At 41.3% G+C, this 42,191-nt stretch carries 34 protein-coding genes (1 of these 34 only partly in view); 15 read left to right on the plus strand and 19 right to left on the minus strand.

The window, feature by feature from the left end:
• Positions 1–1,880, plus strand: the 3' portion of a protein-coding gene (locus JWR87_RS16060) for a xanthine dehydrogenase family protein molybdopterin-binding subunit (protein WP_297821978.1). 337 nt of this gene lie to the left of the window's left edge; 1,880 of the gene's 2,217 nt are visible here — the last part of the coding sequence; its start codon lies off the left edge, out of view; the stop codon is at positions 1,878–1,880.
• Positions 1,881–2,186: 306 nt separating this feature from the next.
• Here JWR87_RS16060 and JWR87_RS16065 read toward each other — a convergent pair whose 3' ends face one another.
• From JWR87_RS16065 to JWR87_RS16075, 3 genes are all read right to left on the minus strand, one after another.
• The gene (locus JWR87_RS16065) at positions 2,187–2,984 is read right to left on the minus strand and encodes a hypothetical protein (RefSeq protein ID WP_297821980.1); all 798 of its coding nucleotides are present in this window, start codon (positions 2,982–2,984) and stop codon (positions 2,187–2,189) included.
• Positions 2,985–3,015: 31 nt separating this feature from the next.
• Positions 3,016–4,380, minus strand: coding sequence for an erythromycin esterase family protein (locus tag JWR87_RS16070; RefSeq protein ID WP_297821982.1), 1,365 nt, complete (start codon positions 4,378–4,380; stop codon positions 3,016–3,018).
• Positions 4,381–4,650: 270 nt separating this feature from the next.
• Positions 4,651–4,935, minus strand: a complete 285-nt coding sequence (locus JWR87_RS16075) for a hypothetical protein (protein ID WP_297821984.1) — start codon at positions 4,933–4,935, stop codon at positions 4,651–4,653.
• A 336-nt stretch (positions 4,936–5,271) separates the two neighbouring features.
• Here JWR87_RS16075 and JWR87_RS16080 point away from each other — a divergent pair, with 336 nt between their 5' ends.
• On the plus strand, positions 5,272–6,237 hold the full coding sequence (locus tag JWR87_RS16080) for a c-type cytochrome (protein ID WP_297821986.1): 966 nt from the start codon (positions 5,272–5,274) through the stop codon (positions 6,235–6,237).
• Between the two features lie 67 nt (positions 6,238–6,304).
• Here JWR87_RS16080 and JWR87_RS16085 read toward each other — a convergent pair whose 3' ends face one another.
• Entirely contained in the window at positions 6,305–7,540 is a 1,236-nt protein-coding gene (locus JWR87_RS16085) for an MFS transporter (protein ID WP_297821988.1), read from the minus strand.
• Positions 7,541–7,814: 274 nt separating this feature from the next.
• Between JWR87_RS16085 and JWR87_RS16090 the strand changes: the two genes are divergently transcribed.
• The 3 genes from JWR87_RS16090 (at position 7,815) to JWR87_RS16100 (ending at position 10,799) form a co-directional block, all read left to right on the plus strand.
• The gene (locus tag JWR87_RS16090) at positions 7,815–8,105 is read left to right on the plus strand and encodes a class I SAM-dependent methyltransferase (RefSeq protein ID WP_297821990.1); all 291 of its coding nucleotides are present in this window, start codon (positions 7,815–7,817) and stop codon (positions 8,103–8,105) included.
• A gap of 577 nt (positions 8,106–8,682) precedes the next feature.
• Positions 8,683–9,933, plus strand: a complete 1,251-nt coding sequence (locus tag JWR87_RS16095; protein ID WP_297821992.1) for a Tm-1-like ATP-binding domain-containing protein — start codon at positions 8,683–8,685, stop codon at positions 9,931–9,933.
• Positions 9,934–9,941: 8 nt separating this feature from the next.
• A complete protein-coding gene (locus JWR87_RS16100) occupies positions 9,942–10,799 on the plus strand; it encodes a phosphoenolpyruvate hydrolase family protein (RefSeq protein ID WP_297821993.1) in 858 nt (285 codons plus the stop codon).
• 42 nt (positions 10,800–10,841) lie between these two features.
• Here the strand turns inward: JWR87_RS16100 and JWR87_RS16105 are convergent, their stop codons facing one another.
• The 3 genes from JWR87_RS16105 to JWR87_RS16115 all read right to left on the minus strand — a co-directional run bounded on the left by JWR87_RS16105 (position 10,842) and on the right by JWR87_RS16115 (position 15,594).
• The gene (locus JWR87_RS16105; RefSeq protein WP_297821995.1) at positions 10,842–12,407 is read right to left on the minus strand and encodes an FG-GAP and VCBS repeat-containing protein; all 1,566 of its coding nucleotides are present in this window, start codon (positions 12,405–12,407) and stop codon (positions 10,842–10,844) included.
• A gap of 174 nt (positions 12,408–12,581) precedes the next feature.
• A complete protein-coding gene (locus tag JWR87_RS16110; RefSeq protein ID WP_297821998.1) occupies positions 12,582–13,379 on the minus strand; it encodes a hypothetical protein in 798 nt (265 codons plus the stop codon).
• 223 nt (positions 13,380–13,602) lie between these two features.
• Positions 13,603–15,594, minus strand: coding sequence for a gliding motility-associated C-terminal domain-containing protein (locus JWR87_RS16115; protein WP_297822000.1), 1,992 nt, complete (start codon positions 15,592–15,594; stop codon positions 13,603–13,605).
• 216 nt (positions 15,595–15,810) lie between these two features.
• Here JWR87_RS16115 and JWR87_RS16120 point away from each other — a divergent pair, with 216 nt between their 5' ends.
• The 3 genes from JWR87_RS16120 to JWR87_RS16130 all read left to right on the plus strand — a co-directional run bounded on the left by JWR87_RS16120 (position 15,811) and on the right by JWR87_RS16130 (position 18,189).
• Complete coding sequence (locus JWR87_RS16120; RefSeq protein ID WP_297822002.1) at positions 15,811–16,602, plus strand: hypothetical protein; 792 nt, start codon at positions 15,811–15,813, stop codon at positions 16,600–16,602.
• Positions 16,603–16,706: 104 nt separating this feature from the next.
• Positions 16,707–16,994, plus strand: a complete 288-nt coding sequence (locus JWR87_RS16125; RefSeq protein WP_297822004.1) for a DUF1330 domain-containing protein — start codon at positions 16,707–16,709, stop codon at positions 16,992–16,994.
• Between the two features lie 223 nt (positions 16,995–17,217).
• Positions 17,218–18,189, plus strand: coding sequence for an alpha/beta hydrolase (locus JWR87_RS16130; protein ID WP_297822006.1), 972 nt, complete (start codon positions 17,218–17,220; stop codon positions 18,187–18,189).
• 277 nt (positions 18,190–18,466) lie between these two features.
• On the opposite strand, the gene JWR87_RS16135 is transcribed toward JWR87_RS16130, so the two are convergent.
• The 5 genes from JWR87_RS16135 to JWR87_RS16155 form a co-directional block, all read right to left on the minus strand.
• The gene (locus tag JWR87_RS16135) at positions 18,467–19,711 is read right to left on the minus strand and encodes an MFS transporter (RefSeq protein ID WP_297822008.1); all 1,245 of its coding nucleotides are present in this window, start codon (positions 19,709–19,711) and stop codon (positions 18,467–18,469) included.
• Positions 19,712–20,004: 293 nt separating this feature from the next.
• Entirely contained in the window at positions 20,005–20,868 is an 864-nt protein-coding gene (locus tag JWR87_RS16140) for a M28 family peptidase (protein WP_297822010.1), read from the minus strand.
• An 86-nt stretch (positions 20,869–20,954) separates the two neighbouring features.
• Positions 20,955–22,112: an MBL fold metallo-hydrolase gene (locus tag JWR87_RS16145; protein WP_297822012.1), complete on the minus strand. Its 1,158-nt coding sequence runs from the start codon at positions 22,110–22,112 to the stop codon at positions 20,955–20,957.
• Positions 22,113–22,531: 419 nt separating this feature from the next.
• A complete protein-coding gene (locus JWR87_RS16150) occupies positions 22,532–23,686 on the minus strand; it encodes a glycoside hydrolase family 43 protein (protein WP_297822015.1) in 1,155 nt (384 codons plus the stop codon).
• Positions 23,687–23,764: 78 nt separating this feature from the next.
• Entirely contained in the window at positions 23,765–24,439 is a 675-nt protein-coding gene (locus tag JWR87_RS16155; RefSeq protein WP_297822017.1) for a basic secretory protein-like protein, read from the minus strand.
• A gap of 320 nt (positions 24,440–24,759) precedes the next feature.
• Here JWR87_RS16155 and JWR87_RS16160 point away from each other — a divergent pair, with 320 nt between their 5' ends.
• From JWR87_RS16160 to JWR87_RS16170, 3 genes are all read left to right on the plus strand, one after another.
• Positions 24,760–25,695: a glycoside hydrolase family 43 protein gene (locus JWR87_RS16160; RefSeq protein ID WP_297822020.1), complete on the plus strand. Its 936-nt coding sequence runs from the start codon at positions 24,760–24,762 to the stop codon at positions 25,693–25,695.
• A gap of 23 nt (positions 25,696–25,718) precedes the next feature.
• A complete protein-coding gene (locus tag JWR87_RS16165) occupies positions 25,719–26,000 on the plus strand; it encodes a hypothetical protein (RefSeq protein ID WP_297822023.1) in 282 nt (93 codons plus the stop codon).
• Between the two features lie 526 nt (positions 26,001–26,526).
• Complete coding sequence (locus JWR87_RS16170) at positions 26,527–26,724, plus strand: KTSC domain-containing protein (RefSeq protein ID WP_297822025.1); 198 nt, start codon at positions 26,527–26,529, stop codon at positions 26,722–26,724.
• Positions 26,725–26,793: 69 nt separating this feature from the next.
• On the opposite strand, the gene JWR87_RS16175 is transcribed toward JWR87_RS16170, so the two are convergent.
• Complete coding sequence (locus JWR87_RS16175; RefSeq protein ID WP_297822026.1) at positions 26,794–27,336, minus strand: DUF1003 domain-containing protein; 543 nt, start codon at positions 27,334–27,336, stop codon at positions 26,794–26,796.
• A 361-nt stretch (positions 27,337–27,697) separates the two neighbouring features.
• Here JWR87_RS16175 and JWR87_RS20300 point away from each other — a divergent pair, with 361 nt between their 5' ends.
• A complete protein-coding gene (locus JWR87_RS20300; protein WP_366090840.1) occupies positions 27,698–27,955 on the plus strand; it encodes an aminotransferase class V-fold PLP-dependent enzyme in 258 nt (85 codons plus the stop codon).
• Between the two features lie 101 nt (positions 27,956–28,056).
• Here JWR87_RS20300 and JWR87_RS16180 read toward each other — a convergent pair whose 3' ends face one another.
• From JWR87_RS16180 to JWR87_RS16190, 3 genes are all read right to left on the minus strand, one after another.
• Positions 28,057–28,314, minus strand: a complete 258-nt coding sequence (locus JWR87_RS16180) for a hypothetical protein (RefSeq protein WP_297822028.1) — start codon at positions 28,312–28,314, stop codon at positions 28,057–28,059.
• 390 nt (positions 28,315–28,704) lie between these two features.
• Complete coding sequence (locus tag JWR87_RS16185) at positions 28,705–30,201, minus strand: SusD/RagB family nutrient-binding outer membrane lipoprotein (RefSeq protein ID WP_297822033.1); 1,497 nt, start codon at positions 30,199–30,201, stop codon at positions 28,705–28,707.
• 24 nt (positions 30,202–30,225) lie between these two features.
• Positions 30,226–33,492: a SusC/RagA family TonB-linked outer membrane protein gene (locus JWR87_RS16190; protein ID WP_297822035.1), complete on the minus strand. Its 3,267-nt coding sequence runs from the start codon at positions 33,490–33,492 to the stop codon at positions 30,226–30,228.
• Positions 33,493–33,907: 415 nt separating this feature from the next.
• On the opposite strand from JWR87_RS16190, the gene JWR87_RS16195 reads away from it, so the two are divergent.
• Together JWR87_RS16195 and JWR87_RS16200 are read left to right on the plus strand one after the other, a co-directional pair.
• Positions 33,908–34,918, plus strand: coding sequence for a DUF4062 domain-containing protein (locus tag JWR87_RS16195; protein WP_297822037.1), 1,011 nt, complete (start codon positions 33,908–33,910; stop codon positions 34,916–34,918).
• 230 nt (positions 34,919–35,148) lie between these two features.
• Complete coding sequence (locus JWR87_RS16200) at positions 35,149–36,846, plus strand: hypothetical protein (protein ID WP_297822040.1); 1,698 nt, start codon at positions 35,149–35,151, stop codon at positions 36,844–36,846.
• A gap of 507 nt (positions 36,847–37,353) precedes the next feature.
• Here JWR87_RS16200 and JWR87_RS16205 read toward each other — a convergent pair.
• On the minus strand, positions 37,354–38,430 hold the full coding sequence (locus JWR87_RS16205; protein ID WP_297822042.1) for a DUF4249 domain-containing protein: 1,077 nt from the start codon (positions 38,428–38,430) through the stop codon (positions 37,354–37,356).
• Positions 38,431–38,435: 5 nt separating this feature from the next.
• Positions 38,436–40,808 carry a TonB-dependent receptor gene (locus tag JWR87_RS16210; protein ID WP_297822044.1) on the minus strand — a complete coding sequence of 791 codons (2,373 nt, stop codon included), beginning with the start codon at positions 40,806–40,808 and terminating at the stop codon, positions 38,436–38,438.
• Positions 40,809–40,838: 30 nt separating this feature from the next.
• Here JWR87_RS16210 and JWR87_RS16215 point away from each other — a divergent pair, with 30 nt between their 5' ends.
• A complete protein-coding gene (locus JWR87_RS16215) occupies positions 40,839–40,973 on the plus strand; it encodes a hypothetical protein (protein WP_297822047.1) in 135 nt (44 codons plus the stop codon).
• Positions 40,974–41,036: 63 nt separating this feature from the next.
• Here JWR87_RS16215 and JWR87_RS16220 read toward each other — a convergent pair.
• Positions 41,037–42,191, minus strand: a 1,155-nt coding sequence (locus tag JWR87_RS16220) for an exo-alpha-sialidase (RefSeq protein ID WP_297822050.1), incomplete at its 5' end; no start/stop codon positions are given.

Below are 42,191 nucleotides of genomic sequence, written 5' to 3' on the forward strand. Positions count from 1 at the left end.
CAGGAGGAAGCGGTGCAGTGCCACACTCGTGGAAGTTGCTGAGGAATGCCGGCGCTACTGCAAGAAACATGCTTATGCAGGCAGCAGCTGCGAAATGGAGTGTACCTATAGAAGAATGTACGGCTATAAACGGATTTGTAATACATTCTAAAACTGGAAACAAGTTAGGCTATGGAGAACTTGCAGAAGATGCTTCAAAGCTTCCTGTACCAAAAGAAGTTACATTAAAAGACAGGAAAGATTTTAAACTAATCGGTAAGGAAATAAAAAATGTTGCAAATAAGGATATTGTAACCGGCAAGGGAATGTTTGGTTTAGATTTTCATCGTGAGGGCATGCTCTTCGCAATGCTTCAACGTCCACCAGCGTTCGGAACCAAGATTAAGTCGGTAGATGATGCTGCTGCGAAGGCGATGCCGGGAATAGTAAATGTGGTTACATTTAAAAACAATGTGGCTGTGGTTGGTAAATCAACCTGGGAAGTAATGAAGGCAAGAAAAGTGTTGAAAATAGAATATGAGAAAGATGGCAATATTGAGAGTACCGTTGATCATGATAAGTTGTTTAAATCACTATTAGACACCGGAAAGGTAACTGTACGTAGAACAGATGGTGACACTGATACGGCTTTTAAAAATGCAGCAAAAGTTATTAGGAGCGAGTATCAATGCCCATTTTTGTCGCACACTCCAATGGAACCCATGAACTTTTTTGCCGACGTTCGGGCTGATGGAGTGGAACTTGTTGGTCCTACACAAACGCCGGGCAGTGCGCGCCAGGCCACATCAAAATTATTAGGTATACCTGAAGATAAAATTACTGTAAACATAACCCGCCTGGGTGGAGGTTTTGGAAGACGGCTAAAAACTGACTTTGCTACCGAGGCAGCCGAATTATCCAGTCTAATAAAAGCTCCCGTAAAAGTAATATGGACACGGGAAGACGATATGATGGGTGGCAGTTACCGACCAGCAGTTCGATATCGTTTTGAAGCTGCGTTAGACGCTGCAGGAAATCTGACAGGATACAAACTGAGAGGTGTTGGCATTAACTCAGGTAACCCTACAAGAGAGGACAACTTTCCCTCAGGAGCAGTTGACAATTTACTGATAGATACAGTTGAGCACGTTTCGCCAATTACAACCGGCGCATGGCGGGCACCAATCACTAACTTCTTAGCATTTGCAGAACAAGCTTTTATCGACGAGGTAGCTCATGCTGCCGGTAAAGACCCTGTAAAATTCAGACTGGACCTTTTGCAAAAAGCAAAAGAAAAACCAGTTGGTGCTGTAAAATATGATATTGACAGAATGATTGGAGTGACAAAATTGGTGGCCGAAAAAGCAGGATGGGGAACAAAAAAAGGAGTGTCACAAGGATTTAGTGTTTACTTCTCTCATCGCTCTTATGTTGCACAGGTTGGTGAAGTAGTTATGAAAGCAGGTAAACCTGTAGTTAAGAAAATTTACGCTGCTTCAGACTGCGGTGAGGTGGTTAACCTTAGTGGTGCCCGCCAACAGGTAATGGGAGGCATAGTAGATGGAATGGGACATGCGATGTATAGTAAGCTTTCATTTAAAGAAGGTGCGGTAGTGCAAAAGAATTTTGACACTTACAAGCTGATAAGAATGAAGGAAATTCCTGAAGTCGAAGTGCATTTTGTTGACAACGGCATAGAGCCTACCGGGTTAGGCGAACCAGCACTTCCTCCAACGGGTGGAGCAATAGCGAATGCTATTTTTGCTGCAACCGGTAAACGAGTAAAAAATCAGCCATTTACTGAAGAAGATGTTTTTAAAACAACTGTAAGCCCTGGCATTAAAACAAAAACAAATACCAAACTTCCTAAAAGTAGTTTCCAAAAAACAAAAAAGGCCTAAGGATTTCTTTGAAGCTTTTACGAAGCAAAACATTAATAAAATAAAAAACCGGGACAATATTTTTTGTCCCGGTTTTTTATTTTATACGGATCGCCCCTTGCCCTATTATCTGAAGGCTTCGTAAACCCAGCCTCGCCTGTGCAGAATTTTTCAGCAAGAAGGTTCGCGGAAAATATAATGGGAATAAGCATGAATGACGATTGCAGTTTTATCAGTACAAGTGTGCGACGCAACGATGACCATAAAAATACTAAAGCTGGTAACATAAAAATCTCAATGAAACATTGGCGTAGAAAGCGACCATCCTTAGTCTAGAAACCATTTGATTGCACTAGCGGAAATGTTATTTGGAATTTGATGCTTACCGTTAAACTCCAGGTAGTTGACGTCGTACCCAAGCCTCTGCAATTGAGGAACAATCCTGCGGCTGCAAGGAGTTATTGGAAGTACTTCATCTTTCACCCCGTGTGAAATAAAAACGTGAGGCTTGCCGTTGTTCTCAGCTGTAAAATAAAAGCCGGGAGAAAAAGCGATAAGGTGTGTAAACAGGTCTCCGTTGCCTAAGCCAAGACTGAGTGCATAAGAAGCACCATCGGAAAAACCACCCAGCGAAATATGGGAAGTATCAATATTATACCTGTTTAACACATAAGTGAGGGCCTGGTCGATAAAAATGACATCCGCATCAAAAGAGTCTTTGACTATAATATCCCACGTAGCCCCGCGGGAAGCGGGAGCTAGCAGGATTATGTTCTTTTCATCGGCATAGTGCCTAATTAAATTTAACCCGTGCTCCGCTTGTCCACCTGCTCCGTGTAACATAACTGCAAGGGCAGCAGGCTTGTTTTTATTGTAGTCTTTTGGCACATATAGTAGTCCATCTCTTCCACGCTCTGCCAGGTTAAGCGGTTGAACTCCTGTTTTGAAATCAGCAGTAAAAGGTGAAGTGGCTGGCTTTGCAGTAAGACGACCTTTATTAAATACGTTTCTGGCAGTCATCATTTTTAATTTTTCTTCGCTGCAGTTATTGTCAATAATAGTAATAGAAAGCAAAGTCAGAACGATCAGCGGTAGCTGTGTGTAAAAAAGCGCGTAGTGCGGCATAAGTGTGTTTGTATATGAACTCAGACAAAAATTAAAATCCGGAAGGGTAAGTATCCGGCGGCTCGTTGGCAGGCTGAATTGGTATGGGATGTAATGCTGAAGTCTGATCTATAAAAACAAAGGCATCATACCTTTTCGGAATGATAGAAGGTACATAATTACCCCGTTCGTTATTGGGATTATAAACCACACCTATTGCCCGGTGACCAACTGAATTTTGCAATGACGCATTGTTTTTTATCTCGCTGGATAAAATGATTTTGTTTGCCGGACTAATACTGTGTAAATAACCTTCCCAACTGTCAGCAGGCGCTGCCGGAACAGGGATTGTTAGCATAGAGCCACCCCAGGTATTTGATGCAATAACAGACCCCTGGTACGATCCAAAGCCTACTGCAAATACATTCTGCCCGCCAAACTGTTCCCTCACCAGTTGGCCTACGTTTACCGTTCCCTGGGCAGCCATATCAGTATAACGTGCATCACCAATGTGCGTATTATGCTCCCAAACAATCAACTTTGAGTCGGGCCCCATGAACTGGAGTAAACGACTAATCGTTTCTGTCATATGCCTGTCTCTTATATTCCAAGACTCTTCATAACTCGTTACCGATGTTCTATAGTAGTTCTCAGCATTTTTTACTACTAATGCATTTTGCTGCATTACAAACTGTGGTTCGCTGGTAGCAGTTGCATTACCTGTTTTTGCAAGAATTAAGTTCCAAAGATTGGTAGCTTGAGAACGGCAGTTAGCAGATGCATTCGCTACAGCATAACCGTACTGCTGGGCATCGGCGCTAAATGGAGAAAAACATTGCCGCACCTGTTGCGACGCCTGTATTATTCCCGCGTCTGATGGTGGTAAATAAGGCATCAATTCCTGGGACGATTCCCACAAACAATATACATCCAGACCATAAAAGCCAACCTTTTCATTAGCAGGTTTTGTTTGGTTAAATCCATTCATCCATGTTACCAGCGAGGCAACCTCATAATTACCCCACATCCAGGTGGGCCACCTGTTGTATTGCTTTAGCACGTTCACTGCCGCCGTGCTATCCTGCCTGGCACCTTTTATAAAATTGTTAACCCTGTATGAGTCGGCCCACTCACCTTCTACTCCGATTGCATCAAACCCTTTTTCCTGCATCAGCCTTTTCGAAAGCTCAGCACGCCAATTGTAATACTCCGCTGTTCCGTGCGAAGCTTCTCCCAAAAGAACGATGCGTGCGTTGCCTACCTGTTGCAACAACACATCCAGGTCCTGCACACTATTGAGCGGGTGGGTAGGTATGTCACCTGCTGCTACAGGGCTGCCGGCATTGTCTTTTTTACATCCTACTGCCAGCATACAAATCATCGCAACCACCCATATTCTTACTGCTACATATTCCATGTCATCAAAATTTAAAGTAAACTATTTTTTAATATGTGACACAAATAAGACGCCATTCAGCTACCAATAACAAAATAGGGATTGAGAGGGGATGGGGCTTTAATGGTAGCGCGAAAAGAGGTGAAAAAAATCAACAACAACAGGCCATCAGCGCCTGCTTTTGCAGCAAAAATGCAAAAAATTATAAAGATTAATCTACTTGCAAAGGCCGTGTCAGACAAAAAAAAAGCAGCCTCGGGGGCTGCACTAATTTTATCAAACAAACAAAAGCTATTCTACAATAACCTGTTTGCTGCCTACCCTGGAAACTGTAAGCTTTCGTTTAGTATTAGGAGATGCAGGTGACACCTGTTTCATTTGCTTTTTTAAAATTTCATTCTCTTTTTTTAGAGACTCCATATCTTTCTCAAGTTTATTAAGCCTTGTGTCAGAAGAAGCAATATTGTTTAAAACCGGTGTAGTGTCTGCGACGGATGTAACCTTATCAGAAGCACTTTGAGCATTTGAAACATGGCAATAAACAGCTAACATTCCTAGTAATAATAACTTTCTCATGGTATTAATTTTTGCTCTTTTCTATAATTAAAATGTGTATGCAAAGATACAACAGGATGCAAAGAACAGGCACAACAAGCGCCCGAAAAGCACGTTAAATTAATTGCCTGCGAAGCAATTTTAAAGCCTTTATAGATATATTTTAATACCAACTATTTATCGCTCTTAAACATCGTTGCGTCGCAATCCGTTTATCCGCGTTGCTACTATTGAGCTTTTTTTGCCCCGTAATTCGTATTACATCTTCGGCTGGCGTTAGAAGAAAAGAAGGCATCTCCTAGTAATCTTCAAAATATTACATTAAATTTAAAGCAACCCGAAACCCAAAAAACTGTTATGAACAAAAGTATTAAAGCCACCTTGCTTGTGATAGCAGGATTAATTGTTTTAGTTGCAATAGCAGCCGCTGTAGTATCCTTCAGAGGAATACCAAAATACGAGGCTAAAAAAGTAGACGTAAAAATTGACTATACTCAAGCCCGGGTAGAAAATGGCGTAAAGCTAGCCTCAATGCTTTGTCGCAGTTGTCATTATAACGATCAAACGGGGAGATTTACAGGAAGAGAACTAACTGAGGTAACTCAATTTGGAAAAATTTTCTCAAAGAATATTACGAGCCACGCTGAAGCAGGTATTGGAAAATGGACCGATGGCGAGTTAGTATCGTTCTTAAGAACAGGCACAAAGCCGAATGGTCAGTATGTGCCACCCTATATGCCTAAGCTTGTTCATATCTCTGACGAAGACATGAATTCTATTGTTGCATTTTTAAGAAGTGACAATGAGTGGGTAAAAGCGGAGCCGACAAAACAGCCTGAATGTGACCCATCCTTCCTTACAAAACTTCTCACGAACATTGGGGCATTTAAACCCTTCGACTATCCTCAACAATATATTCCTCAACCAGATACCACTAACCAGGTTAAACACGGGGAGTATATCGCGCTTTACCAATTGGAGTGTTATGCCTGTCATTCAAAAGACTTTGCAAAAAATGATTACCTGGTTCCCTCCAAATCAGCAGGGTTTTTTGGTGGAGGAAACAAGATGTTCGACATGGAAGGAAAACCCATTTCAACACTAAACATTACAATGGACAAACACTCGGGAATAGGCAACTGGACGGAAGAAGAATTTGTAAAGGCTATAAAGTATGGTACGGTGCCGGGAAACCAACCTGCTTTAAGATACCCTATGACACCTTATAGTAATCTTACAGACAAAGAAGCTAAAGCTGTTTTTGCTTATATAAAAACAGTCCCGATTATAAACAACCGGGTAGAACGAAAGGGCGTGCAATAAATTCTAAATAAAAAAAGACCGTTACAATCAAGGTCTTTTTTCTTGAATATCTACAGGCAAAGTTCTTTTACTTCTTGCTTCCGCCAATGTTAGGTAAAAAACCGGTCAGCAGGCCAATTAGCGGTAAGAAGGCACATACCCTAAATACATTTTGAATGCTGGTGTGGTCAGCAAGGATACCTAACAGCGCCGAGCCTAGGCCACCCATTCCAAACGCAAAACCAAAGAACAGTCCGGCAACTGTGCCCACTTTTCCTGGTATTAGTTCCTGAGCATACACTAAGATGGCTGAAAATGCTGAGGCAAGAATAAATCCTATGAATACGGTTAAAACACAGGTCCAAAATAATGAAACGTACGGAAGCAATAAAGTAAAAGGAGCAGCCCCCAGAATAGAAAACCAGATAATGTATTTTCGACCAAATCTGTCTCCAAGTGGCCCACCTAATAATGTACCTGCTGCCACCGCAAATAAAAATACAAAAAGGTACACCTGTGAGTTTTGAACGGATACCTGAAACTTGTCTATTAGGTAGAAAGTATAATAACTGGATATGCAAGCCAGGTAAAAGTATTTTGAAAATATCAAGACAAGCAAAATAACGACCGCCCCAGTCACTCTTCCTCTAGACAAGACAGGACCGGCCTTGGCACTCACTCCCGATTTGCTTATTATACGATGCATATTGCGGCTATACCATTTGCCGACAACAATCAATAAAGTGATGGCAAGTAAGGCTAGCAGCGAAAACCAAAGAATAGAAGTCTGGCCATAGGGAATAATAATGGCAGCAGCTAGCAATGGCCCCAGGGCACTGCCCGCATTACCTCCTACCTGGAAGATGGACTGGGCAAGGCCTCTCCTACCGCCACTTGCCATATATGCCACCTTACTTGCTTCAGGGTGAAATACGGAAGAACCTAACCCTATAAGAGCAACAGAAACAAGCAAAATTTGGTAACTATGATTTACAGCTAATACAATTAAGCCTGTTAATGTAAGAGCCATGCCGATCGCTAATGAGAAAGGTTGCGGCTTTTTATCGGTATAAAATCCGACAACCGGCTGCAACAGTGACGCAGCAAGTTGAAAAGTCAGTGTTATTAAACCAACCTGTGAAAAACTGAGTGCATAAGTATCCTTCACCATTGGATAGATGGATGGGATCAACGACTGCAATGTATCATTTAACAGGTGTGAAAAGCTTATGGTTAAAAGTATAGGGAACACGGTTTTCTCAGCCACTTCTTTTGATACTCCAATCGTTTCAGTTGTTATGCTGCGGTTCGTTTCCTTTATCATAATCGGCAAAGTTATAAAGAACAGTAGAAAAGGATTAGAAATACAAGAAGCTTCGACAATCAGAACTGAACTCGCAGAATGTTTCGGAGCCCCCTCAGCTTGAACTCTTATTACCAGCCTGACTTAATTAATACGCCACGTATTGCTATAGCACATGGAAGGTTGTATGTTAAAGAAAACTGTAAAATAAAATGTCCAACGCTGATATTTTCTCCGGTAGCTTACCTGCTAACTACGACCGATTTTTGGGACCTTATTTATTAAGCCGTATGCGTTGGACTTAAAGGAAAGACTGAAAAATGATCGGTGTGTGAAGGTTCTGGAATTAGCCTGTGGCGCAGGGCGGATTACGAGTCGCTTTACTGAAATATTAGAAAAAGATGGAAAGATAGTAGCGACAGACATTAATGGTGATATGTTGGCGGTGGCAAAAAAAGGTGATCAAGCCTGCGTAGATTGGCAAGTGATAGATGCACAAGAACTGCCGTTTGATAATGGCTTTTTCGATCACGTAATTTGCCAGTTTGGAGTAATGTTTTTTTCTGACAAGCTAAAAGCTTTTTAAGAAGCATACAGGGTAATAAGTAAAGAGGGCAAGTTTGTTTTCAATACATGGGGACCATTAAATGACAGTAGAAGATCAGGCATTATAAAAGATGTGATGGAAGATTGTTTTAAGGACGATGCACCTGGCTTCCTTACCAAAGGCCCTACTCTTTCCATATTACCGATGCTATCAAACCCTTATTAGGCGATGCAGGATTCAAAGCGGTTTCGATTGAACCGGTAAAGCATGTAGTAACTTATGCCAGCCTTGATAATTATTTGAACGAATTTATTAACGGCACACCTCTCAGTGCTGTCTTGCAGAAAAAAAATTCATTGTTACGTGAGCTTACCCGTCAAAAATTACAGGATGCATTAAAGCAGGAATTTGGTGATAATTTGCAGTCAGCGATGCTTGCCTTTGGTTTGTGTTGTACAAAAAGATTAGCCAGTTTTTATCTGAAAAAACTTTGATATTTTTGAACCTTACTTTAACTACTTCCTGATAATTTTGATTTAAATGATCAAGACTCCCTTGCAACTGCCGATATATCTTACCTCGCAACTTTCTTCCATATTCATTTTCAATCAAGACAGTGCCAGCAGATAAAAGTATACTAATCATTGGCTGTTTCGATACGAAGGGCGAAGAGTATTCTTTCCTGTTTAATTGTATTACAGCAGGGGGTGAAAGTGTTATTACTATAAACACGGGCGTCATGGAAACACAGGCAAGTTTTAAAATTGATTTCGATGCAGAAGTTGTGGCACGGGAAGCGGGGTTCTCATTAACGGATTTAAGAAGAGACCGGGATCGGGGAAATGCAGTGGCTGTGATGGGTAATGGAGCGGCAAAAATCGTCGGCGGATTAATGCAAGATGATAAAATCAAAGCGGCTATTGGGATGGGGGGAGGCGGTGGAACTTATATTGCCCTTACTGCAATGCAGGAGATTCCACTAGGGGTTCCTAAGATTTGCTTGTCAACAATGACGGGTAAAGACTTATCGGGGCTAATAGGAAGTCGTGATATAATACTCTTCCCGTCTATAGTAGACATGGCAGGCCTCAACAGTATAAGCAGGCTACTAATAAAGCAGGCAGCAGCAGCCATTTGCTGCATTTCAAATGTGACTGACAAAGAGGATACCATTGCAAAGGGACGTATTGCAATCACCATGTTCGGCAATACATCGGCTTGCGTAGACAAGTGTATGAATTTATTGAAACGAGAAGGTTATGAAGTCTTCCCTTTCCATGCAAATGGTATAGGAGGTCGAACAATGGAGACGCTAATCAGGGAAGGATATTTTGATGCTGTTTTAGACATTACCACTACTGAATTAGCAGATGAACTATGCCGAGGTATTTGCAGTGCAGGTCCTCATCGTTTAACTGCAGCGGCTGAGGCAGGTATCTTGCAGGTAGTTGTGCCAGGATGTTTGGACATGGTTAATTTTGGAAGATTAGAAACTGTGCCCTCCCATTACAAATCACGCGACTTATATAGTTGGTCTCCCGAGGTAACATTAATGCGGACCAACAAAGAAGAGAATAAAATACTGGGAGAAAGACTTGTGCAAAAAATAAGCAAATCGACTGCACCAGTCATAATTCTGCTTCCGACAAAAGGAATATCACAGATAGATGCTGAGGGTGGAGTATTTTACCGGCCTGAAGTTGACCGGGCGCTTTTTGATACAATAAAGGCGAATAGCAAAGACACGATACCAGTAATTGAAGTAGATGCACATATAAATGATCCAAAATTTGCCACCATACTAGTGAGTACATTGCTCGACCTGGTAGAAAGGAAACAATCACAATACAACAAATCTTTAAAATAGAAATCTTTATGCCTAACAAATGGACTGGAAAAGGGAACCCATATACCAAGCAGGAAGTGAGAGACCGGTTACAATCGACTTTGTCCCAGAACAAGGCAATTATAGCTGCAGGTGCAGGAACAGGTATCAGTGCTAAATTCATCGAGAAAGGCGGGGCCGATTTAATAATTATATATAATTCCGGACGTTTTAGAATGGCGGGGCATGGTTCGTCTGCTGGGTTAATGGCATATGGTGACGCCAATGCTGAAGCGCTCAACATCGGAGAATTTGAGGTATTGCCGGTGGTAGAAGAAATTCCGGTAATCTGCGGTGTACATGGTTCTGACCCCCGCAGAAGAATGTGGCATCATTTGCTGAAGGTGAAGGAAATGGGCTTTTCTGGTGTCAATAATTTTCCTACACATTGCATAGTCGATGGTCACTTCAGACGTGTGTTGGAAGAAACAGGTATGGGTTTTATTAAAGAAGTTGAGATGGTAAAACTGGCAACACAAATGGATCTGTTCTCTATAGTGTATGTTGCTACACCTGAAGAAGCAAGGATGATGGCGGAAGCCGGTGCAGATGCTATCATATCGCATGTTGGAACTACTGTAGGCGGCTCAGTTGGGGTGGTGGAAGCTACCTGCACAATGGAGAACGCAATCTCTATAACCAAAGAAATTATGGAAGAAGGGAAGAAGGTAAACCCTGATATTTTTTTCCTCGCACATGGCGGCCCCATAAATACCCCTGAAGATGTGCGCATCATACTCGACAATACGAAAGTGCATGGATTTGTGGGAGCTTCATCGCTGGAGCGCATGGGCGTTGAAAAATCTCTGACAGACCTTACCAGGAAATTCAAAGAACTTACATTATAAGAGGCCAAACTTCTCTTTAAAAAAATCTTGTTCATTAATCTGTTACAATCCAGCCATAATTGCAAATGGAGAACTTTTTACCCCATTGCTCGGGTCGACCAACGAGTTTCCAATAATTAAATCTTGTTTTCCATCACCATTAAAATCGCCGGCGTCCATCGTTAACACACTTTCAAAATTGATTTCTTTAGGAGGCCCATATGGAGTAAAATGAAGGTTACCATCATTCTTTAAATACACGAAAGGTTCAGGCTTTTGAGGATCTGTAAAATAAGCTATCGCTGCCAAATCTATATTTCCTGTATTCTTAAAATCCTTTGCAATTACGCTGTAACAGCCATGCATGGGATAAAAGAATTTCTGTTGAAAATTATCTTTACCATCATTGGTAAAAACGTAGACCCCGTGGTAAGGTTTTAGAATACCAGTGATGTCGCCATTATCTCCACAGGTATAAACAATATCTTCAAACCCATCTTTATTTATGTCCGCCATTTCAAATGAAGTGGAGCCGTATGTAGGTGGAAAACGAAGCACTTGCTTTGCATCGAATGTTCCATTTCCTTTATTCTTGAAATAAAAGATCCCTTCTTCGCCCTGTGCAAAAAGGGCCCATAAATCTTTTTGATTGGTTTGCTTGTTTTGTTTCACATACACGTTTACACTGCCTGCTACATTACGAATAACATGTTGCTCGTACTTGCCGCTAGCCTTATTTTCCATCCAACATAAACTTCCGCGTAATCCACCAAACTCACATAGTAAAAAATCAGTTCGTCCATCTCCATTTATATCCGTTGGCACCACTTGTACCGGTCTTGAAAGTCCTTCAAATAATGCCGGCTTTATTTGCAGCTTTCCGTCTTTGTTTACAGCTATTGGAAACACCTTCCCATGTTTATTAGTGCTTGTTCCGATGACTAGCGCCTTACCAATACTAGTGGCAAATATTTCATTATTATAAAAACGAATGTCAACAATGGCATCTTCAGTATAAATCGAATCGAGCAAACCACGTTTACTAAAAAGAAATAACTGGTGCGAAACGGCATCGTAAACAAACAACCGGGCGGGCCGTACGGAATTGTCTATTCTTACGCAAGTAACCCTTGTATTAGTTTTGAACATTGTTTCCGGGGGTAACAGCGGGGCAAAGAAAGACGAAACCTGTTGCGTAACACCCGCCTTGTCTTGTGGCGGAAGAGAAGCAGGTGCTGCCGCATTATAATAGGCGAGTATGCTTTGCCATTCATCTTCGGCCATCGCCGGATGTGCTGGATAAAAGCTTCGATCGTCTTCCGGTATTTTCACTTCCCGAGATTGTATGCCCAGGCTTACTCCCATTTCGGGCAATAATTTTTTCCAGTTGTCCTTATCAAGCAACCCGGGATCCGGGAGTACATGGCATGATTGACAATGTTTTTCTGTCAACGCCTTTCCTTGTGCAAAGGAATTAGAAGAGATTTCGTCTGAAGGATTATCCTGTTTCTTATCAGCAAAAAAATATACCGCAAGAGAAAAAATCAATACACTTATGATGATAAATATCGTTCGTTTCGATGAAGCTCCTTTCTGGGTAACCACCTTCTCTTGAATGTTTTTCTTCATGTGCAGTTTGCGAAAGGAGTGAAATTATGATTTAAACCTCAAAAGTAATTTCCTGGGGCATTCATTGGAACGTACTTAAAAACCGGAGAATTCCTAAGTGATTGAGGTTTTAAAAATGGACACTTTTCTCTCGATAGAAATGGCTGCGCAAATATTCGGACTGCCAACAACCTCCTATTTAGATTTACCTAAGTCTCCAAAATCATTATCCCGCCAATTTTTGTAAGCATGAATAACTATCGCGATCAGTAAAATTATAGAAGCAATGATTGCAGCCAGAGAAATATTATAATGTTGTTGCCCTTGTTTTATGGCCACTGCTATAAAAGCCCAAATACCTACTCCTGCAGCTTCTCTTAAATTTCTGCTCTTTATAAGATAGAGATATAAAGCAGTTGCAATTGCAATCATGATTATAGTCCACGTGTCTTCTCCAATTCCGCCACCCTGCCATCCTTTCGACACCAACCATGCTGCAATACAAGCTATTGTTGCTACCATAATCCACCCCAGGTAAACCACAATCGGCCACCAAACAAAAAGTATGATTTGAACAGGCTTTTTGTCTAGTTCAAGACGAAGACGTATCGCCAAAACGCAAAGAGATAGCAGCAGCAATAGAATAATAATTACCGATAGTCCTAACATCTCATTCATCCAGCAATACAACCACAAGGTGTTGGCAATATTACTAATCGCAAACCAATAACCTGTCCGGTCAATGTATTCTTCTGTATCGTCACCTCGCAGCAATTTCCACTGATAAACTACAAAGCCTATTGTAAGCAGAAATATAAAAGACCAAATGCTAAAAGCGTAACCTGCAGGTGCAAATAAAGTATCGTATTTGTTACTAACCTCTCCCACTGTTTTATTTATAAAAACTCCTGAGCCCGCTACAAAATTTGCAAACAGCATAATTACCAGTGTAATTGTATTTACTATTACTACATTTCTTTTATGACTGGCCATTGGCAGCATTTAGTTAAAAGGTGCAAATAAAAGAAACAGTATTTAGATGCGGAAAGTTCAGAACTGGGGTTCAAGTAAGGTTTCAACAATTAATCAACTGGTGAAGCGGATAAGCCGACAATAAAAAAGCAATGGGCTTTATTATCTGACCTTTTATATTGACGCTTCAAACAATTTTAATAGGCTTAAGAAAAAATAGAAATGTTTATGGTGTTTGCGGTTGCTATCTTATCAATACAGTAGTCCCTTTTAAATTAACCGTTTCCTTTGTTTCCCTGTTCACGTATTTCAGCGTCCAGATATACGTTCCTGTTGCCTGCTTATTACCGTTCCAGGTTCCGTTCCATCCTTGTCTCCAGTCGCTGGTCTTATAGAGTAATTGTCCCCATCGGTTAAAGACTTTAAATTCGAGTTGTTCTGCTTTTACAGCATTTAAGGGATGAAACAAATCATTGAGACCATCACCGTTAGGCGTAAAAGCGTTGGGTACTGCAAGGAAACAACCTGCGTAAATAGTTACAGTTTTTGACGCGTTGCTTTGACAACCAAAACTATCTATAACAGTGTATCGAACTGTATAAGGAGTTTGACGATTAGGTGCTGCATAAGTATGGGTTGGAGTTGCACTTTTAGCGATACCGCCATCGCCAAAAGACCAGGAATGATTTACAATTTTACCAACAGCAGTACTCCTAAACTCGAGAGGCTCATTTGGGCAATTATCTTCTAAAACACTAAAGTCGGCCTTAAGAAAATTATTTAATTCGATTATGTTACTACTGGTATCTGTACAAAAACCATTAGATACAGCCAGTGTAACTGTCTTATTGGTAAAAGCCTGGTAAGAGGCTAAAGGATTTTGCTCTGAACTAGCATTATTTTCATCAAGTTGCCAATTCCACCTATTTACACCATTGGCACCACTATGCCTGTACTGCACCTGGTCTACATTACAACCATACTTCACATTATAAGTAAAATCAGCATTTACAGTATCTTTTACAGAGAAGGTTAAGGTTGGGCCAGCAAGAGTTTCTTCACCGCATTGGTTCAATATTGTATTTCCATCTGACCCTTTAATAAGATTAAGTGAAAAGGTACCGGCACGTTCAAGTGGTGCAGAAAGGGTCAATACAATTTCGTTAGTCAGCGAGCAGCTCTTTGTAACATTAGTTATTGTAACAGGATAACTGCCACTTATAGAAAAGTCACTTCCATCGGTTGCAATGCTGGAGCAGAGAACAGGTCTCGATAAAATGATACTAACTTTTGAAGAGCGACACTGTATTGGTGCAATGCTGTCGATGGGTGTTGGCGCTTTAGGTTGAATAGTAAAGTTTATTTCATCCGTTTCAGGAACACTGTTATCGCAATAATCCAACAGCGTATTAGCGTCTGCTCCTTTTCCAATACGTAACGTGTAATTTCCAGGCGCAAGAAATTGAGATAATTTAAGCTCTATAGTATCTGTATCAAACTGGCCGGCGCAGTTAGTGCTTGCAGCACTCGAAATCGTTGCTGCTGTATTTGCAATACTAAAGTCTGAACCATCAGCTGAAATACTGCTGCATTTAATTTTCTTATTAACAACTAATCGTAAAACATCACCTCCACAACTTGCCTGAACTGCTTTTAACCTTGGTTGCGCAGTATCTGTGATTACACCCGTACCGCCATTAAAACTTAAACTATAACCACTTTGTGTGCGGGTAAAATGACTTACCAACATCAGGTAATTATGACCTGCAATTAAAGAAGGCATCGAACTATAAAGGGGTCTTCCTCTTCCGCCACAAACCAACCCTTGTGTACCTGCCGCTGATGCTCCTGTTTTACCTGTTTCACCGCTCCAGTTTGAAGAAACAACAATATTGCCATCTGTATAAACATCGTTTGCATTTCTACCGGTTACATCATAAATCTCCCAATCGTAGTCGTCGTTTAAGTTGTTAGGGGTTATTTCGAAACCAAGCGTACCGGCTTTAAAACAAGTGAATTTGTACCAGAACGGGTTTATATCTGTTAGCCCCATAGCCCTACACGCAACCGAAGGCATGCTTCTTCCGCCACACGAGGGAACTGTGTTCTGTACAAATTTGCTGGTACCACAAACAGGAAAAGCCGTAGTTGGGTTTTGACCTGGATTCGTACAAGTCTGACCTTGTACTGCGAAAGAGATAACAACAAAAAAAATAAATAAGCAAACCCTGACCATAAGCAGTTACCCGGTTAATTAAAGGATTAGGTTCAATACTATCGTTTAGAAAGTATTGAATACGACGCAATGTAAAATATTCTCCGCTAACTCTTTTTACAGCGAGTGATAAACGGAGCGCAAGCAGTAAATAGATCTTCCTTAAAGTTCCTCTCATCTCGTGAAACTGGCATCACGCTTGCAATTTTTTTATAATAATACATTCTTAATCAGTATATGCAAGAATTTAAGAAGACAATAGTTTCGGCACTTCTGTTATTTCACTTTTCTGCTGCCAGCACACAATCAACCAGGCTTATAAAAGACAAAGCCATTTCTATTTATTTTGCCTTTGGTACCAACTTATCCTTTTATTCTAAAAGCGACATCACTTTTAAAAGCTCCGCGTCTCCCGCGTATAATTTCACAATCCGCAATGTGCGGGCAAAAGACGATCAGGGCCTGAAGTTTAATAGTGGCGGCGCCCCTCAATACAGCTACCAGGTTGGATATTACAACAACAGGAAAAACTGGGGCATCGAATTCAATTTTGATCACATAAAGTATATCATGCAACAGTTTCAGCGCGTGCGGCTGAACGGAACTATAGATGGAGAACAATATAATTTAGATACATTAATTACTCCAGGTTTTATCCGCTTCGAGCACACGGACGGCGCTAATTATGCTTTGCTAAAATGGGTAAAGCGCATACAACTTATTCCACCCGAAAATCAAAAAAAAGCATTGAGTCTTGTTTTAAAAGCAGGTGCAGGTCCTGTAATTCCAAAGACCAATTCCACTATCATGGGAAAGCACAAAGACGACTCGTATAAAATTTCAGGATACGTAGCAGCGCTCGAAGGAGGTCTTCTATATAATTTTGCCAGGTCGTTGTTGGTGGAGGCTAGCGCAAAAGGAGCTTACGCTGATTACCGCCGTTTCCTGATTGCCAACGGCACCGGAAGCCAGCGGTGGTTCGGGCTTCATTTGAATTTGTTATTCGGTTTGCAGTTACCAGGTAGGTAATACACTATAGACAAAAGAAACCCTGTGGCGATAAGCGTTTCAAGTGCTTTGCATATTAAGAATAAGATTCGCTACAATTGAAGAAATTTGGCAAAATATTTACAATGGCAGCATACGTTATAGTTGAGGTTTCAATACATGACCCAGAGGCATACGAAGATTACAAAAAACTAACTCCGGCGGCGGTAGCAGCTTACGATGGAAAGTTTGTTGTTCGCGGCGGACAGGCCGAAACATTAGAAGGAGACTGGCAGCCGGAACGTTTAGTGATGTTGGAATTTCCAACGGTTGTACGGGCTAAAGAATGGTGGAATTCAGAAATGTACACACAGGCAAAAGTCATCAGGCAGAGAGCCTCTACTACAAAAATGATAGTGGTTCAGGGTGCATAAAACTACCCCTTTCAAGTTTCACTGCGCTGCCGGGGGCACGCGGTAATTATGCTCCGTCGTGGATTATGGTATAAAGGAACCGACGAAATCAGGTAACAATATTGTTGAACGAACTTTGTTTTTTCATGGCATCATCGTTGTGTCACTCACTTATACTTGTGGTTTACAATGCAACAGGTTAAACGATTTATCCATTTATCATTACGCTCTACAGAAGAATAGTATGAAGAAATATCTGCTCTTTTTAATTGTTTTTGCAACTGCGTTCCATTCATTCGCTCAAAAACTTCCATATCCATACCCGGTTCACTATCTCAATATTCAGATTGAAGGTAGCAATCACAAGATGGCTTACATGGACGTGTCTCCATCTAATCCAAACGGCGAAACTGCCCTGCTTCTACATGGAAAAAATTTTAATGGTTACTACTGGAAAGACGTTATCGCAGCGCTTAGTAAGGAGGGGTATCGCGTTATAGTACCAGACCAAATCGGTTGGGGAAGATCAGACAAACCTCTTATTCATTACAGTTTTCCTTTGTTAGCTAATAATACAAAGCAGCTCCTCGATACTTTAGAGATAACGAAGGTTAACCTGGTTGCCCACTCCATGGGAGGAATGCTGGCAACACGCTTTGCTATTATGTACCCCAATACCGTTTCAAGGCTTGTGCTCGAAAATCCAATTGGTTTGGAAGATTACAGTCTCTTTGTTCCCTACCAATCAACCGATAAGTTGTATGCAAACGAAAGGCAGGCAACGTACGAATCTTTAAAGAAGTACCAGCAGTCATATTACCCCGTCTGGAAGCCCGAGTATGAGCAATACGTGCAGGCGCAGTTAGACGCTTCTATAACCGGCAACAAAGACACCAATGCCCTTGTTAATGCGCTTACTTATCAAATAATTTACGAGCAGCCTGTAGTTTACTACTTCGATAAAATTAAAGCGCCTACCCTTTTAATCATCGGACAAGAAGACAGAACCGTGGTAGGCAAAAACCTGCTAACCGATGAACAGAAGAAGCAATACGGGCATTATCCCACGTTAGGTAAAAAAATCAAAAGCCTGATAAGAAAGTCAGTACTGGCAGAACTTGCCGGTGTGGGACACATACCACATATACAATCGTTAGCTGCCTATTCACGCCAACTGCTAACTTTTTTAAAAGAGCGACCAGGCGGGAGATTGTAGGAGTTCAAATAAGGGTTAATGAAATTCATAAAACAACCTGCTGTTCACCAAAAGCATTTAGGTTAAGCCGAGAGAAAACAGCGCATCGCTGCTCTTTGTAACGCTCCGAGAGCTAACTAAACAATACACGTTGTAGAATAAAATTCGGTAGTACTGCTTCCACGATTGATAAACGGGTGAAATGATGAAGCTTTTAAACAGGCAAATATTCTCTCTCTCATTATCTTGAAAAAGCGACAGCATGCATTGATTTAACGGTTCTATTTCCGAATACTAATTATACAGCTGGTGCAATATTTAATGGTGGTGACGGTTCACTTCTTGCAGTGTTTATTTCTTTTGTTTCCGGCACGAAAAACATAAAAAATAACATACTACCTACAGCTATTGCAGCCAGAGAAATGAAACCTATAGTATAGCCGAAATGCCGCACAACAAAGCCAGCAAGAATATTACTTAGCGCCGCCGCCAATCCGATAGACGAATACACAACACCTTGCAGCAGGTTAAACCTACCTGTGCCTTTACTTAGATCTGCTATCATCAATATACTTACAACACCAAAGATGCCTGCACCAATCCCATCTAACAATTGAATACCCGTTAATGCTATGGGTTGCTCGATAAATGCAAAAAGTAAAGCACGAACAGGCAACAACAAAAAGGCGACTAGCATTAGCTTTTTTCTTCCAGCCTCGGCCTTGCTGCCGCTGTAAGGAGCAACAAAAGCCATAACGCCCTGAGCCATGATAATAGCTCCGGATAAGTAAAGCGAAGAATTCTGCTTATCCACTAATCCCATCTTTTGTCCAACAAGGGGTAGCATAGCAGCGTTGGCCAAATGGAACAGTCCCATAGCAATTATAAATAACAAGATGATACGGTTTTGAAATAGAGCTTTGATACCAGCACCTCCTGCAGCCGCTACCGAAGGTTCGGCTGCCCTTGCCAGCTCATGGTCGATATCTTTTTCTTTAAGAAATAGTACTGCAGCAACAAGCGCGATACACTGAAAAATGGAGAAGTAAAATATACCTTCATAAGAAACAAACCTTCCTATTAATCCGGCTATAATAGCTGCTATCATATTGCCAAGGTGATTAAAACTTTCATTTCTTCCTATCCGTTTAGACAACAACACGTGCCCTACCATACCGAGGGTGATAGCAGCTACGCAAGGTGAATAAACGCTTTGGACAAATCCAACCATAGCTTGAGACATAAAAATCGGCCAGAAACTTCCTGTAAGAATAACAACAAGGCAGCAAAGCGCAATTACGATAGAAGCGGACATCAGTAGAGCACGCTTATATTTTGTTCTATCTATCAACGCTCCTGCAGGCGGTTGCACCAGTATACCAACAATTCCAGGTATCGCTATAACCAGGCCTATCTCATCAGGTTTCCAATCTTTCACAGTCAGAAGGTAAACAGAAAGATAAACGCCGACTCCATCCTTAACGTCTGCCATAAATACATTTAACCAATCTAACGCCCTTAAACTACCTGCTGATGCTTTCATAAAAACAACACGTTTAACTGGTTATTCGTTCGCGAAATATTACCTATAGTTGACGTAAAGAGAAGGCGGCTCTCTTGTTATTACCAACTAATAAAATGAAAACCTAAACGTATGCCAAAAAAGTAAAATACAAAATGAACAATAGCTGCCTGCAGTGAAAGGTTTTTACAAAAAAAGTAGCGACTACTTTATTGCGGTAGTAAAAATTGGGTGTATTTAGCAACAATTTTAAAGATTGAGTAGAAAGTAATTTAGTTGAGTTTGCTCGTGCGTGTAACGTTTCCGGCCATCGTTCATAATATATTGGTGATCGCTCTATAGCTACTGTTAACCACTTCAGTCATTTTTGCAAAGTCAAGCGTATCAATTGTATCAGTTTTCATATGGTAGTTTGGATTGCGAACGAAGGCGGTGTCATTAATCATTAAAGCATTGTACCCGAACTTCCAATAACTGCGTTGGTCGGATAAAGCTGCAAGACTTTGTTCTGAAGGGAAACTTATCACCTGGACATCAATACCTGAACCTTCAGACATTAAACGATGAACTTTATTATTGAACTCAGCATATTTCTGTATACCTACTACAACAATATAATTGGCTGTAGAAGGATAAATTTTTGCCAGATCAGGTGAAGGATAAGCCTGGGAATTCGGTTCATCAGAAAAATAACCAATCATTTCAAGCGATATCATTCCTATAACATCTGCTTTAGCGTCATGCAACGATTTTGCATGTACATAACTTCCCATCATGTCAGAAGCAAAAAATGGAGGTTCTTCCAAACAGTAGGCTGCAAAATCAATAGTATAATCAAGTGGAGGTTTATCGTGGTAAATCATTCTTGCAATTTCTAACAGGCCAGCTACAGCACTTGCATTGTCATCTGCACCTGGTTGCTCTCCGCATACATCGTAATGTGCACCAACAACTAATCTTCCCGGCTTACCAGCATTGTATGATGAAAGTATGTTTGTATATTCCTGTCCATCAGCCTTCCATTTCTGCAACTCAGTTTTTGCCCCTGCTTTTTGAAATTCATCCTGGATGTATCGGGAAGCTTTTTCTAAAGAAGCCCTGTTTTGAAAATTTCTTGCGGGAGAAATTGAAGTTAGAAATTCAACATCTTTAAATAACCGATCTGTATTTGCTTTCATTATTCATGTATTGAAAGGTAAGATTGTTGCGGAGCGATGCGATATTTGAAAGTATTAAGGAGCCAGCAAGGTCCACGAAAAAATAATTAAAAATAGTTCCACCAATCAGGCATTTCTACAACAGTACCAATTGTATAAGGTAGCCCAATAAATGGCACTGTGACCCGAACCCTCAAGCTGTCTGCAGCTTTTTTATAAAGGTTTATTGACTCATTCCAGCCGTGCTCTGACTCTGCATATTTCCCCCAGTGAACAGGTATCGTCATGGCAGCACCTACATCAATAGCAGCTTGTGCAGTTTGGTGTGGAAACATGTGACTTTGCGGCCACTTGATATTATATTGTCCACATTCCATCATCGCAAGATCGAAGGGGCCATATTGTTGACCAATCAGTGTAAAATGCTTGCTATACCCGGTATCTCCACTATAAAAAATCTTATAACCATCAGCCTTTATGACATAAGACGCCCAAAGAGTTTTTTTTGTTTCAAACGTTCTGTTCGACCTGTGATGTGCTGGTGTAGCCGTAATCGTTATACTATTTGTAAGCACCACAGAATCACTCCAGTTTAGCTCAGTAATGATCCCTGAAGGAAAGCCCCAATGTATAAAATGAGCGCCTACCCCAACAGGCACAATTACTCTTTTAACTTTTTTTCGAAGCCGTTTTACCGTACGGTAATCCAAGTGATCATAATGATCATGCGAAATAACAAGTGCATCGATAACAGGCATATCACGTTCATCATAAACATTACTACCGCCGAAGGCTTTAATAGCACCTTTAAATGGTCCCGCAAAGCCACTAAAACTTGGATCTACGAGAATGTTAACCTTACCTGCTTTTAAAAGAAAAGAAGAATGGCCGAACCAGATGACAGTGGGCTTATCGTAAGTCGTATTAACAAGATCGGTATTAACTGCTATTAGTGGTTTTGCTGGAAGAAGTTTTTTGGGCTGCCCCGCAAGGAATTTTAACATACGAAACCATCTTGGTTTTCGCGGATTTGCAACAGTATCGATCGCAATTTGTTCAACTCCCTGGTATAGATTATGAAATTGTCCGTCTTTATAATTAGGCAGTGCTTCAATTTTCTTTAGCGCCTCCCCTGACGGATTTTTACCAAGAGCTTTTATCGTATTGCATCCACATACTGTCAGCCCTATAATAGCAACAAGAAGGACTGCAGACCACATCCCCCAACCATGTATCCTCCTTAAGCTCCGATCATTTTTTTTCATTGTTGCCTGATTTTGATAAAAGGTGGCGGCGGTTGCACAATGTGAAATAATCAACTACCACTCACACAATAGGAGTGAACTAAAAAAATGGAACCAGACAAGTTCTATAAGTAAGAATATGCCTAAAAACAAATGCCGAAGCACAGCAGCACCAGAGTTGAATAATAGAAAAAGGAAAGAGAACCGATGTTATCGGTCCTTTAAGAAATCAAGACTATATAGACAAATCTTAAAATTTCAGGACCTTTCAACAGAACAGGCATAAAAAACAAATGCTGAAGCCACAGTACCACTAAAATTTAATCAGGGAATAGAGAAAGCAACCGGCTGTTATCGTTCCTTTCTTGATTTTTCTTTGGTTACTTTCTTTTCGTCAAGGAAAAGAAAGTAACCAAAATGATGAGCATGTAGTTGTTGTATTACTTTTTCTTTATTCCGGATGGCAACGGCTGAAGATCAGTAGTTGGCCCTTCAACCACCAGTTTTCCATTTTTCAAAATCTTCATTCGGTCAACAAAAACCACACGATTATCTCCCGTAGCTGTCGTTCTGCCATGATATACGCAAAACATCTCTTTACCATCTGGCGAGTAGGTAATACTATTGTGACCGGTCCCGGTAACTATTCCGCCTTTGTCTACATTTTTACCAAGCACTGGATTGTCGTCAGATTTTTTAAACGGCCCCAACGCACTTTTTGAAGTGCCATAGCCGACAGCATAATTTTTACCACCAAAATAATTTGCAGAATACATAATGTAGTAAGTATTTCCCTTTCTAAATGTGACTGAACCTTCTGTCCAGCGGCGATTTACTTCTTTAGACGTCACAGACCTGCTTTCCCATTCAGCCTGCTTGTCTTTCATAGTTACAGGTGGACGTAATAACAATACCGGCTCGCCAATTATACCACTAAAGTCTGGTTTCAGTTCCACCCCATATACCCAGCTTTCTTCAATCTCTTTAAACCAACCTTTCTCCTTTGCCCAACTAGCCACCTCGCTTTCCACCGCATGTTTGTAAGCACAACGCGAATAATACAGGTACAATTTTCCATCTTTATCAAACAACACATTTCCGTCAATAATAGGGTAACCGGGGTCAAAAATTGGTTTATTATTTATGTCGATAAAGGGACCGGTTGGTTTATCTGCAACAGCAACACCAATGCGAAAGTTTTCAAACTCTTTAGTTGGATTAACTTTCCATTGCGCACTATAAAACATATAAAACTTTCCACGTACCTCATACACTTCTGGCGCCCAGTAAGCGCCATCCCACCCTGCCGTGCTGTCATTCCATGCATTCTCGTTGTTGGCGAACCACACCTGCCCTTCGCTTTTCCAATTAACAAGATCGATAGAAGAATATGCAGCAAAACCGTGCTTAACACCACCTGTTCCATACATGTAATACTTATCACCTTTTACATACAACACGTAAGGGTCGCCAAACACAACAGGCAGCGGATTTTTATAGGTCGTCTCTTCTGATTTCGCTATTGGCTGAGCAAACAAACCAACATTTTGTGCTATCATAAAAGTGATTATTAATAGCCCTGCAAATTTTTTCATGTTGTTTTAATTAAGCTTCACGTACATATTGGTACGCCGGCAATACTTGTAGCGTATTGTTATTACTTCCATTCTCAATTACGCTGTTACTGATTTTGCGCTTGCATAGTCTGCCCAAAGTTCGTCCAGCGTTTTTCCCGTTAAATCTTTCCATGTAGAGGAGGTATATGTATGATCACGAAGTTGAGCATCCACCTTCTTTACAAGTCCTGCGTATTGCTTAGTTTCAAGCCAATTGAAAAAGGCGGCTGTTATCCTATAGCTATTCCTATAACTTTGGCCTGCTTTGTAAGGAGGCAACGCCCATTTCGCGCCTTCATTGTTTACCCCAAATTTATAACGGGCATAATCTGCAATACCTTCCGTTAACCAACCTGGCCCTCCACTTCGCCCATAATTTTGCACGACATGCATTACTTCATGCGTTACTACATCAATATCTTCTTTGTGCTTTTGCATATAAGCTGCACTAAAAACAACTCTTCCTCCACCCGTTGCTGCTACCCCTTTATAAGCAGTATCAATCATAAATTTCACTTCCCTGTTCGTATTCTTATTATATTCTTTAGCTAGTTTAGGGTATACCTTAAAAAACGTTTCAATAAGCTTCTTTTTGAGTGAAGGATCAAAATCAGCATAGTTGCTTTCAAAGGTTAGCGTATATTTCTTCTTCTTAATCACCTCCTGGCAAATACCCTTCCCTGGTATTGCTATCAAACTAAACAAGGCGATACAAAAACCAGGTATTTTCATTATTTTATTTCAATTTTTAAATTGTCAAATTACAACGTTTTACTGTTATGTTGAAAAAACACACTTTTTTTGATATTTATCACTACCTCTTATCCTTTCATTCTCAATTCTTCACCTCTACCCACTGTTTATGATTGTATTGCCCTAAAAAAAACCCGACAAAGGTCTTTGAAAATATCTTTACAGCCTTTAACCATACTGGCTGCCTTCAAATCTGTACAATAACAATTTTTATGCATTTCTACAAACAACAACATTTCCTCCTTTTTATAGTATCTCTGTCAACTGTTGCCCTTAGTAACTGTTCCTCCAAAACCATCTTGGCTAAACAGCAGCAGCTTAAGACCGGGGAAGAGTATATGTACATGGCTGATCCTACTATTTTTTTTGATAAGGGCACTTATTACCTGTACGGAACGGGAGGCAACAGATTCAATGAAGGGTTTGCCGTATATACATCGGAGAATTTAAAAACATGGAAAGGGCCGGTTGGTGAAAAGGACGGCTACGCGTTGAAGAAAGGAGACGTTTTTGGTACCGCCGGATTTTGGGCACCACAAGTATTGAAACATAATAACCAATTTTATATAGCTTATGCTGCTAACGAACACATCGGCATAGCTGTAAGCAGTACTCCTTTAGGTCCTTTTTTGTCAAAAACATTAAAGCCAATATCAGAAGAGACAAAACAGATAGACCCTTTTATTTTCAAGGATACAGATGGTAAGACGTACATCTTCTATGTTGTTGTAGCTAATGGAGGAAATAGAATTTATGTAGTGGAAATGAATGATGATTTGCTTTCCGTAAAAAAAGAAACAGCAAGGCTTTGTATTGAAGCAGATACCGAATGGGAAAACACAGGTAAAGATAAATGGTCAGTTGCAGAGGGGCCTACTGTTATTAAACACAATTCTCTTTATTACCTTATGTACAGTGCCAACGACTTTAGGAGTATGGACTACGCTGTAGGTTATGCAACAAGTAAATCTCCTTTGGGACCGTGGAAAAAGTACGAAGCTAATCCAATCATTCATCGCTCAGTTACCGGCCAAAAAGGAAGCGGCCATGGCGATATTGTGAAAGGAAAGAAGGACCAGTTATTATATGTTTTTCATACCCACCACTCGTTTGAAAAGGTAATACCGAGAAAAACAGCAACAATTAAGATTAAGTTTGTGAAAGACGATAAAACAGGCATTGATAAGCTTGTTGCAGCACCCAAATCGTTTCATTTTTTGAGACAGTTGAAGTAACCGCGCAAAAGGGGAGTCAGCGGATGAAGAGCGGAACCAAGGTTGTCGCTACAAGTTTAATTAATGATTTAGGCATATTAGTAAAAAATGTCCTCGCCGTATCATTAACTCCGGAGAATTATAAGGGTCACCTGCACAACAATTGCGTTGAAGGAAGAGTAAGTTTCGAACGAAGGGGCTACCTGTTGTTCAGTGCTACTAACTACTATAGATACCCTGATAAATTAGAGTTGCAGCTGAAATTACCATTTACTCCGGCTGTCAAGTGTTGGTTCTATCTTCATAATCTCCTTGCCATTGTTTAAGCAGCCTATTTATTAAGGCAGTTAAAAAAGCAGCAGTGAAGATGCAGGTGGCAACGGTCGGCTCCTAGATGATAGCGGCAGTTAACGAGTACAAGTGTTGCTGGAAGAAGCCTATGAAATAAAGAATAACATTACCGACAAAAACATCAATCGAAATATGACATCATGCTTTTTTAAATGATATATTTTAAACTCATGTTACCCTGATATCATTTTTCAAACTCTTGTGTTGTTGTCGGGTAATAATGCTTCGAATAGCAACTGGAATAGCCTACGGGAAAATACAAACCAAAAAGCGAAGAAAATAATATTGCAAACGCAAGAGGCTGACAGGAGCAACTCTTTTTACAGCGGGTGTTTCATAGCATCTATAAGCGCCAGAAGACGGTAGAATCGAGGCGTAATAAAGGGTAACAAGACATTGAAAGCCTCTGCTAAGGAATACCAACAAGTGCAACGTAAGTCTCACTTATTATGGTACAGTTTTTAAAATAATTTTCGAGGTAATAACCTCACACATATACTGATGCCATCGAGTGTTATTTTAAAATCAAGCTATAACGCCGCAACCGCCACTCTAACAATCACCTTTGTTTCAGGCCTGGTGTACGATTATAAAAACGTGCCCGAACAAACATACAAGGCAATGATTACTTCAGGGTCAAAAGGCACTTACTTTAACAAGTATATTAAAGGAAAGTATGAATGGGAAAAGGTAGCTTAAACCGCTTATCTTTTATATAAGCTGCCATTGATAATTGGTTTTGTATCAAAACGCCCCGCAAAACCATTCTTACTGTTGTTTTCTGTTTTTGCCTTCGTTGATTTGCTCCATCATGTCCATTATTTTTTCGGGGTGTACATCTTTCGAAAGTTCTTCTATTTCCATGTCGTCGTACGTATCTTCCAATCCCATCTTTTTAGCCATAGCAGTGTTAAGCGTTATAAGCCGTGTTATTTCGTGTTCCGCTAACAAACTAATCTGTAGGTTTAGCTCGGCTCTTTTATCTGCTTTCTCATTCATACGGTTCTGGCTAATCAGTACAAAAGTTGAAAGAAAAATTGCTTCAACTGAAGCAACCATTGCAAGTACAACCAGGGAAGCATCAAAAGGCTTTAAACCGAGCAAACCCATGTTCCATGTAATCCATATTGCAAAGAGTATAAGGTGTATATAAACGAACACCATACTACCGGTAAAGCGGGTAACAGCATCAGCAACCCTTTCCTCAAACTTCTTGTTTCCTTCTTCAATGTTTTGCCTTTCTAAAAGCGCAAAAATATTGCGTTCAACTATTCTTGCTGTCTGTGCCGACCCAGCTTTGTCTTCTTTCATTACTACTAACGTTTTTGTTAATTAATTAAGAAGCATGCCAATATACGCGCGGTAATGGCTAGAAGCTAAGTTGACGCCATTGCAGCCCCAACCTCAGCTCCTGCTGACTAAACAGCCAAATTCCCAGGCTTAGTTCTGTAGACTTTTGTTTTTTTTTGGGGAACAAACAGATGAAATTCTATTTAGCATTGTTGTGTCACTCCCTTGTACTTTTTGTTTTTTAGTGCAGCATTATTAACAGTGGTACCAGAAAGGCACCTATAAAAGACAGCAGTTGAACTGAGCGTAGCAACGATGCCTCCACAGAGGACTACAGCCCGCCAAAAAAAATAAAACATTACTATGCCGACTTTAAAGCAACATTAGGAGGTGGAGCGACAAAACAAAAATTGCCGGTTTTTCTCATTCATCTCATGTTCCCGGCACTATGTTTCCTGTGTATGCAGTGGCGGAATTAGCACTTAAGCAGAACGTTCCGGTTTTAGCCGGCGGTGCACGGGCAGCACCAAATATGCCGGTAAATATGCAAAATTATGATTGCCACTTTTATGCATTCACTGGTCGTAAAGTGGGTTCACCTTCCTTGTGCGGGTGTACTGTACTTAAAGCACTGTATTAGCTTTTACAAAGCAAAACGGTTACCAAATCGAATGAGGGCAAAAGCTTCTTTATTCGTTTTGGTATTTAGAAAAGTGTATTGGTGTAAAGCTCTCATTTGCGTTAAAGATCTGAACTTGTCTCTGTATTCTCATCAGTAACAGTGGCCCGATCTCCATCTAAAATTCGGTCTTCTTTGTTTGCATTATCATATTCAGCTGCTTCTAGTTTAACCAGTTTTTCCAGTTCGGTTTTTGGTGCTGGTTCATCAGCCACACTACCTGCTCCTGGTGCCGTGCCATTTTGCAAATTCCGTTCATTCTGGTTCCACGTTTCCTGTACGTTATTAAATTCTGTTCCTTTATGCGGGCTGTTTTTCATACATAATAATTTTAGAGGTAATAATAACATCCTTAATACCCGAAAAACTATGCCTGTTCTTTCCTTGCGGGAACATGTAGACCGGATCAGCCTACAGCAAAGTGACCGCATTTTACAGAATGACAAAGGTTTATAACAACAGGTTTTATTGCTTTACATTTTATAATAAACTGCATATTTCGGGCGAAATGCTTCTGAAAGGTCACTTGCTCCAGATGTTGAAAGGGGCGAGCTAAGGCTGATTCTAAACCGATTAATAGAGGTAGCTGCATCAATAAAACTGAAGCAGGCCCCACGATCCTATAATTAAGACCTTTTCCGCTTGGCCATAAATAAAAACTGCCGTCTATGTTTGAGACAGCAGTTTTTATTATTGACGTTACGGATTATTTACCTCTTGTCCCACCACACTTTTGAGACATAGGTATCGCCATTCGACATTCTTGCTGATGCAGCCTTGTAATTCTCAGCATTCAGCAGCGCTTCCCTTGAAGAATAAATAGTACGACGGGGAATGGTTCCGTTTGTTGAGCCGGCAAATGGGCCCGGTTTCAAAGCAGGATAACCCATTCGTCTCCACTCGATAAAGGCTTCGTATGAGCGACCGAATAACTGGATCCATTTCTGCGTGCCGATCTTTTCCAATTTCTGTTCTTTAGTTAAACCGGTAAAAGAAAATTCGGTGAAGCTTGCCGGAACGGTGGTGATGTTATAGGGCTCTTGTGCCAATGCGGCTCTAACACCCGCCTGGTAAAAACCCTCTGCCTGGTCAGCAGTAGCACCCCAGCCTTCAAGCGCTGCTTCGGCCTTGTAAAAAGAAACATCAGAAAATGACATCACGATACAAGGAATAGCAGGACTATAGCTTCGGTTAAAAAATGTAAGTGTTGATGCTGTAGAGTAATCGTCTTTAATAACGTTTTTTAAAAGTGCGTCCGTAAGAGCCACACCTATTCCTTTATATCCGGGTGTTCCTGCTTTTACCGAGTTTACAGTTGGCTGCGCAATCCGTGGAAGGCGGGGATCATTAGTGGACACAAGTTTGGTAACGAAAGCATCAGCCAGGTATTTAAGATCAGGGCTTCCCGCCAGGAAATGGTTTAGCAGGGGATGGACATTGGCATTAGTAGCATTGTTATAAGTTGGAATAGTAGCGTTGTCACTATTGCTCTCAATTAGCGGCTGACCCATTGCCTCTGTGACCGTTTTTTGAGCCAATGCCGGATCTGCATAACGAATACGCATGCCGAGTCTCAGCTTAACAGAGTTCGCATACTTTTTCCATTTTGCAACATCGCCTTTATAATAAAAATCCGCAGCCCCATAACTAACATCCGACGCATTTAGTTGCCCCATTGCTATATTAATATCAGCTATCAATGATTTGTAAATGGATTCCTGGGTATCGAAAGCAGGTTTTGAATTAACATCCTCAGCACCTAAACCGGTTTGTGAATAAGGTACATCTCCAAACAAGTCGGTAAGTCTTTGCCAAACAGTGATCTCAACAATCTTGGCCATCGCCAGTTTTGTTCGTCCAGCAGGATCGGTTTCAAGCCCTTTCAAAATTTCATTACGTATCTGGCTGATGTTCCTGATTAAGGTATAATGCGCAGCCCAGGTGTCATTATCACTTTGTTCAACATACCTCGAACTCGAAATCAGCACCCCTCCCGCCCATTGCTGTATCCATGAGCCAAATTGGTTATTCGGATATTCGTATCCCTCTGCAAAAGCAGCGTCTTTCTGTACTTTGCTAAATACAAGGCCCGGATCAATCACCGTAACTGAAGTAGGTGGCGTATTGATTTTTTCAAAATTTTTAGTGCAGGCTTGTAAAAAACAAACAGCACCTGTAAGTATGATTAATTTAAAAGTATTTTTCATTTATCTAGTAGTTTCAGTTAAAGATTATAACTCCACGTTCAAACTCACACCAAAATAACGAAGCAATGGCAAAGCTGTTGATTCAAGGCCGAGCGAAGAGTTGTTTACATTGAAAGCAGATGCTTCAGGAGCAAAACCTTCCGTTTTTCGCTGAAGGTAAAAAAGGTTACGTCCGTAGAAACCGGCACGAATACCTTTGAAAGGTGTATGACCTACAAGCTTTGCAGGAAGTTGATAGTTTAGGGTAAATTCCCGGAAAATAACATAACTGGCATCATTCAACATCTCTTCCGGAATAACATTGTCCTTGTCAGGAGCCACAACATTCCAGTAGTCTTGCGCCTTCACTTGTTTTGTATTTGCCTGCCCTGTTCCTTTCCATATGCCATCTGCACCCTTTGAAGCTACTACACCATCTGCCACATAAGTACCGTCGCGGCCGGGTAATGTTTTTTTAATTGTTCCATACACCAGCTCTTCCCGTAGGCTTTGCGAATAAATCTTACCTCCCTGGCTTACATCTATCAACCCCGACAGCGTAATTCCCTTATATCGAAAACTGTTATTAAATCCTCCAATCCAGTCGGGAAGCGCGTTTCCAAGTGGGTAAAGAAGTTTGCCATTTGATTTTAAAGGAAGGCCAGTGGCTGGGTCAATCAGCCGGTTACCATTCTCATCGCGCAGCCATTGAAAACCGTTTCCTACGATTGTGCCAAATGGCTTTCCTGGTTCTGCAACTACATTTACGCCCCTGTCAGTTCCAAGCACGTATGTATCCACGCCTTCAGCAAGTGCAACAACCACGTTCCGGTTTTTTGAGAAGTTTACAGTTGCATCCCATCTAAAGCCAGAGGCAGTTTTTATTGGTGTACCGTTTAACGTCAGTTCCACACCATGGTTGCGAATTTCTCCTGCGTTGATACGCCTTGAACCGAAAGTGCTTGAAGGAGGCAGCGGTACATCAAGAATTTGATTTTTGGTACTGGCATCATAATATGAAAAGGCTAGACCTGCTCGGTTTTTAAAGAATCTTGCTTCCACGCCAACTTCGGTCGAAGTTGTCAGCTCGTTTTTTAAATTAGGATCGGGAATGGTGGAAGAAAAGGCTGCTAATGGAACTCCCCCATGCGCATTCTGATCCAACGAATAGGTTCCTGTTAATTGGTATGGAGAACCCGAACTTCCTGCCTGCGCAACCGACCCCCTGACTTTTAGAAAACTCAATGCATCACTTTGAATCTTAAATGCATCTGTAATAACATAACTGGCACTAACCGCAGGATAGAAAAAAGAATTATTTGCGGGCGAAAGCGTAGAAGACCAGTCATTTCTTGCCGAAAAATCAAGGAATAAATATTCTTTGTAACCAACCTGACCTGAAAGATATACTGAGTTAATCGACGACTGGCTAAGCCCAAAAACATAAGAATTGGTGAGCGTATTATTCACCGCGTATAAATTCGGCACAATAAATTCGTTACCGGTATTACCTGTTGTTCGTGCATAGAATTTTTGATGGTTAGCTCCAAGGTTTAATGCGAAAGAAACATTGCCAGGTAGTTTAGGAGAAAGAGACAGAAGTACATCACTGTTATCCTCACGCACACGTGTAACCTGTTCGCTTATGTCACCATTTCTGTTGGCACTTTGATAAGTACCTTTTTCCCTATACCGAAAACGCTGGTCTGTATAAAAATCGGTTCCCGTTTTAGCTGTCAGTTTAATCCAGTCATTAAACTGGTAGCTTAGCCGTACCATGCCTAAGATGCGTTGGCGGTCATCCGAATTATAGGTGTGATCCCTTGTCCAGGCGGGATTAGCGGTAGATGAATTGGTTGCATATGTTTTCTCCATTCCTATAAACGGAACTGTTCCGTAACCCAACTGTTTACTAATGTCGGCAGCAGTCCAGGCAGAATTTGCAAGAATGCTCATAGGTATACTGCGCGGTTGGCTGATAAATATGTAAGCAGGGTTATCGCTCGCATCAGAAACGGTAGGCCGGTTTGCCCCCTTCTGATCAATGTAATTCACCTTTACATCCAACTCCATCTTTGTCGTCAATTTGGCAACTGTTCTAAGGTTTATATTGTTACGGTTCAAGGTATTTCCCGGAGTATAACCATTGATATTTGTATTCCCGTAAGACAACCGGTAGTTTATATTTTCACTTCCACCCTCCAAACTCAGGTTGTTCATCAACTGCCTTTCAGTTTTAAAATAAGCCTGGAAAGTATTGGGTTGCGGCGTAAAGTTTAAAACATTTCCCCACTGGTCTTCATATTGCTGACCTTGCATTTTAGCACCCCAGCTTGACCTGGTAAACCTGTCGCGGCCTCCACTTGTTTTTGGCATACCCTGAATGTTTGCCGCTTGTGCTGCAGCCCACGTGTAAATTTTGCCGTCGGTTCCCCTGAAATTAGTAAAGGTGCCATCCAGTCCCTGCCCGTATTCATCCTGGAAGTCTGGCAAAACAAGCGCTTTCCCTAAAGAATAATCCACCCCGTATTTTATGCCAATGCCTTTACGCGATTTACCTGATTTTGTGGTAATCAAAACAACACCATTGCTTCCCCGTTGGCCATATAGTGCAGCCGCGTTTGGCCCCTTCAATACAGATATAGACTCTACATCTTCCGGATTAATATTCGAAATCCCGTCTCCATAGTCTATACCTCCACTGCTTCCCGGCGAATTTAGATTGCTGTTATCCATCGGAATTCCATCTATCACATACAGGGGCTGACTATTGCCAACCAACGAGTTTGTTCCCCTGATTACCACCCGCGAAGAACCTCCGGCACCATTAGCAGATCTTGTAACCTGTACACCAGCCATTTTTCCAGCCAGTGCATTAGCAAGGTTTGCTTCCTTGGCAGTTGATACTGCTTCACCTCCGATTTCCTGTACAGAATATCCCAACGCTTTTTTATCGCGTTTTATACCCAATGCTGTAACCACTACTTCATTGTAATTCACCGTACCAGGTTCAAGGGTTACGTTTATTACCGATTGGTTACCCACAACTACTTCCTTTGCAGCGTATCCTACAAATGAGAATATAAGTGTTGATTGAGGAGCTGCAGCAATTTCAAATTTACCTGCCCCGTCTGTTGAACCACCGCGATTGGTACCTTTTACAAGTACACTAACACCATTAAGCGCTTCGCTATTGGCACCGGTAACAGTTCCACGTACAGTTTGTTGAGCATAAGTCAAATTCGCGAGGAAACAAAGCAGAAAAACCGATCCTGCCATTCGTAGAAAAAAGGAATAGTAGATCTTTTGCATAAGGTATAGTTTGGTTAAAAATAATCCGGTAATTTAATACAAATACAGATATCGGTATGAATAATCCCCCCGGCCGATACTTTTCAGCTACTTCTTACAGCAACAAAAACGGATACAACTCGGTGCGACAGTTTCAGCGGGTTGAACCTTGTGAAAGTCATTTACCGAAACAGTTTTAGCTGCTCTTTTTGTACCCGCATTTGTTATTAATGATGCTTTGGTTGCGTCGCACTCTTGTACTTTTGTAGTTGCTTCGGCAAATTACCACGTAGCTCCCAACCAAGCCAGCAAGACGAATAACCTGTCGATACTACTACCTGCTTTGTAATTTTTAGTGCTTTCCATATTTGTAGCCCAACCAAACACTATCAGTATTTTTTTCTACTTTGGAGTAGCTAACGATTAAATGCTGCTTATGAAAAAATTTACTGTCTTCGTTGCTTCTCCTTCGGATGTAAAAAAAGAGAGGGATTTACTTAAGAATGTAATTGAAGAAGTTAATTTAACGCATGGTGCCGCCCTAGGTTACGAACTCGAATTATGGAGATACGAAGAAAATGCTTTCCCCTCTGCTGAAAAGCCACAAGACCTTATCAACTCTATTGCAAAACCATATCAAATATTTATTGGAATTATGTGGAAGCGTTTTGGTACGCCGACATCGACAGCGGGTTCAGGTACAGTAGAAGAATATAACATAGCTTTTGAGGCGTGGCGAAGAAACGAAGTGTTGGACATTATGTTTTATTTCTGCAAAAAACCTTTTTTTCCCGAAAGCGTAGAGGCAACAGAGCAGATGAGTAAAGTGTTGACATTCAAAAATGAGTTAAACGGAAAATCTTTGGTGTGGGACTATACTAATCCTGGTGATTTTGAGGAGAAAATCCGAAAGCACTTATGTTTGAAAATGACCCACGAAATTCAAAAGCAGGGAAAAGACAACCAGTCAAAAGCGTTGCCGGATGAAAATATAATTCACCTATTTAGGTCTGTCTGGCCCAAAATGGAGCCGGCACTACAAGCCTTCCTCAGCGGGTCGTACAACGAAAATCGGATGAAAGGAGATGGAGGCATTAAAACAAAAGACCTTTTCGCTGCTATGGTCACCCACCCTACTTCTGATTTGCAAGCGGTTATAAAACACATTCCCGAAAACGCTTTGCCAGAACCTATGAAAGGAAAAATGGTTGATGAGCATTACATTTTAAGCGAAAATCCATGGCTTTCACATTGTATCTCTGCTTCCATAGAAAGGTTAAGTAACGTTTTATTGCCCGGCCGGAAACTAACTGCAATAGATGTGTTTATAGACATTGCCCGTAACGGATCAGGTGAATCTGTGAGGCTTTTACGAGAAAATAATATCAACCCAGACACTATTGAAAGTATTTTGATAAAGGAGAATTTAAACGTGTTACAAGGTTAGTCAGCGTTTGAATGTAAGGGGCGTTTGTTTTAAAACTCCCTAATTCCGCTACGAACTACAAAAAGGTTCTTTTTAAAATCTGGGTAAACCAGTGGAAGTAATCTCCTGCTAAATTTCAGATTCTAAATGTCACGAACGCACAGTAAAATCAATAATATTTCAGGTCAAAAAAGTGATAATTTCTAAGATCTCGACACGCCCAAGAGAAAAATGCTTTAAAATACAGCCATATGAACGCATCGCTCCAACTTATAACCTTATCAAAACTAAAATCCTCAATGAAAGGTGTGCTTTTGTGGTTCTCCTTATTGTCCGGCGGAATGGTGGCGCTAGGGCAATCGGAAAGCCCGAAAGATAAGGTAATCATAACTTCCCTCGATCAGAAAACCCAGGTACGCACCAATGAAAAGGGGGAGCTACAGGTGAATGTCGCCCAAAAGGATGTTCGCACGTACAAGAGTCGCGGATGGGTTCGCTACAGTGACTTTGGCGCCCGTGGCGACGGCAAGACCGATGATATCGACGCTATTGCCGGAAGTCATGCATTCGCCAATCAGTATGGTTTGCTGGTAAAAGCAGACGAGGGCGCTAGCTACTACATTGGTGGTAAGGAGCGCACAGCAGTCATTCGTACCAATACCGATTTTGGAACGGCGGCCTTCATCATTGATGATACCGAAGTGCAAAACCGTAATGCCCCCGTTTTCCTCGTCAGTTCAAGTCTGCAGCCGTTTGAGTTGAAAGGAATATCGACACTTAAACGCAACCAGGAAAAAATCGACGCATCCTTGCCTGGGCCCTGTCTCATCACCGTCACCAACTCGCACGTGAGGCGCTACATACGGTTTGGTTTGAACCAAAACAATGGCGCGGCCCAGACAGATATTTTTATGGTGGATAAAAGGGGAAAGGTGGATATGAACGCTCCCATCATTTGGGACTTCGGCCAAATCACGAATATAAGTGCGCTTCCCATCGACGAAAAGCCACTGACTATCAAAGGCGGACGGTTTACTACCATCGCCAACAAGGCAGAGTCAAAGTATACCTATTATAGCAGGAACATCGCAATCAAACGATCCAACGTTGTTATTGACGGGCTCGAACACCGCATTACAGGCGAAGGAGACCAGGGTGCACCCTACGGCGGCTTCCTCAATATTGGGGACTGCGCCTATGTAACCGTTCGGAACACTATCCTCACCGGCCACAAAACTTACAGTACCATTGGTGCAGCAGGAAAACCGGTCACCATGGGCACTTACGACATTTCCGCCAACCGCGCCCTGAATGTATCCTTCATCAACTGCAGCCAGACCAACGATATTAACGACCGCATGTATTGGGGTATCCTCGGGTCGAACTACTGTAAGAATATGCTGTATGATAGTTGCGTCTTTTCACGGTTTGACGCTCACATGGGAGTTGCCAATGCTACCATCCGCAACTCGACACTTGGACACATGGGCATCAACGCCATTGGCAGCGGTACATTAACCGTCGAGAACAGTATTATCCGCGGCAATACCCTCGTTAACCTTCGCTCTGACTATGGCAGTACCTGGCAGGGTACTTTTGTAATCCGCAACTGCAAATTCATACCTGCAGGTGGCAGACCCTCTACTGCTTCCCTCATCGGTGGATCTTATTCCGGTCAACATAATTTTGGTTATACCGCGTACATGCCGGAACGTATCATTATCGAAAATCTTGAAATAGACGACTCCAACCATCCCGAGAATTACAAGGGGCCTGCTATATTCTCCAATTTCAATCCTGATATGACAGATGATTCCTACAAGGAGCAGTTCCCTTATGTTATAACCAAAGAAGTCACAATCAGGAACGTGACCACGGCCAGTGGCAAGCCGCTACGCATCAGCGATAATGCATTTATGTTTAGGAATGTAAAAGTGAATGTAAAATGAGGCGATGGAAGGAGTGCCACTTATCTTTTGCAAACTGTTTTGTTACAATACGTCCATTAACTGCAAAGTTTATAAAGGAAGTTATCAATAACGTCGTCATAGTCGGTTTCCTCCAATAACCCTCCCGGCACAACCTCTTCTTTGTTCTCATTGTATAATACCCGGCTTTTCTATTTTACATTGTTCCTAAAATGCCTTTACCAGTTCTCATTGTTCCTCATTCCAAACCTGTACAACAATAGTTTCCATGATCGGTATTTGTACAATTTACCAGGACAATTGAAGAGAAAAATAGTAAATAAGGGAGCCGGCAGCAGTCAATACACTCACCTATCGTAATCTACGCTCTGGCTAATCCACTAGTGCTGTCATTAGTCTTGTCAGCCGCTACACTGCTGTTATTGGGCAACTCTTTTTTATTCGTTGAATAGCCAAACGATAAAGCAGGATAGGAAAACATAAACTAATGTCCGTTACCAAAGTCTTCTTAAAAAACATAATACGCTTTTACCAACGCACTTCAATCACTTCAGCATTTTCCCAACCAGGCGGAGGGGGATTTTGTTGGGACGGCTCGGGGGGATAAATCAAAGCATCTGGAAAAGCTTCGAAACAAATTTTGGGGCCGCGAGGAATGAAAACGGCGGCAGTTTGATCGAGCATGAATTGGGTGATACTGAAAGGAATAAGAATTGCCCTTTTATGGGTGACGCCAGCCGCCGAAAAATAACCTAGCGCAAAATCATTGGGATCAGCAACATTGTAAACGTTTCCTTTTATAGAAGCCGGCAAGGGATCCAAAATATTGCCGGTGCGGTTCTGCTGTTCGTTGAGCCTTTGCAAAAACTGGAAAGCTTCACGGGTAGTAGAAAGCTGGCCGATGTCGATATAATGCCTGCCAAACCAATATATTGGTGAAACGCCTATAAACTGCCCCCTGATTTTGTTTCCATTTATTGCCGCATCTGACAGAATGGTGAGGTTGTTATGAGTAACTTTTTGAAAACAATATTCGTATTGGATGCACCCAATCCCACAGCTTATTCCATTTGTTTTTCTGGGTGCCCAGGCGTAAAACAGCCATTGATAATAATTCTCCTGGTTTGCAGCATCATCAACACCAGCATACACATTAATGCCCGAAGGAGTAAAGAAATTAAATCCGGTGCTGATATTAGTTATTGGCACGGCGGCTGCTATCTTTTCAGGAACAGAAGTATAAGCTTTCCCATTTTTCAACGTGACCGTTACCCTGTAGCTTCTGCCAACTGTACCGATGTAGGAGGGATCGGTTGTTTCATAAATGCCGTCACCTTTATGTACAAGTGAAACCTCATTTCCAAGATGGTCGCTTATAGCTACGTTTGCTTGTTTCTCGAGGAACTCATCCGGTATTACATTGCCTCGTGTAAAGGGGCCTGAATAAGACAATCTTACTGTATAAGGAACCGTGTCGGTGGTTATAGATCCTTCGATCACAAGTACCGGCTTTTGGTTTCTTGTTTCTACATCAATCTGTTTAATACATCCCGTGCATACAAGCAAGACAGCGAGTGTAAATAGTATAGTCCATCTTGAAAGCATGTGCGTTAGAAGTTATATGTCCATGAGATGGAAGGTATAATTGTGCCTGCAACCGATAAGCGATAGGGAAACAGAACCACCGGGTTTCGCTGAAAAAAAATGGAATAGGCGTTCTGGTGAGCATACAAATTGTAAAAAGAGAAATTCAGTATGCTGTATCTTTTTTGTTCAGCGTATTTACGGGAAACATAGGAAAACCCCGCATCCAAACGATGGTAGTAGGGAAGCCGATCGAAGTTTCTTTTTGAATAGTTTGTCACTATCGCACCGTTGTACGAATAATTTCCGTCAGGATACGTCGCCGGTCTGCCCGAAGTAAAAACAAAGTTGCAGTTGAAGCTCCAGCCGTTGCCGAGTTTCAGCTTTGTGATAATGGCAAGATTATGTGGCCTGTCTGAACTTGAAGGGTAATAAATACCTCCGTTCACTTGTTCTGCAGGAAATTTATTAAGGATTTGAATTTGTGATTTTGAATAACTGTAATTAAACTGGCCGGTAAACTTTCCTGTGTTTTTTACAAGACTGAATTCTATACCATACCCCCGACCTCTTGCATTCAACAAAGCACTTTCAATGTAATTGTTAAGTAACAATGTTGCTCCGTCTTTATAATCTACCATGTTTTGTATGGTTCGGTAATAAGTTTCAACCGAAACTTCGTATTGGTTGTTGTTGAAGCTTTTTACCAGCCCTGCTGAGTACTGATCTCCTTTTTGTCCTTTCATATATGGGTCACTCAATTTCCAAAAGTCGACCGGCGAAATACCTGTTGTATTGGAGATAAGATGAAGAAATTGTTGTCCGCGGTTGTAGCTTACTTTAAAAGCTATATCACCTGATAATCCAATTTTCAATGAAACCCTCGGCTCAAATCCCCAGTAGTGTTTAATACTTTTATTCTTGCCGTAAACAGCCGAGTCGCTGATCGTCTCTTTCGAAAGTGGAACATCGGGCTGATATAGATAAACCGCTTTCGGTCCCAGGTAATCATAAGCTACATATCTCACTCCGGCTTGTAAACTAATATTACCTGAAAAGGCTATTTCGTCATTTATGAAAAATGCCGTTTCGCGCCCCCGTTCTTTCTGAATAGAAAGCGGGTTTACAATGCTCGCAGCCGAAGACCGCTTTCTTTCACCGGGTGAAATACGATACAATATATAGTCGGCCCCCGCCTCTATTTTATTTTTATCATTCAGGCTATATAAAAACGAAACTTTTGCCTGTTTTTGCTCAATCGAAGAAGTGAGTGTAAACTTATAATCGTCCGCCAGGTTATTGACAGCAGAAGTGAACTTGCTATAGTTAGCATTGGTAAGTAGTGATAATTTGGAGGTTAGTAAAAAGCCACCGTTGAAAGAAATCAAATCGCTGTTCCAATGGTAAGAAGTAGCGGTGTCAAATTTAAATCGATCATAACTTTTATAACCCGTAACAGAGATCTTATTATCAGCACTAAACGCATATTCGCTTTTGATGGTGGCGTCGTAAAAGAAAGCCCGGCTCTGGCCAAATTTTTCAGGCAAACGAGCCAAAACAAGATCGGGGTAAGCTGCCCTTACACCTGCGGTAATTGAAAATTTATTTGTAACGATGGGGCCGTTAGCAAAAAATCGTGCACTAACAGGACTAATGCCAGTGGTATATTTCATTCTGTCAGAACCGCCACTTTTTACTTTCATATTCAATAGCGAAGACACCCTTCCACCATACTGAGCGGGCATACTTCCCTTGTATAAAGTAACATCGTGGATCGCATCAGGACTTACTGAAGTAAAAAAGCCGAGTAAGTGAGAGGTGTTGAACAACGGTGCTCCGTCAACCAAAACCAGGTTTTGGTCTGTGTTGCCCCCGCGTACATTAAAACCACCTGCACCTTCTCCCGCTGTTGTTATTCCCGGCTGTAGCGTAAGCGCCTTAATAATATCAGCTTCGCCCAAGATCAGCGGACTACGTTTAATAAGTTCAGGATTTATTTTCGTAACATTCATTTCTACCGACTTAACCTTCGAACCTTCCCTGGTAGTATTTACCACTACTTCATCCAACGTTTCGTCTGCTCTTTTTTCGAGTGTTACTATCATTGGTTCATTGCTGGTTGAAAGATCTATTGTACGGCTTATACTTTTATAACCTATCGAAGAAATTGCTGCGGTAAATTTTGGACTACCGATAGAAATGCTGAAATATCCGCTGTCGTTAGTAGCCGTACCCCTCCTGGTTTCCTTAATAATAATGCTCGCATTTTTTATCGGTTCTTTTGTAACCGGATCCATAATCTTGCCGGTAAAAGTGTAAGTGTTTTGAGCAACACCCTGAATTGAAAAAGCAAGGAGAATAAAAAAGAGAACGTTTGCCGGGCAAGCTCTTTTTATCATTGAAGATTTTTTAGCTAAGCAGTAGTTTGTATGCTACCAATAAAGCTACGGAAAAATGTTGCCAGCGAAAGAATGCCAAGAAAAAGCGCTTTTTACGATATAGGTAAAAGGCCTTCTAAATACAGCAGTGCGGTGGACTATAGTACAGGTAGCAACGGTATGTAGCGTTGCAGATTTTTCAACGCTGTTGCTAAATGCAATCCTGCTATTATGTTTGATTTGTATTTTTTAATCCATAATCCATTTTTCTGAAAAGCTTACATAAGCAATACTTTTAACTGCAGGCTTTCCTTCATTACCCGCAACCTGGTTTGTGTATGAAATGTGAATTCCCCCATCGGAGCCTTGTATAATAGCAGGATAGTGACCTCTCACTTCACTACCTGGTGTTGCGTTAACAAGCATTTTTCTGTGTGGCCAGGTCATTCCTTCATCTTTTGAAAGCCAGACTGATAGCCGGTGTCTTCCTTCTTCAATATCATTATGAATTATAATCCAGTTTCCACTTTTCAGCACAACAACATCAGCTGCAGTACCGGGATTGGGAATATCAGAGTCTTTTACCGTGCTCCATGTTTTACCCCGGTCATGCGAAATACTTTTCAATAATCGCTTTGGAGGAGGACCATTATCGCGCATGAAGGCAATAACAGAACTATCCCTGCCCAAAGCCAGTGTAGGTTGAATAGCGCCGGCACCAATTATCGGTTCACTAAAATGCCAGGTGTCACCCCAATCGTCAGTAATGGCTATCATCGAAAAATCAAGCCCGTCTGAGTAAAGGGGTAATAACATCCTGTTGCCTATGATAAGCGGTTTGTTACGTGTTTGCCAGCCAATCCTTCGCATTAGCGGATAACCGAGTTGCATTTTTACTTTTTCATCTTTCTCATTTATATCTGTTCCATTCCTCACCAGGTTCATTCCCCTGGCAATATCCAGGTAATGTTCACGGGCAGTGTCCCACTTAGCTTTTGTAATTACTCCACTTTTAAATTGGCCCGACGAATCAAGATATTGATAATAATCATCAAACTTTCTTTGAAGCGTTTTAACATACGCATCGTTTCTTCCAATACCATCAGCAGCGTTTCCATCGGGCTTTGTGTGAATCATATCCTGCCAGTTCCATAACGGGGAACCAGAGGCTTGCATATAATTATCACTTATTCGGTATTTCAGTATAGAAGTTTCCCACTGGTAGGCCATAACCGTGTACCAAGCCAGCCATAGCCTTGACTTGCCATCAATGAAAAGCACCGGATTGATATCAGGAAATTCAGGTACATCTGCAAGAACAAACGGCTCTCCCCACTGGTGTGTTTTGTGATTGTACCGCGATCCTTTGATGGAAACATCATCCGCAGTACGTTCTCCGCTACC

Source organism: Segetibacter sp. (assembly GCF_025963695.1).
In the GTDB taxonomy this organism is placed as follows: Bacteria; Bacteroidota; Bacteroidia; order Chitinophagales; family Chitinophagaceae; genus Segetibacter.

Bases quoted from the DNA above. Each gene is read 5' to 3' on its own strand.
- JWR87_RS16065 (WP_297821980.1), bottom strand. From the start codon at position 2,984: ATGCCGCACTACGCGCTTTTTTACACACAGCTACCGCTGATCGTTCTG.
- JWR87_RS16070 (WP_297821982.1), bottom strand. From the start codon at position 4,380: ATGGAATATGTAGCAGTAAGAATATGGGTGGTTGCGATGATTTGTATG.
- JWR87_RS16075 (WP_297821984.1), bottom strand. From the start codon at position 4,935: ATGAGAAAGTTATTATTACTAGGAATGTTAGCTGTTTATTGCCATGTT.
- JWR87_RS16080 (WP_297821986.1), top strand. From the start codon at position 5,272: ATGAACAAAAGTATTAAAGCCACCTTGCTTGTGATAGCAGGATTAATT.
- JWR87_RS16085 (WP_297821988.1), bottom strand. From the start codon at position 7,540: ATGATAAAGGAAACGAACCGCAGCATAACAACTGAAACGATTGGAGTA.
- JWR87_RS16100 (WP_297821993.1), top strand. From the start codon at position 9,942: ATGCCTAACAAATGGACTGGAAAAGGGAACCCATATACCAAGCAGGAA.
- JWR87_RS16105 (WP_297821995.1), bottom strand. From the start codon at position 12,407: ATGAAGAAAAACATTCAAGAGAAGGTGGTTACCCAGAAAGGAGCTTCA.
- JWR87_RS16110 (WP_297821998.1), bottom strand. From the start codon at position 13,379: ATGGCCAGTCATAAAAGAAATGTAGTAATAGTAAATACAATTACACTG.
- JWR87_RS16115 (WP_297822000.1), bottom strand. From the start codon at position 15,594: ATGGTCAGGGTTTGCTTATTTATTTTTTTTGTTGTTATCTCTTTCGCA.
- JWR87_RS16120 (WP_297822002.1), top strand. From the start codon at position 15,811: ATGCAAGAATTTAAGAAGACAATAGTTTCGGCACTTCTGTTATTTCAC.
- JWR87_RS16125 (WP_297822004.1), top strand. From the start codon at position 16,707: ATGGCAGCATACGTTATAGTTGAGGTTTCAATACATGACCCAGAGGCA.
- JWR87_RS16130 (WP_297822006.1), top strand. From the start codon at position 17,218: ATGAAGAAATATCTGCTCTTTTTAATTGTTTTTGCAACTGCGTTCCAT.
- JWR87_RS16135 (WP_297822008.1), bottom strand. From the start codon at position 19,711: ATGAAAGCATCAGCAGGTAGTTTAAGGGCGTTAGATTGGTTAAATGTA.
- JWR87_RS16140 (WP_297822010.1), bottom strand. From the start codon at position 20,868: ATGAAAGCAAATACAGATCGGTTATTTAAAGATGTTGAATTTCTAACT.
- JWR87_RS16145 (WP_297822012.1), bottom strand. From the start codon at position 22,112: ATGAAAAAAAATGATCGGAGCTTAAGGAGGATACATGGTTGGGGGATG.
- JWR87_RS16150 (WP_297822015.1), bottom strand. From the start codon at position 23,686: ATGAAAAAATTTGCAGGGCTATTAATAATCACTTTTATGATAGCACAA.
- JWR87_RS16155 (WP_297822017.1), bottom strand. From the start codon at position 24,439: ATGAAAATACCTGGTTTTTGTATCGCCTTGTTTAGTTTGATAGCAATA.
- JWR87_RS16165 (WP_297822023.1), top strand. From the start codon at position 25,719: ATGAAGAGCGGAACCAAGGTTGTCGCTACAAGTTTAATTAATGATTTA.
- JWR87_RS16170 (WP_297822025.1), top strand. From the start codon at position 26,527: ATGCCATCGAGTGTTATTTTAAAATCAAGCTATAACGCCGCAACCGCC.
- JWR87_RS16175 (WP_297822026.1), bottom strand. From the start codon at position 27,336: ATGAAAGAAGACAAAGCTGGGTCGGCACAGACAGCAAGAATAGTTGAA.
- JWR87_RS16180 (WP_297822028.1), bottom strand. From the start codon at position 28,314: ATGAAAAACAGCCCGCATAAAGGAACAGAATTTAATAACGTACAGGAA.
- JWR87_RS16185 (WP_297822033.1), bottom strand. From the start codon at position 30,201: ATGAAAAATACTTTTAAATTAATCATACTTACAGGTGCTGTTTGTTTT.
- JWR87_RS16190 (WP_297822035.1), bottom strand. From the start codon at position 33,492: ATGCAAAAGATCTACTATTCCTTTTTTCTACGAATGGCAGGATCGGTT.
- JWR87_RS16195 (WP_297822037.1), top strand. From the start codon at position 33,908: ATGAAAAAATTTACTGTCTTCGTTGCTTCTCCTTCGGATGTAAAAAAA.
- JWR87_RS16200 (WP_297822040.1), top strand. From the start codon at position 35,149: ATGAACGCATCGCTCCAACTTATAACCTTATCAAAACTAAAATCCTCA.
- JWR87_RS16205 (WP_297822042.1), bottom strand. From the start codon at position 38,430: ATGCTTTCAAGATGGACTATACTATTTACACTCGCTGTCTTGCTTGTA.
- JWR87_RS16210 (WP_297822044.1), bottom strand. From the start codon at position 40,808: ATGATAAAAAGAGCTTGCCCGGCAAACGTTCTCTTTTTTATTCTCCTT.
- JWR87_RS16215 (WP_297822047.1), top strand. From the start codon at position 40,839: ATGCTACCAATAAAGCTACGGAAAAATGTTGCCAGCGAAAGAATGCCA.